Here is a 41,281-nt window from a genome sequence, read left to right as displayed (position 1 = left end):
AGTCCGCCTGCTCGGGAGTCGGGCGCAGGGCGATCTTGTGGGTCAGGTGCATCGAAATGCATCCTTGCTGCTCTGCCGGGTGGTGTTCATCACAATCACCAATATTCACCTTTGCACAGGTTGCTGGATACCAGAGTCAAGCCCCGTCCCGGGGCCTGCATCCCGCCGCTGGTCTTTATTCGCCAGCAACTGCCGCCTGTCCGCACGCTCTCGATTCCCGAGGCGATTGCTGGTTCGAGCGGATGGATTCCTGTCTAGAATGCCTTGCAGTTTCTACGGCATTGCATGTTTCCAGATGCCTGCCGCAGTAAGGACGCTGTGGGCATTTCGCTCGCACGGCCGAACCAAGAACAATAACAATCAAGGGTGATGGCTGATGAGTTCGCTCATACCGAAAGGAGTCTTTTCCTGTCCCGAGGATGACCAACGGATCAGGGCTGCCTGGCAGCATTTTCTCAGGAGTGCGGATCTGCCCGGCGATGTGGCGGTGCGTCCTCCAGTCGACCAGTCCTGGCGGCGCTGCCTGGACAGCCGGGTCGACCCGGGCCTGCGCCAGGCGCCGGAGCCGCTCACCGAGGCTCAGCTTCAGGCCCTCCGCGATCGGCACCGGCGTCTGCTCGATGCCAGCGCGCCGGTCATGGCCATGGCCCATGAACTCATGGCGCAGACCGGCAACATCATGCTGCTGGCCGACAGCGAAGGCATGGTGATCGAGGCGGGCGGCGATTACGCTGCGCGCGACCGGGCCGAGCGCATCCACCTGATGCCCGGCAGTCCCTGGGACGAGAGGCTCTGCGGCACCAATGCCATCGGCACTGCGCTGTTGCTGGGCCAGCCGGTGCAGATCCATGCGGCGGAGCATTTCTGCGAGGGCATCAAGCACTGGACCTGCTCCGCCACGGTCATCCGCGACCCGCGCGACGGGCATGTGCTGGGCGCGCTGGATGTCTCCGGCGAGTCGCGAAGCTTCAGCCGCCACAGCCTGGCCCTGGCGGTGACCACCGCCCAGCGCATCGAGTCGGCGCTGGCCAGGCACGAAATGGCCAGTCGCTACCAGCTGCTGGAGCACAGCGTCGAGCAGTTGGTCGCCCCGCGCGACGAAGGCCTGCTGCTCTTCGATCCCCACGGCTTTCTGGTCCGCAGCAACCTGCATGGGCCGGCAGCCCTGGCGGCCCGGGGCATCGATCTCGACATTCGCGGCACCTGCCGGCTGCCGGCTCTCGTACTCGGGCTGGACGGCCGCCCGAGCGGCCCCTTGCCGGGCTGGCTGCCCGTCGACTGGCTGCAGCCCGTCCAGAGCCGGGGCGAGGTGCTGGGCACGCTGCTGCGTATTCCCTTGCCGTCCCGTCCCTCGCGCTCTTTGGCCGCTCCCCATCCGCGCACAAATGTGCCGGGCGAGCGGGAAGCCGGCTTCGCCCGCCTGGTGGGCAACAGCGCGGCGATGGCCGCGGCGCTGCGCAAGGCGCAGCAACTGGCCGGCTGCAATGTGCCGGTGCTCTTGCAGGGCGAAACGGGCGTGGGCAAGGAGGCGTTCGCCCAGGGCATCCACTATTCGGGGATCGGTCGCGAGGGGCCCTTCGTGGCCATCAACTGCGGCAGCCTGTCCCGCGAGCTGCTGGCCAGCGAACTGTTCGGCTACGCCGAGGGCGCCTTCACCGGCGCCCGTCGCGGCGGCATGAAAGGCAAGATCGAAGCGGCCCACGGCGGCACGCTGTTTCTCGACGAAATCGGCGAGATGCCGCTGGATCTGCAGAGCCACCTGCTGCGGGCGCTGGAGGAGGGCGAGATCTACCGGCTGGGCGAGTGCGCGCCGCGGCGGGTCGAGTTCCGCCTGGTGGCGGCGACCCACCGCGATCTGCGTGAGGAAGTGGCGCAGCGGCGTTTTCGCCAGGACCTGTTCTACCGGGTGGCGGTCACCAGCATCCGCATCCCGCCGCTGCGCGAGCGGCGCGACGACATTCCCCTCTTGGCCGGGCATATCCTGCGGCACCAGGCCGAGCGGCATGGGCGTGCGCTGCCGGAGCTGGACCCCGAGGCCCTGCAGGCGCTGATGGCCCATGACTGGCCCGGCAATGTGCGCGAGCTGCGCAACGTTCTCGAGGGCATGCTGCTGCTGGGCGGATGCCGCCTGACCCGCGACGATCTGCCGGACGAATTGCGCCAGTCGGCACGGGCGGCGGCCGGGCTGGTCGAGGGGCAGCTCGAGGAGGCCGAGCGCGAGGTCATCCGCCAGGCCGTCGAGCGCAGCCGTGGCAACCTGACCCAGGCCGCCAGGGCGCTGGGCATCGCCAAGAGCACGCTGTACCTGCGGCTCAGGAAATACGGCATGTACCGGGCGCCGGCAGCCGGCGAGCGGTTACGGCTCGACTGAGCACCGTGGCCGGAGCCGTAAGGAGGGGGCATCCCGGCAAACTGTGCGCTCCTTCACCTTCCCGGCGTCGTGCCCGGTCAGCGGCTTTCCGGGCGTCGACGGCAGAGTATGCTACTGGCGAATAGCCATTTACCCCGTCGGCTCCAGCCGCAGCGCCGCCACCGAGACCGTTCACCGCCATGTCGATCGCTCCGTCTTCCGATCCCGCCCTGGGATACGCGGCACTCACGACCGCCGGCCGGGTGCGCACGCACAACGAAGATGCCGTGCTGTGCTGTCCGCAGCTGCGTCTGTGGGCGGTCGCCGACGGCATGGGCGGCCACCGGTGCGGCGAGGTGGCCAGCGCCCTGGCGCTGGAAACCCTGCGCCGGCAGATCGCCCGTGGCGAGGACCTGCGCAGCGCCGTCCTGACCGCCAATGCCGCCGTCCTCGCCGCCGCCGAGGCCGAGGAGGGGCGGCGCGGCATGGGCACCACCCTGGTCGCGGTGCGCTTTTCCGGCGCGGATTTCCAGCTCGCCTGGGGCGGCGACAGCCGCGCCTACCGGATCGGCACCGGCTCCATCGAGCAGTTGACCCACGATCACAGCTGGGTGCAGGCGATGATCGATGCCGGCCGGCTGAGTGCCGAGGAGGCCGGCCGGCATCCCCTGCGCAACGTGGTGACCCGCTGCCTCGGCCAGAGCGGCGAGGCGCTCGAGGTGGATCTGGTGCAGGGCCGCCTCGGCCACGGCGAGCTGCTGCTGCTGTGCAGCGACGGCCTGACCCGCGAGCTGGGCGACGCGCAGATCCAGCGCCTGTGCGCCCGCGCCGCCACCCTCGACGCCCTGGTCGGCAACCTGGTCGCGGCCGCCAACCGCATGGGCGGCAGCGACAACATCTCCTGCATCGCGCTCGGGCTGGCCTCGCCGCCGCCGGTGCAGGCCGCGGCGCAAAAGCCGCGCAGCTTCCTCGGCAAACTCTTGAAATCCGCAAAGAAATGATCGGCGCCCGACTCCATGAACGACAGCGTGCTTGATATTCCCGGTTACCGCCTGCATGGCCTGCTGGGCAAGGGCGGCATGGCCGCGGTCTACCTGGCCACCCAGCAGTCGCTGCAGCGCCAGGTGGCGATCAAGGTCCTGGGCAAGGCCGAGGACCAGAGCTTCATCCTGCGCTTCATCCGCGAGGGGCATCTGGTCGCGTCCCTGCACCACCCCTCGATCATCACCATCCACGACATCGACCGGTTGCCTGACGGCCGCCACTACCTGGCCATGGAATACCTGCCCGGCGGCGACCTGGCCCGCCACAAGGGCGAGCTGTTCGCCCCGGAGCGGGCCCGGGAGATCGTCCGGCAGATCGCCAGCGGCCTGGCGGTGGTGCACGCCAAGGGGCTGGTGCACCGCGACGTGAAGCCGGCCAACATCCTGTTCCGCGGCGACGGCACCGCGGTGCTCACCGACTTCGGCGTGGCCAAGGATCTGGATCTCGACAGCGAACTGACCCAGTTCGGCATCGCCGTCGGCAGCCCGGCCTACAGCAGCCCGGAGCAGGCGCAGTGCCTGCCGCTGGATGCGCGCAGCGACATCTACAGCCTGGGCGTGATCCTGCTGGAGATGCTCACCGGCGCCAACCCCTTCCGCGGCAGCAACTACACCCAGACCGTGATGAACCACGTGCAGCTGCCGCTGCCGAGCCTGCCGGGTTCGCTCGGGCCGTTTCGCGGCCTGCTCGAACGCATGCTCGCCAAGGAGCCGGAGCAGCGCTTCGCCAACTGCCAGGAGCTGCTGGCGGCGCTGGAGGCGCTCGAACTGGGCGACCCCGACGAGACGCGCCTCGGCCCCGGCCTGCAGCTGAGCGCCAGCCGCATCGAAGAAGACACCCCGGCAGCCCGGCCCGCGCCGCGCCAGTCGCGCCGTGCGCGCTGGCCGGCGGCGGTGCTCGGCGTGCTGTTGCTGGGCGGCGCACTGGCCGGCGGCGGCCTTTTCTGGCAGCACTGGCAGCAGCAGAAACAAGTCGACGACCTGCTCGCCAGGGCCGAACGGCGCCTGGCCGAGGGGCAACTGCTGGCGCCGGCGCAGGACAGCGCCGAGCACTACTTCCGCGAGGCGCTGCGCCTGGATGCGCGCAGCCAGGCCGCCCAGTCCGGACTCGCGCGGGTCCGGGCCGCGCACATCGGCGGCCTCTTGACCCTCGGCGACCAGCGCCTGAGCGAGGGGCGGCTGCTGGAGCCGGCGCAGGACAGCGCGGCGCATTACTTCCGCCAGGTCCTCGAACTGGACGCCGGCAACGCCGGCGCCCTCGACGGCCTGCGCCGCCTGCTCGAGGCGCGCATCGCCGGCTATCTGGCGCGCGCCGAGCAGAGCATCGCCGACAAGCGCCTGCTGACGCCCGAGGACGACAGCGCGGTCTACTACTACCGGCAGATCCTCGGCTGGGCGCCCAGCAACGAGCAGGCCCTGGCCGGCCTGCACCGCGTCGCCAGCCAGTACCGCGACCTGGCCAACGGCGCCTACCGGCGCCGGGACTTCCCCGCCGCCCTGGAGATGATCGGGCGCGGGCTGCAGGCCGAGCCGGAAAACGCCGAACTGCTGAGGATGCGCGACGAGCACCGGGAGCTGCTGGCCTCGGCGCGCGCGGCCAGGGCGGCCCAGTCCAGCCGGCCCGTACAGCGGACGTCGGCGCCGCCCAGCGAGCCGCCCGCCGAAAACGGCAACCCGATCAAGCGGGCCTGGAACAACCTATTCGGCAACTGACCGACAGTCGCCGCACCCCACCGAGTCTGCGCCACGAGAACAGGGCTCATACCGCATATGCTCAAGCTGAACTTCAAAGACGGTCGCCAGGCACCCGTCTGGCTGGTCGAGGAACGCTTCACCATCGGCCGCGACCGGCGCAACCACCTGGTCCTCGACGATCCGGGAATCTGCGCCTTCCATGCGGAAATCCGCCAGCAGAACGGCCAGTACTACCTTCACGACTGCGACAGCGAGGGCAGCACCTTCGTCAACGACACGCGCATCGCCAGCCACTACCAGCTGCGCGCCGACGACCTGCTGCGGCTCGGCGCCGTGGAGCTGCTGCTGCTCGACCCGAGCAAGGCCAGACCGCGGGCGGAGGCCGCGCAGCGCTGGTTCCTGCAGGTGATCCAGGGCGAGCACGAGGGGCGCAAGTTTCTCGTCCAGGGCTCGATGACCTTCGGCCGTTCGACCCGCTGCGAGCTGTGCTTCGGCGATCCCGAACTGTCGCGCCGCCACGGCGAGTTCTTCCTCAAGGGCGACGTGCTGGAAATCAAGGACCTGGCCTCGGCCAACGGCGTCTACGTCAACCGCAAGCGGGTCGAGAGCGCCGTCCTGCAGCCCGGCGACCAGGTGCGCATGGGCTCGGTGACCCTGCTGGTGATCGGCCCCAAGGTCGAAGTGCCGCAGACCGAGGACGAGGACGCCACGCTGTTCATGGCGGCGGTCGACCTGCCCAGACAGGAGAAACCCAGGGCGAGCGGCCGCACCCCCGTCGCCAATCCCCTGCACGCCGCCGCCCAGGCGGCCGCCGCGCCCCAGCCCGAGGCGAAGGCCGACTCCAGCCCGCTGGCGCTGGGACTGCTGATCGGCGGGGCGCTGCTGGCGCTGGCGGCGGGGCTGGTGATGGTCTTTCGGTAGGGCTGCTGGCGCCCCGCAACCTGCCGCGCGGCTACTCCCGGCGGGCCGGCCGATAGGCACCAGGCCGACGTTGATTGCCTGGCGTCGCCTGCACGATGGTATTTTTATTCCAAAAAGTTTTATAAATAAAATAACAAGTTATTTTTTTGGAATATAAAGGCGGCATAGAGTAGTCCCCAACGTGGTGCGGCGGATCGGCTGCCGGGCCTCGACCAGTCAACCGGAGGAGTCCCCAATGCCAGCCGCCGCCCCAGCCCCGCATGTCGCCGAAGACATCCGGCGTCCCGTCGATCTGTCCGCCGTACTCGCCGCCAGTCCGGCGGAGCTGCTCGCCCGGGCCCGTTCCCGCGCCACTGCTGATGGCCTCGGCTATGCCGGCAGTCTCTATCCGCCGGAGGCCTGGGCACTGCTGCAGGCTGGCGCGGCGACCTTGGTGGATGTGCGCAGCGCCGAGGAGCTGAAGTTCGTCGGACGCGTGCCGGACAGCCTGCACGTGGCCTGGCAGACCGGCCCGACGCTGGTGCGCAATCCGCGCTTCCTCCGCGAGCTGGAAAGCCGGGCCGGCCGCGACGGCGTGCTGGTGCTGCTCTGCCGCAGCGGCAAGCGCTCCGCGGCGGCCGCGGCAGCGGCTACGGCTGCCGGCTTCGCCCAGGTGTTCAACGTGCTGGAGGGTTTCGAGGGTGATCTCGATGCCCATCGGCAGCGCGGCGAAAGCGGCGGCTGGCGGCTCTGGGGGCTGCCCTGGGTGCAGGACTGAGCCGCACCTTCCCGACACTTCCTTCCCCCGTCATCCCCGTTCAGCACCGGCCGTTTCCGCGGCCGGCAGGATTTCTTCATGTCCAACAAACCCAAGGCCGTCTTCGACGGCGTCTCGCACATGCCGGAGGCGCCCGCGCCCCGGCCGGTGAACTGGCAACTGGAGCAGATCGTCGAGGAGCTGCGCACCGCCCGCGACGACTGGCGCAAGCGCTGTGGCCGGACGCGCGAGCTGGGTGGCCGCGAACTGCCCTCGCGGCAGACCGTGGCGGAGATTCTCGCCGCGCTGTGCGGCGCGCTCTTTCCGATGCGCCTGGGACCCAGCGAGCTGCGCGAGGAGAGCGAGGATTTCTATGTCGGGCACACCCTCGACAGCGCGCTGAACGCCCTGCTCGGCCAGGTGCGCCTGGAACTGCACTACGTCGCCCGCCAGTGCGGGCAGCGCGAGCCGGACCTGGAGGCCCGTGCGGTGCAGATTGTCCGCGAGTTCGGCGCCGCGTTGCCGGAGTTGCGCCGGCTGCTGGACAGCGATGTGATCGCCGCCTACCAGGGCGATCCGGCGGCGCGCAGCCTGGACGAGGTGCTGCTCTGCTATCCGGGCGTTCAGGCGGTGATCCACCACCGTCTGGCCCACCGTCTGTATCGTGCCGGGGTGCCGCTGCTGGCGCGGATCGCCGCGGAGATCGCCCATTCGGCCGGCGGCATCGACATCCATCCGGGGGCGCAGATCGGCCACAGCTTCTTCATCGACCACGGCACCGGCGTGGTGATCGGCGAGACCGCGGTGATCGGCAACCGCGTGCGCATCTATCAGGCGGTGACCCTGGGCGCCAAGCGCTTCACCGTCGACGAGTCCGGCCAGTTGCTCAAGGGCCAGGCTCGCCACCCCATCGTCGAAGACGACGTGGTGATCTACGCCGGGGCCACCATCCTCGGGCGCATCACCATCGGCAAGGGTTCCACCATCGGTGGAAACGTCTGGCTGACCCGCAGCGTGCCTCCGGGCAGCAACGTCACCCAGGCGACCCTGCAACACCAGCCAGGCAACGCGGGGTAGTCGTAACGACGAACCCTTAGACCCTGCACATCCCTGCAACACCCGCCAAGCAACGCGAGGTAGTCATGACGACGAACCTTTCGGCCCTGGCACCTATTCGCATCTTTCTGGAGTGATTCATGACCGAATATCAAGATATACGCCAGGCGTTAGGCGACAGCGCTGCCCGCCAGCTGGCGAACGCGACCAAGACCGTCCCGCAGCTTTCCACCATCAGCCCGCGCTGGCTGGTGCACCTGCTGCAGTGGACGCCGGTGGAGGCGGGCATCTTCCGCCTGAACCGGGTGAAGAACCCGCTGAACGTGCAGGTCGCCTGTTCGCAGCGCGACGAAGCGGCGCTGCCGCAGACCTTCGTCGATTACGAGGAGCAGCCGCGCGAGTACTTCCTCAACGCGGTGACCACCATCCTCGACGTGCACACCCGGGTTTCCGACCTCTACAGCAGCCCGCACGACCAGATCCGCGAGCAGCTGCGCCTGACCATCGAAACCATCAAGGAGCGTCAGGAAAACGAGCTGATCAACAACCCTGAATACGGCCTGCTGGCCAGCGTCGACCCCAGCCAGCGGATCTCCACCCTGAGCGGCGCGCCGACCCCGGACGATCTCGACGAGCTGATCACCAAGGTGTGGAAGGAGCCGGCGTTCTTCCTCGCCCACCCGCTGGCCATCGCCGCCTTCGGCCGCGAGTGCACCCGTCGCGGCGTGCCGCCGCCCACCGTCAGCTTGTTCGGCGCGCAGTTCCTGACCTGGCGCGGCCTGCCGCTGATCCCCTCGGACAAGGTGCCGTTCGACGAGGATGGGCGGACCAAGATCCTCCTGCTGCGCGTCGGCGACAAGCGCCAGGGGGTGGTCGGCCTGTATCAGCCCGGCGTGGCCGGCGAGCAGAGCCCGGGGCTGTCGGTGCGCTTCATGGGCATCAACCGCAACGCCATCGCTTCCTACCTGATCTCGCTGTACTGCTCGCTGGCGGTGCTGACCGAGGATGCCCTGGCCGTGCTCGATGACGTGGAGGTCGACAAGTACCATGACTATCCGGCCACTTATAAGTAATCCGTCGCAGCCGGTGGACGCCCCGGCGCCGGCCGGCCTGCCGGACGTGGCGGGGCTGGCGCAGCTGGCCAACGCCTTCTTCGCCAGCCTGCCGGGCGGCGCTCTGGTGCGTCCCGGCGCGCCGTCCGGCGACCTCGCCCCGGCCGTCTCCACGGCGCAGGCCCGGGAAGCGCCGCCGGCGGGCATCGCCGACGGTCTGGACCTTGGCTCGCCCGAGGCCTACGCCGCGGCGTTGCCCTCGGTGTTCCCGAGTGCTGGCGGCCTGGCGCCGTCGGCCGGAGGCGCGCCGTCCTCGCCGTACTACTTCCTTGGCGAGGGCAGTGCCCATGCCGGCGAGCCGCAGCGCTTCGCGGAGGTTCCTGTCGAGCCGGACAGCCTCGCGGTGCCGGGAGTCGACGTGCTGGGCGAGATCCTCCGCTCGATCCTCGCCGAGCCGTCCGCCCCGGCGGCACCGGCGGGGCAGGGGGCCGGGCAGTTCTATTTCCTCGACCGGGTCGCGCCGGGTTTGGAGAAGGCGCCCGAGCCCGTCGTCCAGCCGCAGGTCCGCAGCGGTTTCGACGTGCAGGCGGTCCGCCGGGACTTCCCGATCCTCGCCGAACGGGTCAACGGCAGGCCGCTGGTATGGTTCGACAACGCCGCCACCACGCAGAAGCCGCAGGCGGTGATCGACCGCCTGAGCTACTTCTACGAGCACGAGAACTCCAACATCCACCGCGCCGCCCACGAGCTGGCGGCGCGGGCGACGGATGCCTACGAAGGCGCGCGCAACAAGGTAGCGCGCTTTCTCGGCGCGAAGTCAGCGGAGGAGATCGTCTTCGTGCGCGGGGCGACCGAGGGCATCAACCTGCTGGCCAACACCTTCGGCCGCCAGTTCATCGGCGAGGGGGACGAGATCATCGTCTCCCACCTGGAGCACCACGCCAACATCGTGCCCTGGCAGTTGCTGGCCAACACGGTGGGCGCGAAGCTCAAGGTGATCCCGGTGGACGACTCGGGGCAGATCCGCCTCGACGAGTACGCCAGGCTGCTCGGCCCGCGCACCCGACTGGTGAGCATCACCCAGGTGTCCAACGCCCTCGGCACGGTCACGCCGGTGGCCGAGGTGATCGCCCTGGCGCATGCCGCCGGTGCGCGGGTGCTGGTGGACGGTGCGCAGTCGGTGTCGCACCTGAAGGTCGACGTGCAGGCGCTGGACGCGGACTTCTTCGTGTTCTCCGGGCACAAGATCTTCGGGCCGACCGGCATTGGCGCGGTCTACGGCAAGAAGGCGCTACTCGACGAGCTTCCCCCCTGGCAAGGGGGCGGAAACATGATCGCCGACGTGACCTTCGAGAAGACCCTCTACCAGGAGGCGCCGGCGCGGCTGGAGGCCGGCACCGGCAACATCGCCGACGCGGTGGGGTTGGGGGCGGCGCTGGACTACGTCGAGCGCATCGGCCTGGAGCGGATCGCCCGCTACGAGCACGAGCTGCTGGAATACGCCACCCAGGGGCTCGCGGGGATTCCCGGCCTGCGGCTGATCGGCACCGCGGCGAACAAGGCCAGCGTGCTGTCCTTCGTGCTGCAGGGCTACCGCACCGAGGAGGTCGGCGCCGCCCTCAACCGCGAGGGCATCGCCGTGCGCTCCGGCCACCACTGCGCGCAGCCGATCCTGCGCCGCTTCGGGGTGGAAACCACGGTGCGGCCGTCGCTGGCGTTCTACAACACCTTCGAGGAGATCGATCTGCTGGTGAGTACCGTGCAGCGTCTGGCGACCCGGCGCTGAAGCGAAGAAAGCCCCCGGCCGCACGGCCGGGGGCTTTCCTTTTTCCGCTCCGCTCAGGCGTGGGCGGCAGGCCGAAAGCGCTTCAGGCGCAGCGCGTTGCCGAGCACGAACACACTGGACAGGGCCATGGCGCCGGCGGCGAAGATCGGCGACAGCAGCATGCCGTTGACCGGGTAAAGCACCCCGGCGGCCAGCGGGATCAGCGCGGTGTTGTAGGCGAAGGCCCAGAACAGGTTCTGGCGGATGTTGCCGAGGGTCGCGCGGGACAGGGCGATGGCCGTGGGCACGCCGCGCAGGTCGCCGGATATCAGCACCACGTCGGCGGCCTCGATGGCGATGTCGGTGCCGCTGCCGATGGCCAGGCCGACATCTGCCGCGGCCAGCGCCGGAGCATCGTTGATGCCGTCGCCCACAAAGGCGAGGCGGCCATGGGCGGCCTTGAGGCGCTCGACCGCCGCGACCTTGCCGTCCGGCAGCACCTCGGCGACCACCTCGTCGATGCCGAGCTGGCGGGCGATGGCCTCGGCGGTGCGGCGGTTGTCGCCGGTGATCATCGCCACCTTCAGGCCCAGTGCATGCAAGGCACGGATCGCCGCCGGGGTGCCGTCCTTGAGCGGGTCGGCCACCGCCAGCATGGCCGCCAGGCGACCGTCGACGGCGGCGTACAGCGGGGTCTTGGCCTCGTCGCCGAGGCGTCTGGCCTCGCCGGCGAAGATCGCCACGTCGAGGCCAAGCTGCGCCATGAAGCGGTCGGCGCCGATCTCCAGCCGAACGCCGTCCACCGTGGCGCGTACGCCGTAGCCGGTGACCGACTCGAAGTTCTCCAGCTGGCCGAGGACGAGGTTTTCCGCCTCTGCCGCCGCGATGATGGCGCGGGCGATGGGGTGTTCGGACCTGCCCTCGACGGCGGCGACCCTGGCCAGCACCATGCCGCGCTCGAAGCCCTCGGCGAGGATCAGATCGGTCAGCTCGGGCTTGCCGCGGGTCAGGGTGCCGGTCTTGTCCAGCGCCACCACTTTCGCATCCTTGAGCAGCTGCAGGGCCTCGCCCTTGCGGAACAGCACGCCCAGCTCGGCGGCGCGGCCGCTGCCGACCATGATCGAGGTGGGCGTGGCCAGGCCCATGGCGCAGGGGCAGGCGACGATCAGCACGGCCACCGCGTTGACCAGGGCGAAGGTCAATGCCGGCGCAGGGCCGAAGACCATCCAGGCAATGAAGGTCAGCAGCGCGGCGAGCATCACCGCCGGGACGAACCACAGGGTGACGCGGTCGACCAGCGCCTGGATCGGCAGCTTGGCGCCCTGGGCCTGCTCGACCAGGCGGATGATCTGCGCCAGCACGGTGTCGCCGCCGATGCGGGTGGCGCGCAGGGTCAGCGCGCCGTTCTGGTTGATGGTACCGCCGACCACGCCGGCGCCGGGCGTCTTCTCCACCGGCACCGGCTCGCCGGTGATCATCGACTCGTCGACGAAGCTCGCGCCCTCGATCACCTCGCCGTCCACCGGGATGCGCTCGCCGGGGCGCACCTCGAGCAGGTCGCCGCTGCGCACCGCCTCGATGGCCACCTCCTGCACCTGGCCGTCGCGGCGTACCCGGGCGGTCTTCGCCTGCAGGCCGATCAGGCGCTTGATTGCCTCCGAGGTGCGGCCCCTGGCGCGGGCCTCGAGGAAGCGGCCGAGCAGGATCAGGGTGATGATCACTGCCGCCGCCTCGTAGTAGACGTGCACGGTGCCGGCCGGCAGCAGGCCGGGGGCGAAGGTGGCGACCAGTGAGAACAGCCAGGCGGCACTGGTGCCGACCGCGACCAGCGAATTCATGTCCGGCGCCCCACGCAGCAGTGCCGGCACGCCGAGGCGGAAGAAGCGCAGGCCGGGACCGAACAGCACCGCAGTGGTGAGGACGAACTGCAGGACCCAGTTGGCCTGCTGGCCGAGGGTGGCGAGGATCAGGTGGTGCAGGGCGGGGATCAGGTGCGCGCCCATCTCCAGCAGGAATACCGGCAGGGTGAAGACGGCAGCGAGGGTCAGCGCACGTTTCAGCGCACCCTGTTCGGCGCTGCGTCGAGCTTCCTCGGCATCGAACAGGTCGCCGGCGGTGGCAACGGGTTTGGCTTCGTAGCCGGCGCGCTCGATGGCGGCGATCAGCGCGGTCGTCGGCACGCCGCGCAGCACGCGCACCCGGGCGCGCTCGCTGGCCAGGTTGACGCTGGCCTCAGTCACCCCCGGCACCTTGCGCAGCACGCGTTCGACGCGGCCCACGCAGGAGGCGCAGGTCATGCCGGTCACGCTCAGTTCGACGCTATCTTCGGCGACCTGGTAGCCGGCTTTGTGCAGCGCGGCGATGGCGGCGGGCACGTCGGGCGTCCCGGCGAAGGCGACGGCAGCACGCTCGCTGGCCAGGTTGACGCTGGCGCCCGTCACGCCGGGCACCTTGGCCAGGGTCCGCTCGACGCGCCCGACGCAGGAGGCGCAGGTCATGCCCTCGACCGTCAGGTTCAGATGCGTACCTTCGCTCGGACGCTGGGCGTTGGTTGATGAATCCATGGTGGTCTCACTGGAAATCCCGGATGCCGGCCACCTTAGAGCTTCCGGTGGTGGCAAGGTCAAGCTCCGGGGCCGCCGCCCGCCCGGAGATTGTCCCAAGTCATCGGTCGGCGCAGCGCTGGCTGGCAAAATGATTATAAGGACGACTCAGGGCATGAAGCTGCCCGGATTCCCGCTGCGGGCCAGGGAGGGAGTCGATCCATCGGATTTTCAATAGACATTGTTTTGCCATTGCTGTGCTCCGCCGCGCGGAAGCATCGCGGCTCCCGTTATTCGCGCAGAGCGACAGTGGCAAAGATCAGCGAAACGTTCCTTGGAGGGAACCGCCATCATGAAAACGCCCGGCGCCCTAGCCCTGACCCTCAGCCTGTTGGCCATTGACGGCGTGCCGCTCGCCAAGGCTGGCGACGAGTCTGAAGAACAAGCCACCGGCAAGTCGCTGGGTGGCATGAATGGCATGATGATCGGCGCCATCGGCGGCCCGATCGGCATGCTGATCGGTGCCGGCGTCGGCATGCTGGTCGGCGACGGCGCGGAGGATGTGGCCGACAACACCCTGTCCGCCACCAGCAAGTCGCAGACCGCCGAACCTGCCAGCAGCGAAGACACCACCGTCATCCGCTGAAAACCCGCCGGCCCGGCACCATTCTCCGGGCCTTTTCTTCGGCACAAACAAAAACGGCGAGAGGGTCGCTCTCGCCGTTTCATGTCATTCCCTTCGTCCCTGGGGCCATCATCCTGATGATGTCGCTATCCTGCGACTTTCCCTAGCTTCCATCCCTGGCAGCCTACATCGTTCCTTCGATGTCGCTGTGGGAGTGAATCTACCGGGACGGCCGCATCGAAGAAATTGGCAAGGTTCCCGAATTTTTGTAGGTCATGGCTTACACGGGGCAGCGAGCAGACTCCAGGGCTCTGTTCTGGACTTTGCTTTTGCTGCAGTGCGGACCCGCGAGCGGGCAGGCGGGATGATCTTCGGCGGGACGCATGTGCAATCCTTCCGGCCCCCTTGAAAAGGAGGCCGGCGAGATTCATGGCGCCGGAGGAGCGGCCAGGGGATGCTTGCTTACATCAGCGGAACCACCCCCTCCTCGCCGGGCTTGAAGTCGGCGAAGAAGGCCTGGACCTGCTCTGGCCTGACTTCGGCGAGGGTCGGCGGGTTCCAGCGCGGGGACTTGTCCTTGTCGACCAGCAGCGCCCGCACGCCTTCCATGATGTCGCCCTGGGCGAACCACTGGCGGTCCAGGTGCAGTTCCAGGGCGAAGCAGTCGTCGAGGGACAGGTGGCGGCCGCGCTGCAGCAGCTCGAGCGTCACGCAGAGCGACAGCGGCGAGCGGCTGTCCAGCAGGCGGACGGTTTCCTCGGCCCAGGCGCGGTATTCCGGGCGGTGCTCGGCGAGCAGCGAGGCGCGGATGGTCGGGATGTCCGCCAGGGAGAAGTGGGTTTCGATGGCCGGGTGCAGCTTCTTGAGCTCCGCGCCCGGCAGGTGGCGCTTGCCGAAGGCGGCCAGCAGGTTGCCGAGCGCCTGGCGCGGGTGCTTGTCCCAGGCCAGCTCGTCGAGACTGCGTTCCAGTTCGGCGAAGCCCTCGCTCGGCAGGTACCAGTCGGCCAGACCTGCATAGAGCGCGTCGGCAGGCGAGAGATGCACGCCGGTGACGCCCAGGTAGAGGCCCAGGGCATCGGGCAGGCGGGACAGGAAGTAGCTGCTGCCGACGTCCGGGAAGTAGCCGATGCCGACTTCCGGCATGCCCACCCGGGTCCGTTCGCTGATCACCCGCAGCATGCTGCCCTGGACCAGGCCCAGACCGCCGCCGAGGACGAGGCCATCCATCAGGGCCAGCACCGGCTTAGGGTAGCAGTGCAGATAGTAGTCGAGGGCGTATTCCCGCTCGAAGAAGGTTATGTGGCGGCCGTCCTCGGCGCGGAAGCTGTCGTACAGCGCACGGATGTCGCCGCCGGCGCAGAAGGCCTTGTCGCCGGCGCCGCGCAGCACCACGGCGAGGATCGTCGGGTCCGCCGCCCAGGCCTCGAGCTGGCGATGCAGGGCGCAGACCATGGGCAGGGTGAGGGTGTTGAGGCTGTCCGGGCGGTTCAGGGTCAGGTGGCCGATGCGGTTGCTCTCCGTAACCAGTACGGGGCAGTCGGAAAGGTGCGTCATGGGTGATTGTCCTTGTTGTAGAGGTGGATAATGGCGGAGAAGTCCAGGGCCTCATGGCCCTGGGCGACGAAAACCTGGTAGAGCTGCTGGGCGAGGGCGCCGAGGAACACCGGCTGGCCGATCTGGCGGGCGGCCTCGCTGGCCAGGCCGAGATCCTTGAGCATCAGGTCGCTGCGAAAGCCGCCGCGGTAGCCGCGCGCGGCAGGGACGTCGTCCAGCACGCCGGGAAAGGGGTTGTAGGTGTCGGTGCTCCAGCAGCGGCCGCTCGAGCTGTTGATCACCCCGGCCAGCACCCCGGCGTCCATGCCCAGCGCCACGCCCAGGCTCATGGCCTCGGCGGCGCCGATCATCGAGATGCCAAGCAGCAGGTTGTTGGCGACCTTGGCCACCTGGCCGTTGCCGGCGTCGCCGCAGTGGACGATGTTCCTGCCCATGGCGGCGAGGATCGGCCGGGCGCGTTCGAAATCCTCCGCGGCGCCGCCGACCATGAAGGTCAGACTGCCGGCCGCGGCGCCCGCCGTGCCGCCGGAAACCGGCGCATCGAGCATGGGATTGCCATGCGCCCGGGCGGCGGCGGCGACTTCGCGGGCACTCAGCGGGTCGATGGTGGAGCTGTCGATCAGCAGGAGGCTGGGGCGGACCTGGTCGAGCAGGCCGCCTTCGCCCAGGTAGACCGCCTTCACATGGGCGGCGGCGGGCAGCATGGTGATGATCAGCTCGGCCTCGCTGCGCGCCACGGCGGCGGGTGAGTCGCAGGCGCTCGCACCGGCTTCGGCCAGGGCAGCGACGGCCGCTGCGGAAAGATCGCAGACGCTCAGCCGGTGACCGGCCTTGAGCAGGTTGCGCGCCATCGGCGCCCCCATGTTGCCGAGTCCGATGAAACCGATGTGCATGACGATTTCCTCCGCGGCTCACTTGAGGGCGGTAGTGGCGTTCAGCGGGCTACCGAGTCGATCTCCGTCGCACCGGCGCGGAGCGACGAGGTGTTCGCGGGTCGGCTGCTGGTGCTTGAGGAGGGTAGGCGCGTGGGCAGCGATCGGTGCCCTGCGACGGGTACGGAGGGTTGCACTCGACTTCGAGCCGGTGACGAAGGATTCGCGAATCAGGATTTCCTGGGTAGCCGGGTCGACTGCAGTGCGCCACTGTTCGCTGGCGGAGTCGACGAAACAGCCATCGATCAGCAGCCTGACGCGGGTAATGGCGCCTTGCTCGCTCATGGGGAACCCCCGATCTTCTTGTTCTCGTCCGACGCCGGAACGGACTCTGTCTAGGAGGCTAGCAGTGGGATGCCATCGGTGCCATTGGCGGTATTGCTAATTGCGTCGGCGTGGAAATCGTCCAGCCCTGCGCGGATTGTGCGGTATCGCGGGGGCGAATTACCGGCCGAGGTCAATGAGTGTGCGATGTCCGCCCGCTTCAGTCGATCTTCGCTCCGGCGGCGATCCAGGCGCCGATCAGTTCGCGTTCTTCCACTGTCATTCCGGTGAGGTTGCCGAGCGGCATGAGCTGGCTGGCCACCGTCTGGGCGTGGATCTTCGGCGCCAGGGCGCGGATCTGCTCGGGACTGTCGAGCATCACCCCGCCCGGCGCGCTGGCGAACAGCGGGCTGCTCGGCCGGGCGGAGTGGCAGGCCGTGCAGCGTTCCTCGATCACCGCGGCGACCCGGGCGAACTGGCCGGCCGGCACGCTGGCGGCGGCCGGCGCGGGCGTCTGCCGCGGCGCGCTGACGAAGGCCAGGCAGAGCAGCCCCAGGGCCGCGGCCGGCAGCGCCCAGGCGAAGCGCTGGCTCCGGTGCCGGGTGTTGAAGTAGTGGCGCACCAGCACCGAGAGCGCCGAGAGGGCGGCGAGGATCGCCCAGTTCCACGGACTGCCGTAGGTGCTGGGGAAGTGGTTGCTGATCATGATGAACAGCACCGGCAGGGTCAGGTAGTTGTTGTGCCGCGAGCGCAGCAGGCCTTTGGCCGGCAGGCGCGGGTCCGGCGCGCGGCCTTCCTCGATGGCCCGCACCAGGTCGCGCTGCGCCGGCATGATGATGCGGAACACGTTGCCGACCATCAGGGTGCCGATCAGCGCGCCGATGTGGATGTAGGCGGCGCGGCCGCCGAATACCTGGCTGTAGCCCCAGGCGGCGAGGACGATCAATACGAACAGCGTGCCGCCGAGCAGCGCCGGGCGCCTGCCCAATGGCGAGTCGCATAGACGGTCGTAGACTAGCCAGCCGGCGATCAGCGAACCGAAGCCCAGAGCCACCGCCGCCGCCGGCGGCAGCGCGCTGCCGGGGGCGAGCAGATAGAGGCCCGGGTTCAGGTAGTAGACCGCGGTGAGCAGGGCGATACCGGACAGCCAGGTGCTGTAGGCCTCCCACTTGAACCAGTGGAGCTTCTCGGGCATGCGCGGCGGGGCCAGCTTGTACTTCTCCAGATGGTAGATGCCGCCGCCGTGGATCGCCCAGAGATCGCCGGCGAGTCCTTCGCGGGGCGTGCGCCGGTCTAGGTTGTTCTCCAGCCAGACGAAATAGAAGGAGGCGCCGATCCAGGCGATGCCGACGATCATGTGAATCCAGCGGATGGCGAGGTTCAGCCATTCGGTCAGGTGTGCTTCCACGCAGGATACCTCTGGTCCGCGCCAGCGGACCTTGTCTGTCACGGATGGCGCAGGAGCAGCCGCTCGTCTTCGCCGAAGAAATGCTCGTCGCAGTTGGCGCCGGTGCCGCTGCGGTCGATCACCAGGAATTCGTCGTCGTCCGTCAGCGCCAGCACCGGGTGGTGCCAGACGCCGCGCTGGTAGTTGATTCCCTGGCGGCCGTTGCCGAGGAAGGCGCGGACCTGTTCCGGGCGCGGGGCGTCGCCCGGCGGGGCGACCACGATCAGGAAGGGGTTGCCGCGCAGCGGCACGAACGCCTGGCTGCCCAGCGGGTGGCGCTCCAGCATGCGGATGGTCAGCGGCATCGGCAGCGTGCGGGCGACGAAGATGCTGACGATGGCCCGGTCCTCCGGCGCGCTGGTCTGCACCTGGGCGAGGGCGTGATAGCGGCGGGTCGAGCCGTTGTTGATCATGAAATAGTCGCTGCCTTCGGTCTCGATCACCTCGCCGAAGGGAGCGAAGGCGGCCTTGCTCAGGGGTTCGATGCTCAGGGTGCGCATAGGCTGGGCTCTCAATAAAAAATGGCGGCTTCAAATCCGCCGGCTATCTGGCCAGCCGGCCGAACAGCCGCAGGCGGCTGACGCCGCCGTCGGGGAAGACGTTCAGGCGCACGTGGGTGATTGGCCCGAGCGGCCTGATCTGCTCGACGAACTCGTGCTCCTGGTGCATCGAGAGCTTCTGGCTGGGCAACAACTCGCGCCAGAACAGGCTCTGGGTTTCGATCTGGCTGTCGGTACCGCCCTTGACGAAGGCCGCCTGGATCGAGCAACTGTCCGGGTAGTTGCCCTTGAAGTGCAGGGTGTCGACGACGATCCGCTCGATCTCGCCGGGATGGCCGAGGGCGACGATCACCCAGTCGTTGCCCGGCGTGCGCCGCCGCGCGGTTTCCCAGCCGTCGCCCATGTTCACCCCGCGTCCCGGATTGAGCAGGTTGCCCATGCGCCCGAAATGCTCGTCGGAGCAGGCCAGGGCGCGCCCGCCATTGAGCGCGGCGGCCAGGTCGAGCGGCTCGTCGGCGCCGACCGCGCTCCAGTCGCGGTGCGGGATGCCGTAGACGCGCAGGCGCGCCACGCCGCCGTCCGGGTAGATGTTGAAGCGCAGGTGGCTCCAGGGACGCGGGTCGGCGACGCTGTGGAAGTGGTGGCTGTTGCCCTCGAGTTCGACCGCCGGCAGCACCTCGACCCATTCGGTGTGCTCGTCGGGATCGCCTTCGGCGAGGAAGCAGGCTTCCAGCGAGGCGGACGGCGGATAGTTGCCGGTGAAATGGCGGGTGTCGATGTCCACGCCCTTGATCGAGCCGGGCACGCCGAGGCGCAGCACCGCGTGGTCGTAGCCCTCGAAGCGCTTGCGCCGCGACTCCCAGCCGTCCATCCACTTGCCGTTGTCGTCGTAGACGCCTTCCTTCCACTCGGGCTCGGTGGGCTGGAGCATCCGCTCGACCGGCGCGAACCAATCGTCGGTGACGTAGAGGGCGCGGGTGCCGAGGCGGGCGTCGGCGAGGTTCAGGTATTTCTCGAAGGGCGCAGCGTAGTTCTTCATGTGTAGTCCTTACATCGCCTGCAGGCGGAACAGGGCGATCTTGTCGATTTCGGCCAGGGCGCGGGCGAATTCCTGCTCGGGCGTGTGGTTCAGGCGTTCCTCGAAGGCGGCGAGGATCCGCTGCCGGTCGCTGCCCTTCACCGCCATGATGAAGACGAAGCCGAAGCGCGCCTGGTAGGCGGCATTGAGGCGCTCGAAGCGCTCGAACTCCTCGGGCGTGCAGTCCTGGATGCCGGCGCCGGCCTGCTCGGCCGTGCTGGCCGCGCTCAGCTCGCCGCGCACCGCGGCCTTGCCGGCCAGGTCCGGGTGGGCCTGGATCAGCGCCAGCTGCGCTTCGCGGGGCGCAGAGCGGACGACCTGCGCCAGGCGCGCGTGCAGGCGCTCGATGGCGTCGTCTTCCTGGCCGGTTCCCCGGTCGAAGACGGTTTCGGCGATCCACGGCGAATGCTCGTAGACGCCGCCGAAGGTTTCGACGAACGCCTCGCGGGACAGGGCCGAGGGCTTTACGGTGGCGAAGGCGGTCATTGGCCGGCTCCCGGGAAGGGGTGGGTGGTGTGCCAGTGGCGGGCGATGTCGACGCGCCGGGCGAACCAGACCTTGTCATGGCCCTTCACGTAGTCGACGAAGCGCTGCAGGGCGGCGAAGCGCGCCGGGCGGCCGAGCAGGCGGCAGTGCATGCCGATCGAGAGCATCTTCGGCGCGCCGGCCTCGCCCTCGGCGTAGAGCACGTCGAAAGCGTCCTTGAGGTAGGTGAAGAAGTCGTCGCCGCTGTTGAAGCCCTGCACCTGGGTGAAGCGCATGTCGTTGGTGTCCAGGGTGTAGGGGATCACCAGGTGCGGCCTGTCCGCGGTGGAGGCCGGGTCCCAGTAGGGCAGGTCGTCGTCGTAGGCGTCCGAGTCGTAGAGAAAGCCGCCTTCCTCGCGCACCAGCCGGCGGGTATTGGGGCCGAGGCGCCCGGTGTACCAGCCGAGCGGGCGCTCGCCGGCGATCCGGGTGAGGATATCGATGGCCCGGTCCAGATGCGCCTTCTCCTCGGCTTCGTCCATGTACTGGTAGTCGATCCAGCGGTAGCCGTGGCTGCAGATCTCGTGGCCGTCGGCGGCCATCGTCCTGATGACCTCGGGATGACGCTCGGCGGCCATGGCCACGGCAAAGATGGTGAGCGGAATGCCCTCGCGGCGAAACAGCTCGAGCAGGCGCCAGACCCCGGCGCGGCTGCCGTATTCGTAGAGCGACTCCATGCACAGGTTGCGCACGCCCGGCAGCGGCTGGGCGGCGACCATCTCGGAGAGGAAGGCCTCGGACTCCTGGTCGCCGTGGAGGATGCAGCGCTCGCCGCCTTCCTCGTAGTTGAGCACGAAGGACAGGGCGATGCGCGCCTCGCCGGGCCAGTGCGGGTGGGGCGGGTTGCCGGCGTAGCCGATCAGGTCGCGGGGGTAGGGGCTGGTCACGGGACTCTCCTGTCGGCGGGTGTCTGGGCTTGAAACTATCGGGACAAGGGTATCTCCTGCAAATCTACCGCTCATCCGGACGCAGGAGGAAGGGGCCGCCGGCTCCGCAGTACCCATGGCCAGACTGACCACCCACGTGCTCGACACCACCCACGGCTGCCCCGGCGCGGGCATCGCCATCGACCTCTACCGCCTCGACGGCGAACAGCGGCAGTTGCTGGCCCGGGCCGTGACCAACGCCGACGGGCGCTGCGACGCGCCGCTGCTGGAGGGCGAGGCGTTTCGCGCCGGCGTCTACGAGCTGCACTTTCATGCCGGCGACTACTACCGCCGCCGCGGGCTGAGCCTGGCCGAGCCGGCCTTTCTCGACGTGGTGGTGCTGCGCGTCGGGCTGGGCGGCGAGGGGCACTACCACGTGCCGCTGCTGGTGTCGCCCTACGGGTATTCCACCTACCGCGGCAGTTAGAGCCGCCTTGTCGTGGGGCACTCTCGACTGGAGTGCCCTCGGTGGTACTGCGCAACCTCCACGGCCGCACCGAGCCGCTGGTCGACGACCTGGCCTGCCTGGCGCTGGCCGAGCAGGGCGAGTACCTGTGCGGCAGCTGCAATCCCTTGCGCGTCTCCGGCGACTGCAGTTCCTGCCAGGAGCCGATTGATGGTCTGCGGCGCGTCACGCCAGGTGGCGTTGGGTGAGTAGCGGACGCTGGCGTCGGATTGAATCAATTCAGAACGATGATCCTGGAAACCAAATCTGCGCTGTTCTTTGCCGTTAGCTTCTTCATCAGGCGCGCCCGATGTACCTCCACGGTCCGGTGGGAAATTCCCAGCTTGCGGCCGATCTCCTTGCAGGTAAGGCCGTTGACGATGTACGCCGAGATTTCCCGTTCGCGAGGCGTCAGGTTCACTGTCGCGCGGATGGAGCGGTCGATGCGCTCGAAGTGCCAGACCATCAGCCGGAAGGGTTCCTCGGGCGTCAGCGTGTAGCCATCGGCGTGCGCCCAGAAGACTTTGCCGTCGCACTGCTGCATGAATCGTTCGTCGGAGTAGGAGCGACTCTTGCGCAGCCAGCTCAGGCAACGCTCGCCAATCGCCTGGTAGTCGGCGCGCGAGGGATAGAGCCGCAGGATCAGCTGGCCAAGCAGTTCCTGACGCTCATAGCCGAACAGGCGTTGGAACGCTTCGTTGAAGTCGAGTATCCGGCGATTTGCGGTGATCACCTGCGGCGCTGGCGAAACCCGGAACGCCAGGCTGGCCAGATCGCCAGGTTCGGACGTATGTGCTGCCATACCTTGTCCTTCATGTTGCCTTCAAGTACAGCCTAAACGACCTGATCCGCCCGGCCACCAATACTCACGCCTGTACGTAGTTGCACGCATATCGGGCATGCCAATCGTGCGCCATCGTAAGTCCAGCACACCGACAGCGCCGCTGTGTACCGGTCGGTGTCGCTACAAGACCTCATGGTTTTCGGTCCTCATAACAACAACGGGAGACCGTGGCGAAAGCCGCCTTCTCGGCCGAGCCGCCGTCAACCGGGCAACAACAGAGGCAATTCAAATGATCACGGATTCGGTATCCATCGTGGCTAGCGGCCATACTCGCTTCGGCAGGCTGGAAGGCCAGACGCTCGAAGATCTGATCGTCGAGGCGACACGCGAGGCGCTGGAGGAGGCCGCCGTAGAAGCGGCCGAGATCGATGCGGTGTTCCTCGGCCATTTCAACTCGGGAATGGTGACGGATGGCTTCCCGGCCTCGCTGGTATTGCAGGCGGACTCGGCACTGCGTTTCAAGCCGGCCAGCCGTTGCGAAAATGCCTGCGCCTCGGGGTCTGCGGCGATCCGGGCCGGGATCGAGGCGATCCGCTCGGGCGCTGCCGAACTGGTACTGGTGGTCGGTGCGGAAAAGATGACGTCCAACTCCACCAGCGCCGTCACCCGTGCCCTGGCTGGCGCCGGCTACCAGAATGATCCCCAGGAGGCCGCCTTGAGCTTCCCGCAGCAGTTCGGCATGGCCGCCCGGCAATATGGGGAGCGCTACCGGGACCCGCTGGGAGCGATGGCAGCCATAGCGGTGAAGAACCATGGCAATGCCATGAGCAACCCGCTGGCGCAGATGCACAGGGAGATGAGCCTCGAACACTGCAACACGGTGTCCGAGAGCAACCCGCTGATCGCGCCGCCACTGCGCCTGAGCGATTGTTCGCTGATCTCCGACGGCGCTGCGGCAATCGTGCTGGCCTCGGCGAAGCGGGCCAGGCAGTTCCGCCGCAGCGTGGCCATCCGCGCCATGGCTCAGGTCAACGACTTCCTGCCCCTCTCGAGGCGGGACTTCCTGGCCTTCGAAGGCCCGCAGCGGGCGATCCGGTCCGCCCTGGAGCAGGCCGGGGTGACCCTTGCCGACCTGCACTTCGCCGAGGTGCATGACTGCTTCACCATCGCCGAGCTGATGATCTACGAGGCCATGGGGCTGGCACCGAAAGGCGAGGGATTCCGCGCGCTGGAGGATGGCACGGTACTGGCCGACGGGCGTCTGCCGGTGAACCTCTCCGGAGGCCTCAAGGCCAAGGGCCATCCGGTGGGCGCGACCGGGGTGTCGATGCACGCCATGGCGTTCCGCCAGCTCACCGGCAATCCCATGGGCATCGCCCTGCAGCAGCCAGAATTCGGCCTGGTGTTCAACATGGGCGGCATGGCGGTGGCGAATTACGCCAGCGTGCTGCAAGCGGAGAGGGCCTGACCATGAACCTCGCCAACTGGCTGAACGATGCCGCGCGCCACTGGCCCGAGCGGCCGGCCCTGTACGAAGGCGAGCGGCTGGTCGCGAACTACCGGACGTTCGCGGCCAGCGCCGGTGCCCTGGCAACGGCGCTGCGCGATGACTACGACATCGCGCCGGGAGAGCACGTCGCGCTGTTCATGAGGAACTGCTGCGAGTACCTGGAGCTGCTCCACGCCATCTGGTGGGCCGGCGCGGTAGCGGTACCGATCAACTGCAAGCTGCATCGCAGCGAGGCTGCCTGGATCGCCGACGACGCTCAAGCCCGGCTGATCTTCACCGACGACGGAAGCCTGTTCGCCGAAGGCGAACTGCCCGCGCAATGCCGGGAGCTGGCCGGCCGCGGAAGCATGATCGAGCGACTGAAGCAGGCCGCCCCTCTATTGGCAGGTCCCATCCGGCGTAGCCCGGACGACCTCGCCTGGCTGTTCTATACCTCCGGCACCACGGGGCGCTCCAAGGGTGTGATGCTTTCCCACGGCAACCTGACTGCGATGTCCCTCTGCTATCCGGTCGATGTCGATCCGGTCAGCGCGGACGACGCTTGCGTCTATGCCGCGCCCATGTCCCATGGGGCGGGGTTGTACAACTTCATCCATGTTCGCTGCGGAGCCCGGCACGTGATTCCCGCCTCACGCGGCTTCGATGCCGCCGAGCTGTTCGGATTGGCCAGGAGGCTGGGGCAGCTGACCCTGTTCGCGGCACCGACCATGGTCAAGCGCATGGTCGAAGAGGCGCGGCGCCAGGGTTATGGCGGCGACGGCATCAAGTCCATCGTCTACGGCGGTGCACCCATGTATCTGGCCGATCTGCAGGAGGCGGTGGCGACCTTCGGCCCGCGGCTGATCCAGATCTACGGCCAGGGCGAAAGTCCGATGACGATCACGGCGCTCTCCCGCGAGCTGATCGCCGACCGAGCGCGGTCGGACTGGCAGCGGCTGGCGTTCTCGGTCGGCTATGCGCAGTCGTGCGTCGAGGTCTGCGTGGTGGATGGATCGCGTCATCCACTGCCACCAGGCCAGCCCGGCGAGGTTGTCGTGCGCGGTCCCAGCGTAATGCAGGGCTATTGGCGCAACGAGGCGGCAACCGGCGCGACGCTGGTGGACGGCTGGTTATATACCGGCGACATCGGTTACCTGGACCAGGATGGGTTGCTGACTCTCACCGACCGCTCCAAGGACGTGATCATCTCCGGGGGCAGCAATATCTATCCCCGCGAAGTGGAGGAGGTGCTGGCGCTGCATCCGGCGATCTCCGAAGTTTCGGTGGTCGGCGAGCCGGACCCGGAATGGGGAGAACGCGTGGTGGCCTTCGTCGTCCTCCGTCCGGGTGAGCAGGTGAGCGCGCAGGCTCTCAACGCCTGGTTCGTCGAGCGCATGGCATCGTTCAAGAAGCCCAAACGCTACCTGTTCAGCCAGGAGCTGCCGAAGAACAGCTACGGCAAGACTCTCAAGAGCGAACTGCGCCGCTGCCTATGACTCGCGCCGGTGCACCGAGCGCCCGGCGGCGAAGGTTTCCTTAACTGCCCGGTCGTCGCCGAGGATCGTCAGGGCGAACAGCTTCTCCTCAAGGCTGCGCGCCTGCTTCAGACGGCGGGCGAGCAGCGGCGTGGCGCGGTAGTCGAGGACCACGAAGTCGGCGTCCTTGCCCGGTTGCAGGTTGCCGATCTGTTCGTCCAGGTAGAGCGCCCGGGCGCCGCCGAGGGTGGCCAGGTACAGCGCCTTGAACGGATCGAGCTGCTGGCCCTGCAGCTGCAGCACCTTGTAGGCCTCGTTGAGGCTCTGCAGTTGGGAGAAGCTGGTGCCGCCGCCGACGTCGGTGCCCAGGCCGACGCGCACGCCGTGGCCTTCCAGTCTGGCCAGGTCGAACAGGCCGCTGCCGAGGAACAGGTTGGAGGTCGGGCAGAAAGCCACCGCCGAGCCGCTCTCGCCGAGCCGCCGGCACTCGTCGTCGCAGAGGTGGATGCCGTGGGCGAACACCGAGCGGGCGCCAAGCAGGCGATAATGGTCGTAGACGTCCAGGTAGTGCTTGCGCTCGGGGAACAGCTCCTTGACCCAGTCGATCTCCGCACGGTTCTCGGAGAGGTGGGTGTGCAGGTAGAGGCCGGGGTATTCGCGCAGCAGCCGGCCGGCCAGCTCCAGCTGCTCGGGCGTGCTGGTCGGCGCGAAGCGCGGGGTGACGGCATAGTGCAGGCGGCCCTTGCCATGCCAGCGCTCGATCAGCGTCTTGCTCTCGTCGTAGCCGGAGGCGGCGTCGTCGCGCAGGTAGTCCGGGGCGTTGCGGTCCATCAGCACCTTGCCGGCGATCATCCGCAGGTCGAGCCGGCTCGCCTCCTCGAAGAAGGCGTCCACCGACTGCGGGTGCACGGTGGCGAACACCAGCGCGGTGGTGGTGCCGTTGCGCAGGAGTTCTTCGAGGAAGAAGCGCGCCTGGGCGCGGGCATGCTCCGGGTCGACGAAGCGGCCTTCGGCGGGGAAGGTGTAGGTCTCCAGCCATTCCAGCAGCTGGGTGCCGTAGGAGGCGATCACGTCCACCTGGGGGTAGTGGATGTGGGTGTCGACGAAGCCGGGGACGATCAGTGCGTCATGGTACTCGACCACCTCGACCCCGGCCGGCAGGGTCGGCAGCAGGCTGGCGGCATCGCCGATCTGCGCCACCTTGCCGTCCTCGACCAGCAGCAGGCCGTCTTCGAAGTACTGGTACGACTGCTCGATGCCCACCTCGCGGGGATCGGCGAGGCAGTGGAGCAGGGCGGCGCGGTGGGCGTGCATCGGACGGTCCTTCATGTGTTGAGTCGGTCCCGACAAGGTAGGAGCCAGCTGGCTGGCGATCAGTTTGTAGGGTGGACAACGCCGCAGGCTTGTCCACCATGGTGGATGGCTTCGGCCATCCACCCTACCTACTTTCAGGCCGGGGTGCGCCGCGAGGCCGGCAGCAGCTTGGCGATGCGCTCGCCGCCCTGGCTTTGCTCGCCGAAACGGGCGTTGTAGGTGGCGATCACCTCGCCGGCGATGGAAATGGCGATCTCCAGCGGCAGCTTGCCCTTCACCTCGGGCAGGCCCAGCGGGCAGCGCATGCGCTGCACCGTCTCGGCGGCCAGGCCGCGTTCGTGCAGACGGTGCTCGAAGCGGGCGCGTTTGCTCTTCGAGCCGATCAGCCCGAAGTAGACGAAATCATTGCGTTTGAGGATGGCCTCGGCGAGCTGCAGGTCGAGCTGGTGATCGTGGGTCATGACGATGAAGTAGCTGCCGGCGGGCATCCGCTCGACCTCCTCGAGCACCTCGTCGTTGACCACCTGTTCCGCCCCGGCGGGTAGCGGGACGGGAAACTCCTCCTCGCGCGAATCGATCCAGCGCAGCCGGCATGGCAGGCCGGCGAGCAGCGGGGCCAGGGCGCGGCCGACGTGGCCGGCGCCGAACAGGGCGATGCGCGCCTGCGGCTGGCCCAGCGGCTCGAACAGCAGCACGGTGGCGCCGCCGCAGCACTGGCCGAGGCTGGCGCCGAGGGCGAAGCGCTCCAGGCGCGCGGCGCGGCTGCGGCTTTCCAGCATCTCGCGGGCGATCTGCATGGCCTTGAATTCCAGGTGCCCGCCACCGATGGTGTCGTGCAGCCGCTCGCGCTCGACCACCATCTTCGCCCCGGCGTTGCGCGGCGTGGAGCCCTGTTCCTCGACGATGGTCACCAGCACGCAGGGCTCGCCGCGGCGCTGCAGGTCGGCGAGGGCGTCGATCCAGGTCATGTTGCTCATGCGTGGCTCCCCGATTCGTAGGGCGGATGCAACCCGCCATTGGGAGTTGCGCCTTGACCCTGTCCGGCGAGTTGCACCCACCCTACGTCCTGGTGCAGCTTTTTCATCTGTTCCACGCCCCAGAGCACCCGCTCCGGGGTCGCCGGGGCGTCGATGGCGGGCTGCAGGCGGTAGTCGGCGAGGCTGGCCACGGCGTCCTTGATCGCGCACCACACCGAGATGCCGAGCATGAACGGCGGCTCGCCGACGGCCTTGGAGTGGAACACCGTGTCCTCCGGGTTGCGGCGGTTCTCCACCAGCTTGACCCGCAGGTCGGCCGGCACGTCGGCGACCGTGGGGATCTTGTAGCTGGCCGGCCCGGTGGTGAGCAGCCGGCCCTGGTCGTCCCAGACCAGCTCCTCGCTGGTCAGCCAGCCCATGCCCTGGACAAAACCGCCCTCGACCTGGCCGATGTCGATGGCCGGGTTCAGCGAGGCGCCGACGTCGTGGAGGATGTCGGCGCGCAGCAGGCGGTACTCGCCGGTCAGGGTGTCGACCAGCACCTCGGCGCAGGCCATGCCGAAGGCGTAGTAGTAGAACGGCCGGCCGCGCGCCTGGGTGCGGTCGTAGTAGATCTTCGGCGTGCGGTAGAAGCCGGTGCTGGAGAGCGACACCTGGCCGACGTAGGCCGCCTGGATCAGCTCCTCGAAGCTCAGGTAGCGGTCGCGGATGCGCACCTGGCCGTTCCTGAACTGCACATCTTCCTCGCCGACCTGCCAGTGCCGGGCGGCGAATTCGACCAGGCGCTGCTTGATGGTCTGCGCCGCCTCCTTGGCCGCCTTGCCGTTCAGGTCGGCGCCGCTGGAGGCGGCGGTGGGCGAGGTGTTGGGCACCTTGCCGGTGTTCGCCGGGCTGATCTGGATGCGCGCGATGTCCACCTGGAACACCTCGGCGACCACCTGGGCGACCTTGGTGTTGAGGCCCTGGCCCATCTCGGTGCCGCCGTGGTTGAGGTGGATGCTGCCGTCGGTGTAGACGTGCAGTAGCGCGCCGGCCTGGTTGAGAAAGCTCGAGGTGAAGCTGATGCCGAACTTCACCGGGGTCAGCGCCAGGCCCTTCTTGAGCACCGGGCTCTGCGCGTTGAAGGCGCGGATTTCCTCGCGGCGCGCGGCGTAGGCGCAGCTTTCCTCCAGCTCGGCGGTCATCTCCTCGAGCAGGTTGTGCTCCACCGTCTGGTGATAGTGGGTGACGTTGCGCTCGGTCTTGCCGTAGTAGTTGAGCTTGCGCACCGCCAGCGGGTCCTTGCCGAGGTGGCGGGCGATGGCGTCCATGATCTCCTCGATGGCGAGCATCCCCTGCGGGCCGCCGAAGCCGCGAAAGGCAGTGTTCGAGGCGAGGTTGGTCTTGCAGCGGTGGCCGTCGATCAGCGCCTCGCCCAGGTAATAGGCGTTGTCGGCGTGGAACATGGCGCGGTCGACGATGGCCCCGGAGAGGTCCGGTGAATAGCCGCAGTTGGCCGCCAGCTGGATGTGCACGCCGTGCAGGCGGCCGTCATCGTCGAAGCCGACCTCGTACTCCACCTGGAAGGGGTGGCGTTTGCCGGTGATGCGCATGTCCTCGCTGCGCGGCAGGCGCATCTTGGTCGGCCGCCCGGTGAGGCGGGCGATCACCGCGCACAGGCAGGCCGGCGCTGCGGCCTGGGTCTCCTTGCCGCCGAAGCCGCCGCCCATGCGGCGCATGTCCACCTCCACCTTGTTCATCGGCACGCCGAGCACCTCGGCGACCAGCTTCTGCACCTCGGTGGGGTGCTGGGTCGAGCTGTGGACCAGCATGCCGCCGTCCTCGGTGGGCAGCACCGCGGCGATCTGCGTCTCCAGGTAGAAATGCTCCTGGCCGCCGATCCGCAGGCTGCCGGCGAGGCGATGGGGGGCGCTGGCCAGCGCCGCGACCGCGTCGCCGCGCCGGTGGCTGTGGCTGTCGAGGACGAACTGCTGGCGGCGCAGGGCCTCGTCCACCGTCAGCACCGGCTCCAGGTCCTCGTATTCGATGATTGCCGCCAGCGCCGCGCGGCGGGCGTTCTCCAGGCTGTCGGCGGCCACCGCCAGCACCGGCTGGCCGAGGTACTGCACGATGCCGTCGGCGAGCAGCGGGTCGCCGGGAAACACCGGGCCGATGTCCAGCTTGCCGGGCACGTCGGCGCTGGTGATGGCGATGGCCACGCCGGGGATGGCGTAACAGGGTGCGGTGTCGATCCTGAGGATGCGTGCGTGGGCGCGTTCGGAGAGGCGCGCGTAGACGTGCAGCTGGTTGGGGAACTCCAGGCGGTCGTCGACGTAGAGCGCCTCGCCGGTCACGTGCTTGGCCGCGCTCTCGTGCCTGACGCTGCGGCCGACGCCGGTGACCAGCTCCGCGCGGAACAGCGCGGCGAGTTCTTCCTGGGTATGAGGTGTGAGGTCAGACATGATCGGTCACCCGGGTCGGCAGTGCCGGCGTGTGCAGTTCGAGGAAGGCCTTGCGCAGCAGGTTCTGCGCGGCGAGCAGGCGGTACTCGCGGCTAGCGCGGAAATCGCTGAGCGGCGCGAAGTCGCCGGCCAGCGCCGTGCAGGCGCGCTCGATGGCAGCGGCATCGAACGGCTGGCCGCGCAGCGCCTGCTCGCAGGCCACGGCGCGCCTGGGCGTCGCCGCCATGCCGCCGAAGGCGATGCGCGCCTCGCGCACTTGGCCGTCCTCGATCGCGAGATTGAAGGCGGCGCAGACCGCCGAGATGTCGTCGTCCAGGCGCTTGGACAGCTTGTAGGCGCGAAACGCCTGGCCGGGACGGGCGCGCGGCACGAGGATCTTCTCGATGAACTCGCCCGGCTCCAGGGCAGTGACCTTGTAGTCGAGGAAGAAGTCCTCCAGCGCGAGCGTGCGGGTGGCCTCGCCCTTGCGCAGCAGCAGGCGGGTGCCGAGGGCGATCAGCAGCGGCGGCGCGTCGCCGATCGGCGAGGCGTTGCCGATGTTGCCGCCCAGGGTGCCCTGGTTGCGGATCTGCAGGGAGGCGAAGCGCGCGAGCAGGGCGCCGAAGTCCGGGTACTCGGCGGCCAGCGCGGCGTAGCAGTCGGTGAGCGGCGTGGCGGCGCCGATCTCGAGGGTATCGCTGCCCAGCGTCACCCGCTTCAGCTCCTCGATGCGGCCGAGGTGGATGCTCAGCGGCAGGGCGCGGTGCTGCTGGGTCACCTCCAGCGCGAGATCGGTGCCGCCAGCGAACAGCCGCGCCTCGGGGTGGGCCGCATAGAGCGCGGCCAGCTCGGCGACGCTGGCCGGCAGCAGGCAGCGTTTGTCGCCGTCAGTCAGTTCGGTGGCGTCCCGGGCGATGGCCTTGAGCGCAGCGATGATCTCGGCCTCGGCGGCATCGAACTGGTCCGGCTCTGGAGCGCTGCAGGCCTGCTCGGCGGCGGCGAGGATCGGCCGGTAGCCGGTGCAGCGGCAGAGGTTGCCGGCTAGGGCTGCGCAGGCCTGTTCCCGGTCGGGGTTGTCGGCGTTCTTCTGCAGGGCGAACAGCGACATGACCACGCCGGGCGTGCAGAAGCCGCACTGCGAGGCGTGCTGGTCGACCATCGCCTGCTGCACGGCGTGCAGCTGCCCGTCGTGCCTGAGATCTTCCACCGTGAGCAGCTGCTTGCCGTGCAGGGCGGCGACGAAGGTCAGGCAGGCGTTGAGGCTGCGGTAGCGCAGGCGCTCCCGGCCGCCCTCGCCGACCAGTTCGCCGACCACCACGGTGCAGGCGCCGCAGTCGCCGGAGGCGCAACCCTCCTTGGTGCCGGTCTTGTGCCGGTGCTCGCGCAGGTAGCGGAGCACCGTGAGGTTCGGGTCGAGGGTGCGCTCGCTGCGCAGTTCGCGGTTGAGGAGAAACTGGATCACTGCATCCTCCGGAGATTCGACGGTGCCGCGCGTAGGGTGAAAAACTCGCGCAGCGATTTTCCACCATGACCGCGCCGCCGGTGGGAAAGGCCTGTAACCAATTCAGACCAAGCGAGCATCCAGGCTGTTCTGGGCCAGGCGTTCGGCCTGCTCGCAGGTCATGCCGAGGCTTTCCTGCAGGGCGGCGAAGTTCTCCGTGACGTAGCCGCCGAAATAGGCCGGGTCGTCGGAGTTCACCGTCACCTTCACGCCCATTTCCAGCAGCCTGAGGATGTTGTGCTCGGCCATGTCCTTGAACACGCAGAGCTTGACGTTGGACAGCGGGCAGACGGTCAGCGGGATCTGCTCGTCGATCAGCCGCTCCAGCAGCCTGGGGTCCTCCGCGGCGCGCACGCCGTGGTCGATGCGCTTGACCTTGAGCAGGTCGAGGGCTTCCCAGATGTATTCCGGCGGGCCTTCCTCGCCGGCATGGGCGACGGTGGCGAAGCCCTCGGCGCGGGCGCGGTCGAACACCTGGCGGAACTTGCGCGGCGGGTGGCCCTTTTCCGAGCTGTCCAGGCCCACGGCGATGAAGGCGTGGCGGAAGGGCAGGGCCTGGTCGAGGGTCTTGTGCGCCTCCTCCTCGGAGAGGTGGCGCAGGAAGCTGAGGATCAGCCCGCTGCTGATGCCGAGCTGCTTGCGGCCATCCTCCAGCGCCTGGCCGATGCCGCTGAGCACCGCCTCGAAGGGAATGCCGCGGTCGGTGTGGGTCTGCGGATCGAAGAAGGGTTCGGTGTGGACGACGTTCTGTTCCTTGCACTTCTGCAGGTAGGCCCAGGTCAGGTCGTAGAAGTCCTGTTCGGTGCGCAGCACGTCGGCGCCCCGGTAGTAGAGGTCGAGGAATTCCTGCAGGTTGTGGAAGGCGTAGGCCTTGCGCAGGCTTTCCACGTTGGGCCAGGGCAGGACGACCTTGTTGCGTTCGGCGAGGGCGAACAGCAGTTCCGGCTCCAGCGAGCCTTCCAGATGCAGATGCAGTTCGGCTTTGGGCAGGGCATTGAGCCAGGCGTACATGGGGGCGGCCTCTTGTCGTCGGGGGCAGGCGGGCAGGGTCCTTGGAATGGCCCTGCGCGTGATGACTAGCTTGCCTCTTGTCGCGGTGCCCCGCCACTGCCGCGAGGGCAGTGGGCGGGCACGGCGATCCGACGAAGGCGATCCTGCGGATTGTCGCACAGGCCGTTGGTGGGAAGATGTGCAGACGGCACCGGGCGTTGCCGTCGTCGTCGACGGCGATGTGCTGGGTGGCCTTTCGCTTTTGGGCTTCTGAAAAGCAGATCGGCTTCGGGCGCTTCGTAACGGACTACGCGACTTTTGCCTACCGGGCGGATGTCTTCGTTGCATGGGGTGGTTTCGATGGGGGCGACTGAAGCAGTAGGGTGGATGGCCGAAGCCATCCACCATGGCGGACAAGCCTGCGGCGTTGTCCTCCCTACGCAAGCGCCGCCTCTCAGGGCGCCGGGTTGGGCTGCTCGGTATGGATGCGCTCGATGCCGGCCAGCAGCTCGTCGCTCGGCTTCAGCTCCAGGCTGGCGATGTTGCTGTCCAGCTGTTCCAGGGTGGTGGCGCCGATGATGTTGCTGGTGAGGAACGGCCGGCTGGTGACGTAGGCCAGGGCCAGTTGCGCCGGATCGACGCCGTGCTCGCGGGCCAGGGCGATGTAGGCGCTGGCGGCGCGGCGCGCCTGCGGGCTGTTGTAGCGCTGGAAGCGCTCGAACAGGGTCAGCCGCGCCTTGGGCGGCTGGGCGCCGTTCTCGTACTTGCCGGAGAGCAGGCCGAAGGCCAGCGGCGAGTAGGCGAGCAGGCCGACCTGTTCGCGGATGGCGATTTCCGCCAGGCCCACCTCGAAGCTGCGGTTGAGCAGGTTGTAGGGGTTCTGGATCGACACCGCCCGCGGCCAGCCGCGGGTCTCCGCCAGGTGCAGGAAGCGGTGCACGCCCCACGGCGTCTCGTTGGACAGGCCGATATGGCGGATCTTGCCGCTCTTCACCAGGCCGTCCAGGGCCTCCAGGGTCTCCTCGATCGGCGTGATGTGGGCGTCCGGGTCGTGCCGGTAGCCGAGCTGGCCGAAGAAGTTGGTCTGCCGGTCCGGCCAGTGCAACTGGTAGAGGTCGATGTAGTCGGTCTGCAGGCGCGCGAGGCTGGCGTCCACGGCGGCGGTCAGGTTGGCCCGGTCGAAATGGTTGCGGCCGCCGCGGATGTGGGTGATGCCGTTGCCGGGCGGCGCCGCCTTGGTGGCGAGGATCCAGTCGCCGCGCCCACCGTGGCGCCTGAAGTAGTTGCCGATGATGGTCTCGGTGGCGCCGGCGGTTTCCGCCTTCGGCGGCACCGGGTACATCTCGGCGGTGTCGATGAAGTTGATCCCGGCCGCCTGGGCGCGGCGGATCTGCTCGAAGCCTTCGGCCTCGCTGTTCTGCTCGCCCCAGGTCATGCTGCCGAGCGCCAGCGCGCTGACCTGGAGATCGGTTCTGCCGAGTGGGCGATAAATCATCGCAGATTTCCTTTGCTGAAATGGGTGGAAGGGCAGAGTACTCCATGTGGCGGCCTGTCGCGGATCGGCGGGCGCCGGACCTGCAACAGCCTTCGGCGGCCAGCGCCTTCTAGGCCGCCGGGCGGGCGCGGAAGGCCGCGCCGAATGCACCTATGGTTAATGGGCGCGAGCGTTCTGTCTCCAGTGTTGGCAATGCGCTATGGCCGAGTCATATGCCTGCGGGGGAGAGATGCATGACTTTTATCGCGACGGTCAGCATGGGGGACTGCGTCATACTGGCCGCCGATCGCGCCACCTTCTATGTCGGTGCCGGAATTTCCATTCCGTCGCTGTATGTGCAACGGAAGATCGCCAGGAACAGGCATGGCTATATCACTGCCGCGGGCTTCGTCGAACTCATCCGGCCGGTAAAGGATCGTTTTGTGGCGGAGGGCCCCGAGAGCGTAGAGGCGGTCATGCAAATCATCGCAGACGAGCAGGAGCGCTTCAGGCGGCGGAATTACCTGAAGGCAGTCGTCGAGTCCCGGGTAAAAAGCTGCTCATGGATACTCACTCTTCCGGTAAGCCTCGAAGAAAAGTCCATCCTGGCGGCCGTATACGATTATGCGAGCGATGGATTGCTCGCCCTTGCCAAGGGGCATTCGATATTCAACTACCCGTCCGATGTGGCCGAGCATGAAAAACGGCACGTTGAATCCATGGCGGCCGAATTCAGCTTCGGATGGCGGGGTGAAGGCACATCTCTCCAGGATATTCGCCATAACATGTACCTGATCCTGTCGATTGCCGGATACCTGAGAGGACGTGGCCGTTGTCTGACGCCCCAGATCGACTTTGCCGTACATGCCGTCGGCTGGCGGAAGGAAGTCGATTCCGGCCTGTTCCTGGAAAAAGGCCTGTCGTCGTGCTGAGCGGACGGCATCGAAGCCTTCATGCCCGGATAGCGAGGCTGTAAAGAACGACAGGCCTTGTAGAGAGTTCAGAACAACGAGATCGGGTACTGGACGATGATCCGCTGCTCGTCGTACTTGTTGTTGGCGCCCCAGTCGCGGCGGATGGTCGAGTTCCGCCAGCGCAGGGTCAGGTTCTTCGCCGGGCCGCTCTGCACCACGTAGCTGAGCTGGGTCTCGCGGTTCCATTCCTCGCCGTCGTCGATGTTGCCGACGTGCACGTTGGTGCCCTTGAGGTAGCGGGTCATCAGCGTCAGCCCAGGGATGCCCATGGTGGCGAAGTCGTAGTCGTAGCGCAGCTGCCAGGAGCGTTCGCGGGCGTTGTCGAAGCTGCCGTTGTAGGTGTCGTTGGCCGCGCTGCCGCCGCTGGTGCCGTTGACCCGCAGCCACTTGTCGTCGCCGGTGACCCGTTGCAGGCCGAGGTAGAAGACATGGGCGCCATGCTTGAGGGAGAACAGCCCGGAGAGCAGCTTGTTGTCCAGCTCGCCGGCCTGGGCGCTGCCGTCTTCCTCGCCGTCGAAGTAGCCGAGGTTGGCGCCGAGGCTCCAGTCCTTGCCCAGCGACTGGGTATGCACGAGCTGGAAGTAGCGCTGCTTGTAGATGTCTTCGAGCTGGCCGAACCAGGCGCCGACCGTCGTGCGATTGTCGTTGAAGGCGTATTCGGCGCCGGCGAAGCTGAAGCGGTCGGAGGTGACGCTGGAATTGCCGACCCAGCTCATGTCATTCAGGCTGCTGTCGTCGCGCGGGCTGTTGCCGCGAAAGCGTCCGCCGTAGACCGTCAGGTTCCTGATCTCCTTCGAGGTGAGCATGCCGCCCTGGAAGGTCTGCGGCAGCGAGCGGCCGTCGTCGGAGCGCAGGATCGGCAGCGCCGGCGACCATTCGCCGGCCTTCACCTCGGTTTTCGAGAAGCGCAGCTTGCCGGCCACCGCCAGGCGGCCGAACTGGTCGGCCGGGTCGCCGTCCTTGCCGACGGGGAGCAACTGGGTGCCGCTGGTGCCCTTGCCGCCGTCGAGCTTGACCGACCAGAGGCCGAGCACGTCGATGCCGAAGCCGACGGGGCCTTCGGTGTAGCCGGACTGCAGGTCGAGGATGAAGCTCTGCGTCCATTCCTCGGCCTTGCTGCGGGTGGCGCCGTCGTCGACGAAGTTGCGGTGGATGTAGAAGTTGCGCAGGGTCAGGGTGCCCTTGGCGTCGTCGAGGAATTCGGCCTGGGCACCTGGCAGGACTCCTGCCAGCAGCAGGGGCAGAGCAATGGTACGAGGGCGATTCAGCAGAGAGGGTTTATTGCTGTTTTTCATTATTGTTGGCCTGGCAATCGGATAAATATCCGGGCGGCATCCAATGCCGCCGTTACAGGGTGAAATCGGGCGCTATCGGTAATTGCTGTGGCACGCCACAGGCACTGGCCGGCCTGAGCGAACCGCTTGGGGGCTATCGAGGGACTGACAGCTGACCGGCGTGGCGGGAGAGGCGATCCCGGCTCGGCGAGCGAGCTTGGATCGCCTCTCCGCTCGATCAAACCACCAGCGAGAGCAGCAGGATGAACAGCAGGCCGACCACGGAGAGCAGGGTCTCCATGGCAGTCCAGGTCTTGAAGGTTTCACTGACGGTCATGTTGAAGTACTGCTTGACCATCCAGAAACCGGCGTCGTTGACGTGGGAAAGGATCAGCGAACCGGCACCGGTGGCGAGTACCAGCAGCTCCCGGTTGACGTCGGGGATCAGCTCGATCACCGGCACCACGATGCCGGCGCCGGTGATGGTGGCGACCGTGGCCGAGCCGGTGGCGATGCGGATCACCGCGGCGACCAGCCAGGCCAGCAGGATCGGCGAGATCTGCGCGCTCACCGCCATCTGGCCGATCACGTTGCCCACCCCGCTGGCCACCAGCATCTGTTTGAAGCCGCCGCCGGCGCCGATGATCATGACGATGGCGGCGGTCGGCGCCAGGCTCTCCTCGAGCAGCCGGAAGACCCGCTTGGGCTCGAAGCCGCGGGCGTAGCCGAAGGTGTACAGCGACAGCAGCAGGGCCAGCAGCAGGGCGGTGATCGGGTGGCCGATCATGTCCATCCAGGCGCGGACCAGGTGCCCCTCGGGCAGGGCCACGTCGGCGAAGGTCTTCAGCAGCATCAGGAACACCGGCAGCAGCACGGTCACCAGGGTCACGCTGAAGCTCGGCAGGTTGCTGGCCTCGGACTCGTGGGCGAGCTGCTCCATCAGTTCGGGCGAGGGTGTGCCGGGAACATGGCGGGCGATGAAGGAGGCGAACAGCGGGCCGGCGATGATGCCGGTCGGCAGGGCGACGATCAGGCCGTAGAGGATGGTCTTGCCGATGTCGGCGCCGAACACGCCGATGGCCAGCAGCGGGCCGGGATGCGGCGGCACCAGGCCGTGCACCACGGACAGGCCGGCGAGCAGCGGAATGCCGACCTTGATCAGCGAGACCCCGGTGCGCCGGGCGACGATGAACACCAGCGGGATCAGCAGGACGAAACCGATCTCGAAGAACAGCGGAATGCCGACCAGGAAGGCGGCGAACATCATCGCCCACTGCACGCGCTCCTTGCCGAAGGCCTGGATCAGGGTGCGGGCGATCTGATCGGCGCCACCGGACTCGGCCATCATCTTGCCGAGCATGGTGCCCAGGGCGAGGATGATGCCGACGAAGCCGAGGACGCCGCCGAAGCCCTCCTGGAAGGACTTGATGACCTTGTCCACCGGCATGCCCGAGACCAGGCCGAGGAACAAGGCGGAAATGATCAGGGCGAGGAAGGGATGCAGCTTGAAGCGGGTGATCAGGACGATCAGGCCGACGATGGCGATCAGCGCATCGAGCAGCAGCAGGGTGGTATGGGACAGGCCCAACATGGTAAGTCTCCTATTGTCGTTGTTCTTGAGTTGGAGCAGCGCTGAGACAGCGCTATCTTTTACGGCTAAATAAAAAAGTCGTTTCAGTCAGTCTGGTTCATGCTGGCGCCACCAGTGGTGGGCAGCGGTGGCCAGTTGCGGAATATTCTGGCGCGAAGCATCCAGAACCAGGGTCAGGGGCTCGTCCACAGGCGGTTCGAGGGTGGCGAACTGGCTGTCGATCATGCTCGTCGGCATGAAATGGCCGGGGCGTTCGGCGACCCGGCGGGCGGCGACGGCGGGCGTCAGCTCGAGGTAGACGAAGCCGAGCCCGGGCACGGCGCTGCGCAGGCGCTCGCGGTAGCTGCGCTTGAGGGCCGAGCAGGAGAGCACCGGAGGCTGCCCGGCGTCGATGGAGCGGCGCAACTCGTCGCACAGGATGCCGAGCCAGCCGCTGCGATCCGCGTCGGTCAGCGGAATGCCGGCGCTCATCTTGCGAATGTTTTCCGGTGGATGGAAGGCGTCGCCCTCGATGGGCGTGGCGCCGTTGAGCGCGCAGATCGCCTGGCTGACGCTGGACTTGCCGCAACCGGCGACGCCCATGATGACCAGAGCGTTGATGGGGGGAAGCATAAGGCACCTCAGCATTGAGACAGCGCTATCTTTACATGGTCAAGAAAATAAGAAGCTAATAACGTTACTGATTTGTTGTCGTTAACATGGATATTCCCCAATTGTGGCTGTCTGTAGGTGATGGCATGTAGTTTAACATCATACGATTACTGCGCCATTTCCAAAGACAGCGCTATCTTATGAGCTGCCTTTTTGTTTGACAAGTAGCCGGCCACGCCCTGTAGCAAGGCGTTGGTTTTCAGGCAATACCCAGCAAATGGGAGCGAATTTGAAAAATCTTGCCGGGTTTTATTGGCGAATATCCACAAAAGACCATGAGTAGGCTTTTAACTCGGAACTTCCCTGAAGGCGAAGGCAGCCCTGCCTTCGCCTTTTTTCAGGTTCATCCGGTAGGGGCGAGCACCGGTGCACCATTGGTTCAGGACTGACTTGGAAACAAGGGTGAGGCCGGAAAACGGCGGCTTTCGATGAGAACGCCCTCTTATGGCTCCGGTGCCACGTCGGCTCTAGTGGAGGGGCGGAAGATTTCCTTGAACACCAGCAGCAGATCCAGCGCCAGGGCCAGGCCGATGGCGCCCGCGGCGACGGAGAACAGCAGCGCGTAGTGGCCATGGCTGGCGGAGAACAGCGCCGAATAGGCATACCCGGCCAGGGCCTGGAAGCTCGCGAAGGACACAGTGGCACGGCTCCAGGTGGCGTTCTGCTCATGGTGGCCGGCAACCAGCTGCTGCACGCGGGCCAGCGCCAGCGGCACTATGCCGGGCGGAAACGAACCTATCACCAGCGCCGCGACGGCCAGCAGGCGCATGTCGGCGACCGTCACCAGTACCGCGAGGGCGCCGGCCTGGACCAGCAGTACCAGGCGGATCGCCGAGCGCGCGCCCCAGTGGTCGGCCAGGAAACCGTACACCACCGGCCCGACGATGGCGCCCACCCCGTACAGCGTCCAGACCAGCGCGCCGCTGTGGCTGCCGGCGCCGAGGCCACGGCTGACGTAGTCGACCAGGAACATCATCGGCGCCACCAGCCCGGCGGCCATCAGCGCGTATTGAGCGAACAGCACGTAGATGCCCGTCGAGCCACGCATGGCGGATGCGCTCGAAGTGGCCGGCGCATGCGGGCTCTCCTGAGGCCAGCCGAACCAACTGGTGGCAGTCAGCAGCAGTGCTACCGCGCCCAGGCCCAGCCAGGTCGGCAACAGGCCGAAGGAGAGCAGGAACGGCACCAGGCTGCCCGAGCCGGCGATGCCCAAGCCGACTCCGAGGAAGATCGCGCCGCTGGCCAGGCCGCGACGGTTCGGCGCGACATGCGGCAGGATGGTGCTTGCCGCAAGCACCATGATCACCCCACCGGCGATGCCGGACAGCAGCCGCCAACCGAAAAACCAGGCCATGGACAGCGGTACGGCGCAGGCGAGGAACGACAGGGCCACCAACACCATCATGGCGCGCAGCACCCCGGTGCTCGACCAGCGGGCGGCGAGCGGCCGTCCTCCCAATGCTCCGATGAGGTAGCCGGCGAGATTGGCCGCCCCCAGATAGACCACCGCGGATGGAGAGAACCAGTGCGCCTCGATCAGCGCGGACACCAGAGGGGTGTAGGCGAAACGGGCAAGGCCGATGCCGACCAGGCTGGCGCACAGTCCAGCCCAGATCGGCAGCCATGGCGAAGGGCGGTTGGCAATGAGAGAGGAGCGTTCGGCATTCATGATGATCCCTTGCGCCTGTCGAGAAGCGCAGCCAGTGGCGATGATGGGATCATAGAGGCGCTGCTTGATGAAATAATGCAGCAATTTCAAATGCCATCTATGCAGATTTGCATCACCAAGGAGTCCTCGTGAACTGGGACGATGCACGGATTTTTCTCGCCCTGTGCCGCGAGCAGACCCTGCGGGGCGCGGCCCGTGTGCTGGGCATCGACCAGGCCACCGTCGGGCGCCGTCTGGCCTCCCTGGAGCACGCCCTGGGTGCCACCCTGTTCCTGCGTACCTCCGGCGGTTACAGCCTGACGGCTGCTGGCGAAGTGGCGATGGCCGCAGCGCTGAACATGGAGTCCTCGGCCGCCGAGCTGCAGCGGCAAATCCTCGGCATGGATGACCGCATGAGCGGCGTGGTGCGGGTCACCACCACAGACTCGTTCGCCATTGATGTCGTCATCCCGGCGATCGCCCGCCTGCACCGGGCGCAGCCCGGCATCGAGGTGCAACTGCAGGCTTCGACCCAACTGCTCAATCTGAGCAAGCGCGAGGCGGACATCGCGGTGCGCACCCTCAAGCCGGAGAACCCCGACCTGATCGTGCGCCGCGTCGCGCGCTGGAGCAGTGGCATCTTCGCCTCGGCGGCCTACGTGCAGGCCCACGGTGTGCCCGAGCCCGGCACGGCGTTCGCAGGGCATCACCTGGTGCTCTACCAGCCGTATCTGGACAGCGGCAAGGAAGTGACGCTGGCTTCCGAACCAATCACCCATGGCCGCATCGCGATGACCTGCACTTCCGGCCTGCTGGTGCGCCGCGCGGTGGCCAATGGCCTGGGCGTTGGCGAGATCCCGCTCCCGCTCGGCGAGGCCGACGGTTTGCTGCGTCTGTGGCCCGCACGCGCATGCCCGCCCTATGACATCTGGCTGGTGACCCACAAGGACGTGCGCCATACCGCCAGGGTCCGTGCGGTCATCGACGCCATCGCCGAGGCATTCGCTGCAGTAACCGGCTGAGTGAAGCGCCCCGGCGGCCATGCGCTCGGTCTGGGCTACCAGCAGAACGAGGGCGCCACCAGCGACACCACGCCACCCGCCAGATCGGCGGCTTCAGCCGCGCCGGCGAGCGGGTGCTGGGGGCGATCTACGGCTGCGACTTCGCCGCCCTCGGCATTCCCGGCCTGAGCGCCCGGGTGATCTACAACAAGGCCTGGCTCATCGACGTCGCCGGCCGCTCGCGCACCGATCGGGAATGGG

Annotated in this window: 36 protein-coding genes (1 of these 36 running past the window's edge); 16 read left to right on the top strand and 20 right to left on the bottom strand. The window is 67.8% G+C overall.

Annotated elements, in window-relative coordinates; genetic code table 11:
• Positions 1-376 precede the first annotated feature (376 nt).
• The 8 genes from EV691_RS10505 (at position 377) to EV691_RS10470 (ending at position 10,639) form a co-directional block, all read left to right on the top strand.
• Positions 377-2,371 carry a sigma-54-dependent Fis family transcriptional regulator gene (locus EV691_RS10505; protein WP_131302844.1) on the top strand — a complete coding sequence of 665 codons (1,995 nt, stop codon included), beginning with the start codon at positions 377-379 and terminating at the stop codon, positions 2,369-2,371.
• 179 nt (positions 2,372-2,550) lie between these two features.
• Positions 2,551-3,351 carry a PP2C family protein-serine/threonine phosphatase gene (locus EV691_RS10500; RefSeq protein ID WP_131302846.1) on the top strand — a complete coding sequence of 267 codons (801 nt, stop codon included), beginning with the start codon at positions 2,551-2,553 and terminating at the stop codon, positions 3,349-3,351.
• A 15-nt stretch (positions 3,352-3,366) separates the two neighbouring features.
• Positions 3,367-5,106 carry a serine/threonine-protein kinase gene (locus EV691_RS10495; RefSeq protein ID WP_131302848.1) on the top strand — a complete coding sequence of 580 codons (1,740 nt, stop codon included), beginning with the start codon at positions 3,367-3,369 and terminating at the stop codon, positions 5,104-5,106.
• A gap of 57 nt (positions 5,107-5,163) precedes the next feature.
• Positions 5,164-6,009: an FHA domain-containing protein gene (locus EV691_RS10490; RefSeq protein WP_131302850.1), complete on the top strand. Its 846-nt coding sequence runs from the start codon at positions 5,164-5,166 to the stop codon at positions 6,007-6,009.
• Between the two features lie 235 nt (positions 6,010-6,244).
• The gene (locus tag EV691_RS10485; protein WP_131302852.1) at positions 6,245-6,766 is read left to right on the top strand and encodes a rhodanese-like domain-containing protein; all 522 of its coding nucleotides are present in this window, start codon (positions 6,245-6,247) and stop codon (positions 6,764-6,766) included.
• 120 nt (positions 6,767-6,886) lie between these two features.
• Positions 6,887-7,822, top strand: coding sequence for a serine O-acetyltransferase EpsC (gene epsC / locus EV691_RS10480; protein WP_131303038.1), 936 nt, complete (start codon positions 6,887-6,889; stop codon positions 7,820-7,822).
• Between the two features lie 119 nt (positions 7,823-7,941).
• A complete protein-coding gene (locus EV691_RS10475) occupies positions 7,942-8,874 on the top strand; it encodes a family 2A encapsulin nanocompartment shell protein (protein ID WP_131302854.1) in 933 nt (310 codons plus the stop codon).
• Positions 8,849-10,639 (top strand): family 2A encapsulin nanocompartment cargo protein cysteine desulfurase, encoded by a 1,791-nt coding sequence (locus EV691_RS10470; protein ID WP_242672687.1) that lies wholly within the window; start codon positions 8,849-8,851, stop codon positions 10,637-10,639. The genes EV691_RS10475 and EV691_RS10470 overlap by 26 nt, the downstream gene beginning before the upstream one ends.
• 53 nt (positions 10,640-10,692) lie before the next feature.
• On the opposite strand, the gene EV691_RS10465 is transcribed toward EV691_RS10470, so the two are convergent.
• Entirely contained in the window at positions 10,693-13,182 is a 2,490-nt protein-coding gene (locus EV691_RS10465; protein WP_131302856.1) for a heavy metal translocating P-type ATPase, read from the bottom strand.
• A gap of 331 nt (positions 13,183-13,513) precedes the next feature.
• On the opposite strand from EV691_RS10465, the gene EV691_RS10460 reads away from it, so the two are divergent.
• Positions 13,514-13,807, top strand: coding sequence for a hypothetical protein (locus EV691_RS10460; protein ID WP_242672688.1), 294 nt, complete (start codon positions 13,514-13,516; stop codon positions 13,805-13,807).
• A 441-nt stretch (positions 13,808-14,248) separates the two neighbouring features.
• On the opposite strand, the gene EV691_RS10455 is transcribed toward EV691_RS10460, so the two are convergent.
• From EV691_RS10455 to puuE, 8 genes are all read right to left on the bottom strand, one after another.
• Positions 14,249-15,340: an enoyl-CoA hydratase/isomerase family protein gene (locus EV691_RS10455; protein WP_131302858.1), complete on the bottom strand. Its 1,092-nt coding sequence runs from the start codon at positions 15,338-15,340 to the stop codon at positions 14,249-14,251.
• A complete protein-coding gene (gene mmsB / locus EV691_RS10450; RefSeq protein WP_131302860.1) occupies positions 15,337-16,233 on the bottom strand; it encodes a 3-hydroxyisobutyrate dehydrogenase in 897 nt (298 codons plus the stop codon). The genes EV691_RS10455 and mmsB overlap by 4 nt, the downstream gene beginning before the upstream one ends.
• Positions 16,234-16,251: 18 nt before the next feature.
• Positions 16,252-16,557: a hypothetical protein gene (locus EV691_RS10445; protein WP_131302862.1), complete on the bottom strand. Its 306-nt coding sequence runs from the start codon at positions 16,555-16,557 to the stop codon at positions 16,252-16,254.
• A gap of 199 nt (positions 16,558-16,756) precedes the next feature.
• A complete protein-coding gene (locus tag EV691_RS10440; RefSeq protein ID WP_131302864.1) occupies positions 16,757-17,944 on the bottom strand; it encodes a urate hydroxylase PuuD in 1,188 nt (395 codons plus the stop codon).
• A 38-nt stretch (positions 17,945-17,982) separates the two neighbouring features.
• Entirely contained in the window at positions 17,983-18,483 is a 501-nt protein-coding gene (locus tag EV691_RS10435; protein ID WP_131302866.1) for an ureidoglycolate lyase, read from the bottom strand.
• Positions 18,484-18,526: 43 nt separating this feature from the next.
• Positions 18,527-19,522 carry an allantoicase gene (alc, locus tag EV691_RS10430; RefSeq protein ID WP_131302868.1) on the bottom strand — a complete coding sequence of 332 codons (996 nt, stop codon included), beginning with the start codon at positions 19,520-19,522 and terminating at the stop codon, positions 18,527-18,529.
• 9 nt (positions 19,523-19,531) lie between these two features.
• Positions 19,532-20,047 carry a 2-oxo-4-hydroxy-4-carboxy-5-ureidoimidazoline decarboxylase gene (gene uraD, locus EV691_RS10425; RefSeq protein ID WP_131302870.1) on the bottom strand — a complete coding sequence of 172 codons (516 nt, stop codon included), beginning with the start codon at positions 20,045-20,047 and terminating at the stop codon, positions 19,532-19,534.
• On the bottom strand, positions 20,044-20,973 hold the full coding sequence (puuE, locus tag EV691_RS10420; protein ID WP_131302871.1) for an allantoinase PuuE: 930 nt from the start codon (positions 20,971-20,973) through the stop codon (positions 20,044-20,046). Before puuE ends, uraD begins: the two co-directional genes overlap by 4 nt.
• Before the next feature lie 115 nt (positions 20,974-21,088).
• Between puuE and uraH the strand changes: the two genes are divergently transcribed.
• Together uraH and EV691_RS10410 are read left to right on the top strand one after the other, a co-directional pair.
• Positions 21,089-21,439 (top strand): hydroxyisourate hydrolase, encoded by a 351-nt coding sequence (gene uraH, locus EV691_RS10415; RefSeq protein ID WP_131302873.1) that lies wholly within the window; start codon positions 21,089-21,091, stop codon positions 21,437-21,439.
• Between the two features lie 41 nt (positions 21,440-21,480).
• Entirely contained in the window at positions 21,481-21,666 is a 186-nt protein-coding gene (locus tag EV691_RS10410) for a hypothetical protein (protein ID WP_131302875.1), read from the top strand.
• A gap of 26 nt (positions 21,667-21,692) precedes the next feature.
• On the opposite strand, the gene EV691_RS10405 is transcribed toward EV691_RS10410, so the two are convergent.
• Positions 21,693-22,259: a LuxR C-terminal-related transcriptional regulator gene (locus EV691_RS10405; RefSeq protein WP_131302877.1), complete on the bottom strand. Its 567-nt coding sequence runs from the start codon at positions 22,257-22,259 to the stop codon at positions 21,693-21,695.
• 271 nt (positions 22,260-22,530) lie between these two features.
• On the opposite strand from EV691_RS10405, the gene EV691_RS10395 reads away from it, so the two are divergent.
• Complete coding sequence (locus EV691_RS10395; protein WP_131302879.1) at positions 22,531-23,709, top strand: acetyl-CoA acetyltransferase; 1,179 nt, start codon at positions 22,531-22,533, stop codon at positions 23,707-23,709.
• A 2-nt stretch (positions 23,710-23,711) separates the two neighbouring features.
• The gene (locus tag EV691_RS10390) at positions 23,712-25,226 is read left to right on the top strand and encodes a class I adenylate-forming enzyme family protein (RefSeq protein ID WP_131302880.1); all 1,515 of its coding nucleotides are present in this window, start codon (positions 23,712-23,714) and stop codon (positions 25,224-25,226) included.
• Here the strand turns inward: EV691_RS10390 and guaD are convergent.
• The 6 genes from guaD to EV691_RS10355 all read right to left on the bottom strand — a co-directional run bounded on the left by guaD (position 25,221) and on the right by EV691_RS10355 (position 33,902).
• A complete protein-coding gene (gene guaD, locus EV691_RS10385) occupies positions 25,221-26,519 on the bottom strand; it encodes a guanine deaminase (protein ID WP_131302882.1) in 1,299 nt (432 codons plus the stop codon). The genes EV691_RS10390 and guaD overlap by 6 nt on opposite strands.
• 134 nt (positions 26,520-26,653) lie before the next feature.
• Positions 26,654-27,496: a xanthine dehydrogenase accessory protein XdhC gene (gene xdhC / locus EV691_RS10380; RefSeq protein ID WP_131302884.1), complete on the bottom strand. Its 843-nt coding sequence runs from the start codon at positions 27,494-27,496 to the stop codon at positions 26,654-26,656.
• Positions 27,493-29,937, bottom strand: a complete 2,445-nt coding sequence (xdhB, locus tag EV691_RS10375) for a xanthine dehydrogenase molybdopterin binding subunit (RefSeq protein WP_242672689.1) — start codon at positions 29,935-29,937, stop codon at positions 27,493-27,495. The genes xdhC and xdhB overlap by 4 nt, the downstream gene beginning before the upstream one ends.
• Positions 29,930-31,378: a xanthine dehydrogenase small subunit gene (xdhA, locus tag EV691_RS10370; protein ID WP_131302886.1), complete on the bottom strand. Its 1,449-nt coding sequence runs from the start codon at positions 31,376-31,378 to the stop codon at positions 29,930-29,932. Before xdhA ends, xdhB begins: the two co-directional genes overlap by 8 nt.
• A gap of 102 nt (positions 31,379-31,480) precedes the next feature.
• Positions 31,481-32,428 carry an adenosine deaminase gene (locus tag EV691_RS10365; protein ID WP_131302888.1) on the bottom strand — a complete coding sequence of 316 codons (948 nt, stop codon included), beginning with the start codon at positions 32,426-32,428 and terminating at the stop codon, positions 31,481-31,483.
• Between the two features lie 433 nt (positions 32,429-32,861).
• Positions 32,862-33,902 (bottom strand): NADP(H)-dependent aldo-keto reductase, encoded by a 1,041-nt coding sequence (locus tag EV691_RS10355; RefSeq protein WP_131302890.1) that lies wholly within the window; start codon positions 33,900-33,902, stop codon positions 32,862-32,864.
• Between the two features lie 233 nt (positions 33,903-34,135).
• Between EV691_RS10355 and EV691_RS10350 the strand changes: the two genes are divergently transcribed.
• Positions 34,136-34,813, top strand: a complete 678-nt coding sequence (locus tag EV691_RS10350; protein ID WP_242672690.1) for a hypothetical protein — start codon at positions 34,136-34,138, stop codon at positions 34,811-34,813.
• Positions 34,814-34,881: 68 nt separating this feature from the next.
• Here the strand turns inward: EV691_RS10350 and EV691_RS10345 are convergent, their stop codons facing one another.
• The 4 genes from EV691_RS10345 to EV691_RS10325 form a co-directional block, all read right to left on the bottom strand.
• Positions 34,882-36,150, bottom strand: a complete 1,269-nt coding sequence (locus EV691_RS10345; RefSeq protein WP_131302892.1) for an OprD family porin — start codon at positions 36,148-36,150, stop codon at positions 34,882-34,884.
• Between the two features lie 217 nt (positions 36,151-36,367).
• Complete coding sequence (locus EV691_RS10335) at positions 36,368-37,720, bottom strand: GntP family permease (protein WP_131302894.1); 1,353 nt, start codon at positions 37,718-37,720, stop codon at positions 36,368-36,370.
• An 87-nt stretch (positions 37,721-37,807) separates the two neighbouring features.
• Positions 37,808-38,332: a gluconokinase gene (locus tag EV691_RS10330; RefSeq protein WP_089167902.1), complete on the bottom strand. Its 525-nt coding sequence runs from the start codon at positions 38,330-38,332 to the stop codon at positions 37,808-37,810.
• Positions 38,333-38,813: 481 nt separating this feature from the next.
• The gene (locus tag EV691_RS10325; RefSeq protein ID WP_131302896.1) at positions 38,814-40,040 is read right to left on the bottom strand and encodes a YbfB/YjiJ family MFS transporter; all 1,227 of its coding nucleotides are present in this window, start codon (positions 40,038-40,040) and stop codon (positions 38,814-38,816) included.
• Positions 40,041-40,168: 128 nt separating this feature from the next.
• Here EV691_RS10325 and EV691_RS10320 point away from each other — a divergent pair, with 128 nt between their 5' ends.
• Positions 40,169-41,041, top strand: coding sequence for a LysR family transcriptional regulator (locus tag EV691_RS10320; RefSeq protein ID WP_131302898.1), 873 nt, complete (start codon positions 40,169-40,171; stop codon positions 41,039-41,041).
• A 113-nt stretch (positions 41,042-41,154) separates the two neighbouring features.
• Positions 41,155-41,281, top strand: the 5' end (the start) of a protein-coding gene (locus EV691_RS10315) for an OprD family outer membrane porin (RefSeq protein ID WP_242672691.1). 155 nt of this gene lie beyond the right edge of the window; 127 of the gene's 282 nt are visible here — the first part of the coding sequence; the start codon lies at positions 41,155-41,157; the stop codon falls past the right edge of the window.

The organism is Azotobacter chroococcum, from assembly GCF_004339665.1.
In the GTDB taxonomy this organism is placed as follows: domain Bacteria; phylum Pseudomonadota; class Gammaproteobacteria; order Pseudomonadales; family Pseudomonadaceae; genus Azotobacter; species Azotobacter chroococcum.
The sequence above is the reverse complement of the archived record's forward strand: the minus strand, read 5'-3'. Positions and strand labels throughout refer to the sequence as shown.

Excerpts from the sequence above, each read along its gene's own strand:
- EV691_RS10505 (WP_131302844.1), top strand. The coding sequence starts at position 377 with ATGAGTTCGCTCATACCGAAAGGAGTCTTTTCCTGTCCCGAGGATGAC.
- EV691_RS10500 (WP_131302846.1), top strand. The coding sequence starts at position 2,551 with ATGTCGATCGCTCCGTCTTCCGATCCCGCCCTGGGATACGCGGCACTC.
- EV691_RS10495 (WP_131302848.1), top strand. The coding sequence starts at position 3,367 with ATGAACGACAGCGTGCTTGATATTCCCGGTTACCGCCTGCATGGCCTG.
- EV691_RS10490 (WP_131302850.1), top strand. The coding sequence starts at position 5,164 with ATGCTCAAGCTGAACTTCAAAGACGGTCGCCAGGCACCCGTCTGGCTG.
- EV691_RS10485 (WP_131302852.1), top strand. The coding sequence starts at position 6,245 with ATGCCAGCCGCCGCCCCAGCCCCGCATGTCGCCGAAGACATCCGGCGT.
- epsC (WP_131303038.1), top strand. The coding sequence starts at position 6,887 with ATGCCGGAGGCGCCCGCGCCCCGGCCGGTGAACTGGCAACTGGAGCAG.
- EV691_RS10475 (WP_131302854.1), top strand. The coding sequence starts at position 7,942 with ATGACCGAATATCAAGATATACGCCAGGCGTTAGGCGACAGCGCTGCC.
- EV691_RS10470 (WP_242672687.1), top strand. The coding sequence starts at position 8,849 with ATGACTATCCGGCCACTTATAAGTAATCCGTCGCAGCCGGTGGACGCC.
- EV691_RS10465 (WP_131302856.1), bottom strand. The coding sequence starts at position 13,182 with ATGGATTCATCAACCAACGCCCAGCGTCCGAGCGAAGGTACGCATCTG.
- EV691_RS10460 (WP_242672688.1), top strand. The coding sequence starts at position 13,514 with ATGAAAACGCCCGGCGCCCTAGCCCTGACCCTCAGCCTGTTGGCCATT.
- EV691_RS10455 (WP_131302858.1), bottom strand. The coding sequence starts at position 15,340 with ATGACGCACCTTTCCGACTGCCCCGTACTGGTTACGGAGAGCAACCGC.
- mmsB (WP_131302860.1), bottom strand. The coding sequence starts at position 16,233 with ATGCACATCGGTTTCATCGGACTCGGCAACATGGGGGCGCCGATGGCG.
- EV691_RS10445 (WP_131302862.1), bottom strand. The coding sequence starts at position 16,557 with ATGAGCGAGCAAGGCGCCATTACCCGCGTCAGGCTGCTGATCGATGGC.
- EV691_RS10435 (WP_131302866.1), bottom strand. The coding sequence starts at position 18,483 with ATGCGCACCCTGAGCATCGAACCCCTGAGCAAGGCCGCCTTCGCTCCC.
- alc (WP_131302868.1), bottom strand. The coding sequence starts at position 19,522 with ATGAAGAACTACGCTGCGCCCTTCGAGAAATACCTGAACCTCGCCGAC.
- uraD (WP_131302870.1), bottom strand. The coding sequence starts at position 20,047 with ATGACCGCCTTCGCCACCGTAAAGCCCTCGGCCCTGTCCCGCGAGGCG.
- uraH (WP_131302873.1), top strand. The coding sequence starts at position 21,089 with ATGGCCAGACTGACCACCCACGTGCTCGACACCACCCACGGCTGCCCC.
- EV691_RS10405 (WP_131302877.1), bottom strand. The coding sequence starts at position 22,259 with ATGGCAGCACATACGTCCGAACCTGGCGATCTGGCCAGCCTGGCGTTC.
- EV691_RS10395 (WP_131302879.1), top strand. The coding sequence starts at position 22,531 with ATGATCACGGATTCGGTATCCATCGTGGCTAGCGGCCATACTCGCTTC.
- EV691_RS10390 (WP_131302880.1), top strand. The coding sequence starts at position 23,712 with ATGAACCTCGCCAACTGGCTGAACGATGCCGCGCGCCACTGGCCCGAG.
- guaD (WP_131302882.1), bottom strand. The coding sequence starts at position 26,519 with ATGCACGCCCACCGCGCCGCCCTGCTCCACTGCCTCGCCGATCCCCGC.
- xdhC (WP_131302884.1), bottom strand. The coding sequence starts at position 27,496 with ATGAGCAACATGACCTGGATCGACGCCCTCGCCGACCTGCAGCGCCGC.
- xdhB (WP_242672689.1), bottom strand. The coding sequence starts at position 29,937 with ATGTCTGACCTCACACCTCATACCCAGGAAGAACTCGCCGCGCTGTTC.
- EV691_RS10365 (WP_131302888.1), bottom strand. The coding sequence starts at position 32,428 with ATGTACGCCTGGCTCAATGCCCTGCCCAAAGCCGAACTGCATCTGCAT.
- EV691_RS10355 (WP_131302890.1), bottom strand. The coding sequence starts at position 33,902 with ATGATTTATCGCCCACTCGGCAGAACCGATCTCCAGGTCAGCGCGCTG.
- EV691_RS10350 (WP_242672690.1), top strand. The coding sequence starts at position 34,136 with ATGACTTTTATCGCGACGGTCAGCATGGGGGACTGCGTCATACTGGCC.
- EV691_RS10345 (WP_131302892.1), bottom strand. The coding sequence starts at position 36,150 with ATGAAAAACAGCAATAAACCCTCTCTGCTGAATCGCCCTCGTACCATT.
- EV691_RS10335 (WP_131302894.1), bottom strand. The coding sequence starts at position 37,720 with ATGTTGGGCCTGTCCCATACCACCCTGCTGCTGCTCGATGCGCTGATC.
- EV691_RS10330 (WP_089167902.1), bottom strand. The coding sequence starts at position 38,332 with ATGCTTCCCCCCATCAACGCTCTGGTCATCATGGGCGTCGCCGGTTGC.
- EV691_RS10325 (WP_131302896.1), bottom strand. The coding sequence starts at position 40,040 with ATGAATGCCGAACGCTCCTCTCTCATTGCCAACCGCCCTTCGCCATGG.